Genomic DNA, 57,671 nt, shown 5'->3' with positions numbered 1-57,671 from the left:
CGAGCACTATTTCATGCGGACACAACCTGAAAAGGTCGCTGAATTAGTCAAGTACACATTGTTTTAGTCAAGTGCATGTTTTAGTTCGTGACATTTTGATTTACGATCAGCCGACACGTTGCGAGTCAGCTCTTTTCAAAGGAATGCAAATATGGAAAGTCAATTGAGACCATATCCTGACAAAACATTGCGTGTGGCTGTTGCACAGGCGCAGCCATACGCCGGGGATATTCGTGCCAATGTCCGTCAGTCCGTCGCGTTGATCCGGCAAGCTGCGGAACAAGAGGCCAGAGTCGTCCTGCTGCCGGAAAAATTTCTCAGCGGTTACGAGCCGGATCTGATCAAATCAAATCCTGAAGCATATGCAATCAGTCCGCATGATGAACGGCTTGACCCCATCGCCGCTGCTTGTCGCGAGTCCGGTGTGACGGCGATCGTCGGTGCGGCGACATGGCAAGCGGATCGGTTCTACATTAGTTCGGTGTGTTTCAATGAGCAGGGGGAGCGCATCATGGACTACCATAAGCGTGCGCTTTTCAGTAGCGAAGCGGATTTCTTTACTCCGGGCAGTGAAGCTGGCGTTCTGCATATTGACGGGTGGAAACTGGGGCTTGCCATTTGTTATGACTCAGGATTTGCAGAACATGCGCGATCCGCGGCGGTCGACGGCTGCCATGCTTATCTGGTGAGTGCCTTGTTCAGTCAGGGGAACGGTTATCATGAATCTCGGATCTGGATGCCGGCCCGGGCGCTCGACAATACGATGTATGTTCTGATGTCGAATCATGTAGGTACCACGGGGGGATGGGCCGCTTGCGGTGCTAGTGCGATTTGGGGGCCTTACGGTAATCTGATTGTAGAAGCTCATGAAAGTGAGCCCGGTGTCGTTGTGGCCGAACTCAATCCTGAAATTTTGAAACAAATGCGATGCAAAGAAACGATGCTCAATGATTTTGTGAATCGGTATTCATGCTTGTCGCCAACTGTGGCTTGATGATGAAACTGAATATCAAAAGTAAGCACTGGGTGCGTCAGCGCACCGATACATTTTGTCATTCGTTTTATCCTGCCTGTTTGTTCTATTAATCATTATTTCCAGTCTATCTAGTCTTCAAAGGGTGAACTTTGAGTGCGCGCCAGAATTGAAAAACACGCGATCTATGATGAGTTGTGGATGTTTTCACTTAAATTTCTTATTAAGTCGAATAGCCTACCATTGGGATAAATAGCAGACACATAGTCAGAGGAATAACGTTTCTATGTCTAATCAAGTTACTGGATCTAATCAAGCCGCAGGGTCTCATCAGGAACATCATCGCCAACATCGAGTGGGTTGGTTAAGAGCTGCTGTTTTAGGTGCGAATGACGGTATTGTTTCCACGGCAAGTTTGATTATCGGTGTGGCGTCGGCCAATTCTGGACACACGGCGATCATGGTTGCAGGCACGGCAGGTTTAGTGGCTGGTGCTATTTCTATGGCGGCGGGGGAATATGTATCGGTGAGCTCTCAGGCTGATACGGAAAAGTCTGATTTGCAGGATGAAAAAAAGTCACTTGAACAGAATTACGAGGAAGAGGTGATAGAGTTAGCTGATATCTATCAAAAGCGAGGTGTGGAGCCAGAACTGTCCGTCACTGTGGCACGGCAACTGATGGCGCACGATGCGCTGGCGGCGCATTCTCGAGATGAAATCGGGATTTCTGACTTATCAGCAGCGCAACCTATAACGGCGGCTTTTTCTTCAGCGTTGAGTTTTACTTTGGGTGCGGCATTGCCCTTGATGACGGCGTATTTTTATCATGATGAAGCAAATTTGTCCGTTGTTACCGCTGTGTTGTCTTTGGTGTTTCTCGCTATTTTAGGGGCGATTTCATCTTATTTGAGTGGTGCGAAAATGCTCACTGGTATAGTACGGGTCGGTTTTTGGGGCGCGTTAGCCATGGCGACGACGGCACTGGTCGGTATTGCTTTTGACGTTGCGGTTTAACAAATTAAATAGCCGATAAAAAAATGGACTGCGAGGTGCAGTCCATTTTTAATTGTTTTTAAACTATCAATATTGTTAATGATTTTGACGGTTAGATGCCACCAGCAAGGCCTGACATAACACCATAAGCCATAACCGGAATAGCGATTAAACTAGGTGCAAAGACGAGAGAACGGACAATCCGCACACCGAAAATATAGACTGGTACATACAGAACTCGTGAGATGATTGTGGCCAGCGCTGCATAATACGTCCAAGGATTGGATACATCGGTACTGACAGCTAAAACTGCCAGCGGTACATACATGATGCCGCCTTCCTTTAAATTTTCTAGCGTTCTATCGATACGATTACCCAAAGGTTTTTTACTGGGCTGCGCTTTTTCTCTGTTGCCAAAGCTAAACACTAAACCAGCTGTTTTGGCCATATAAGTTGACTGTAAAAGCACCATTATAAATATGAGCAGAGCGTAGATTACGACACTTAGTAATTCCATTGACATTTCGTTGAAACCTCTCTTTTTTATCGTTTTTGCGTGTTTTCTGCGCGTACTAATTAACCATAGTTAAAGTCAGTCTACGAGCAAATAATGGCTACTCAATGTAACAATTTTGTGTGTTTTCGTTAAAGGATTGAGCGAGATAAAAACCTAGATTTTATAGATGCGTTATTGCTTTAGTATTACTTGAAATGATGAAATGGACTGCATTGTACAGTCCATTTTTTAGAGCTTAGATAATAGGTTTTTTTAAGGGTTAATCTTGCTTTACTAGATTGGCTTTTTCGCCTCTCGCCCAGTAGCCAGTTAAACCATAATGATCGTAAACCGCTAGCTCATGTTCTCGGTTTAGGTTTTTGGTGGTGTGGTACTCGGGTGCTTCTTTTATTTGATGGCGAGTTAAGTTGATGGTGACTGAATTATCGGTCCAATCCATGTCTTCTATCCACTCTGGCGAGATAAGCACTTTGTGACCGCCAAACCAATTAGTGGTATCGACCATGAAGTAGCGAACCGCCATGGTATTGTCTTCAATTAGAAGCCCAGAAACATGCCCCATTTCACCGTCGATAGCGTGGATTTTGTAACCAATGATGGCTTTGCAACTGCGTAGGTTTGGATCATCGTTTTGATGTAATTCGCGTTTGGCTTTTTCATGAGCAAGCGTTGCATTGTCTGATTCTTCTTTAGAGTCTGGGTAATGGCCAAAGCCTGGATACAATGAATATGGATACATGCCGCCGCCCCAGAAGCCAGTGCCGCCCCAATAATAGGGATAACCGTAGTAGCCTAGATGATCGATCTCGTGTTGACGGGAAACGGGTTGGTCAGTATCAATTTTCGGGCTGTTTTTCACTTGTTCTTTGGTGATGGATACGGGGAAAACTCGTTCTCGCCAGTTGGCTTTTTCTATGCCGATAGGGGAGATCAATACCTTGCGACTCGATAGCCAGCTGCCAGTTTCAACCACGAAATAACGTACAACCCATTCCTCATCATCAAACAAGAAATCTGTCACTTCGCCCACATTGCCATCGGTGGCGGCAATGGTGTATCTCTCTAAGTCGTGCATGCTGCGTAACATAATTGATTGTCCTTTTGTCTTGTCTGACGGATTTGTCTTCCTATTAAACTAACCTTCCTGCCTTATGGTGTCAGTTCGCTGGCGTACAGACGCTAGATCGCTTGTTTTATTAAGATGAAAAGACGCTTGATTGCGCCATTCATCAGATGATTTTAAGGCGATTATGTTAAACACTTTTTCTTCTCTACTTGGACAACGATTTTCTCACTCGCTTTGGGACAGCACGATTCCTGTTCGAGAGGAGTTGTTTGGTTTAGAACGGCTTGAAGAACACGCAGAAAGTTTGGCCAAGGCTCAACAAGCATTTGGTTCTGAACCTTCTGTATTGCCTTTGCAGACGCGACTTGATGAAAACGCCACGGCCTTATTAGCGTCTTATCGTGAAAGTGCTGTTGAGTTGGAGCGAGGTGGAAGTGTGGTTCCCGCCGCGGAATGGCTGCTGGATAACTATCATTTAGTGGAAGAGCAAATTCGCGAGATCAGAGATGATTTGCCGGACAGTTATTATCGACAATTACCTAAGCTAGCCGATGGGCCTTTTGCAGGCTATCCGCGGGTATTTGGTTTAACCTGGGCGTTTGTAGCGCACACCGATAGCCATATAGATCCTGATGTTCTGGTGCGATTTATTCATGCTTATCAAAAAGTTCAACCGCTCACGATTGGCGAATTGTGGGCGGTGGCGATTACGCTGCGCATTGTATTAATTGAAAACTTGCGACGTTTGGCTGATCAAATTGCCGTCGGACGCGACGCTCGCCACGACGCCGATCATTTCACCGAGCGGCTTTTGGTGGCAGGTTGTGCTCATTCAGCGTTACAAGAAGACATCGCCTCCCGCTCACCGGAACCGCTATCAGAAGTGTTTGCTGCGCAATTGGCGAAGCGATTACGTGACCAAGATCCGAAAACTACACCAGCATTAGATTGGCTAGAGCAGCGCCTACAACTGCAAGGTCTTTCGGTTGAAGAAGTGGTGCAACATGCCCAGCAACGCCAAGGCGCATCGAACGTCACCATTCGTAATGTGATCACCAGTATGCGGTTGATTTCCGATATTGATTGGTCGGAATTATTTGAGAAAGTCAGTCTGGTCGATCAAGAATTTTACCGTTATGACCAGTTTGCCAAAATGGATTTTCCGACACGTAACTTGTATCGCAGTGCAGTGGAAGAACTTGCACGAGGTAGTGATTATTCGGAAATAGACATTGCCCAGCGTGCCGTAGAAATGGCGAAAGACAGCGTAAAGTCTTTTGAATCTAAGAATGCTGAATCAAAGAGTGCCGAATCAAAGAGTGCCGAATCGACACAGGCGCTTTCGGAAGAAGCCAAGGTAGAAAACAATCGCCTTGGTGACCCAGGTTATTATTTGATTGAACAGGGCCGTTTGGCTTTCGAGAAATCCATCGCTTATAGACCCACCATGCGGTTAAGAGTCAGGCGTTTACATTTGCGACTTGGCGTCGCCGGTTACAGCGGCACGATTGCCATTGTTGCCTTGGCTTTTCTAGCCATGAGTTTGTTTTTCGCGGGATTCATGGCGTTTCCTGCACAATCTTGGTTGCTGTGGGCGGTGGTGGCCTTTATTCCTGCCACAGAAGTAGCGTTTGCCATCGTTAATCGTTTAGTGACATGGCGATTTGGTGCGGTGATGTTGCCGGGGCTTGAACTCAAATCGGGCGTGCCGACCTCGTTACGAACCTTAATCGCCGTGCCGACTTTGCTTACCTCAGAAGCGGATTTACTAGAGCAAATTGAACGCTTGGAAGTGCATTATCTGAGCGGTATCGACGGCGATGTAAGCTTTGCCTTATTAACTGACGGCAAAGATGCTGATTTGGAAGAATTAGAAAGCGACGCCTTATTGTTAGAACGGGCGACCTTGGAAATAGAGCGATTAAACCAACGCTACGAAGAAGGCCCATCAGGTCCGCGTTTTATCTTGTTGCATCGCCGTAGATTATTTAATCCAAGCGAAAATGTGTGGATGGGCTGGGAGCGTAAACGCGGCAAGTTGCATGAGCTGAACCGATTATTACGCGGCGCGACGGACACCACGTTTATTTCCATTCAGGGCAAAGCGCCCAGTGTACCGAGTGATGTTCGCTACGTAATTACGCTTGATGCCGACACTCGTTTGCCACGAGAAGCGGCGCTGCGATTGATTGGTAAAATGGCGCATCCGTTGAATCGTCCACGCTTGGACAAAGTCAAACAGCGGGTTGTCGCGGGTTATGGCATTCTTCAACCTCGCGTCACACCGTCTTTGTCGGTGGGCACGGAAGGTTCTTTGTTCCAGCGTATATTTTCTGCTCCCGGTGGTATAGATCCTTATGCCGCGGCGATTTCCGATGTCTATCAAGATCTTTTCGGTGAAGGCTCTTTCACTGGCAAAGGCATTTACGATGTCGATATGTTCGAAGCCGCGCTGGCGGATCGTGTGCCGAATAACACCATGCTGAGCCACGATTTGTTCGAAGGCATTTTTGCGCGCGCCGGTTTGGTGTCGGACGTGGAAGTAGTGGAAGAGTTTCCAGCTCGATACGATGCCGCTGCGAAACGTCAGCATCGTTGGATGCGAGGCGATTGGCAGCTGTTGCCGTGGATTATGAGCAAGCCAACAGAGCAGGGTGTTTCCAGTTTGGGGCGTTGGAAGCTACTCGATAATTTAAGGCGTTCGCTGGTGGCGCCAACAACCTTGTTAGCCTTGGCGTTAAGTTGGTTGTTGTTTCCGTCGTCGGCGTTATTTTTTACCGCTGTATTATTGGCCGTCATGGCGATTCCGCCTTTGTTGCCGTGTCTTTTTTCAATGATTCCTCGCCGTTCTGGCGTGGATACCCGCAACCATTTTCGACTTTGGCTAGGGGATTTACGTCTTGCCTTAAGTCAGACTTTTTTGTCTGTCGCCTTTCTGCCTGATCAAAGCTGGCGCTCATTGGATGCGATCACACGCACCTTGTTGCGTTTGGGTGTGACCCATCGACGTTGTTTGGAATGGGCAACCGCGGCGCAGAGTAATGCGAGCCCACGACTCAAGGTGATGGGTTTTTATCAAAACATGGCCTGTGGCACCTTGCTTGCCTTAGCGGTTTGCTTGTTTGTCATCGTGGTGAATCCGGCAGTATGGCTGCTGGTGTTGCCGTTTGCTTTACTTTGGTGTCTTGCGCCTTTAGTCGCCGTGTTTGTTAGTCGATCACCGGAAGTTTTGCGACCTGATGAACTTGATGTCGGCGCGGTCACTTTACGTCTCACTGCACGCAAAACCTGGCGTTATTTTGAAACCTTTGTGACAGAAGAAGATAACTTTTTACCGCCGGATAATTTCCAAGAAGACCCAGAGCCTGTGGTGGCGCATCGTACTTCGCCGACTAACATTGGTTTGTATTTGTTGTCCTCTGTCGCGGCGCGGGATTTTGGTTGGGCGGGGTTAATTGAAACGATTGAACGACTTGAAACGACCTTTGTTACGCTGGAAAAACTGCCAAAGCACAACGGCCATTTGTTCAATTGGTACGGCACGCAAAGCTTGCATACCTTGTTGCCGGAATACATTTCTTCGGTGGACAGCGGCAATCTAGCGGGGCATTTGATTGCGCTGGCAAACAGTTGCGAGCAATGGCGCGAGGAATCTGTGGTTGGAGTATCTGATGGACTATCTCAAGAGCTATCTCAAGAAACTTTAATCGCTAAGCCAAGCTCCACAGTGCGCTCGGGGTTTATGGACAACATTGCGTTGGCTAGACAATCCTTAGTGGCTGAATCAAAACAAGCAATTCATTCTGTTAGTCCAGATTTGAGTGTTACTGCAACGGACAGCGAACATCCATTGTTGGCAACCTTGGATGATATGGAGAGTCGATTAAACAGCCGACAGACTATCGAGGCGTTAACGCCGATTTTAATTCGATTGACCGATAAAGCCGCGAAATTGGCTCGTGAGCGACCATTAGGTTCGGGCGAAGAGATTGCACAAGGGCGTCATGCTGATTTCATTTATTGGATTGAAGCCGCCAATAAGGTGATGGTTGAACAACAGCGAGATACGCTTGAGCAGTGTAATTCTGCCGACTCTTTGCTGGCTAGATTAAATGCGCTGGCGAGCACGGCGCGTAATATGGCGTTAGACATGGATTTTGCGTTTCTCATCGACCCTGAGCGCAAGCTTTTGTCGATTGGTTATTCTCTTGCCGAAAACAGTCTAGATCCAAGTTGTTACGATTTATTGGCTTCGGAAGCCCGATTGGCGAGCTTGTTTGCTATTGCCAAAGGCGATGTGGCGACGAAACACTGGTTCCGTCTTGGTCGAGCGGCAACGCCCATGGGCAATGGCTCAGCACTGATTTCTTGGTCAGGTTCCATGTTCGAATATTTGATGCCGTCGCTGATTATGCGAGCGCCAACGGGCAGTTTACTTGAACAGACCAATCGGCTGATCGTTGAACGTCAGCAGGAATACGGTAAACAGCTTGGCATTCCTTGGGGCGTGTCGGAGTCTTCTTATAATGCCCGTGACATCGAGTTTACTTATCAATATTCCAACTTTGGTGTACCGGGACTCGGTCTAAAACGTGGCTTGGCGGAAAATAGAGTCATCGCGCCTTACGCTACAGGGCTTGCCACCATGATTGATCCTCAGGCGGCGGTTGATAATTATGAGCGCTTAAACAACATGGGCACTTGTGGACGTTATGGATTTTACGAGGCGTTGGATTTTACGCCGACGCGTTTACCCGTTGAAAGCCATGTTGCCATTGTGCGCAGTTTCATGGCACATCATCAGGGCATGACCATTGTGGCCATTGCCAATACTTTGCTGGAAGGCGTGTTTAGACAGCGTTTTCATAAAGAGCCGATGATTCAGGCGTGCGAGTTATTATTGCAAGAACGTATGCCAAGAGATGTTTGCATTAGTCACCCTAGAGCTGAAGAAGTGAAAACCTTCGCGTCTTCTTTAACGGTGATTGCGCCAATAGTGCGACGCCTAAGTCCAACAGCCGCAGGCTCGCCCATTACGCATTTGTTATCAAACGGACGCTATGTGGTGATGTTGACCGCCACTGGCGCGGGCTACAGCCGTTGGCGCGACATAGCGGTGACCCGTTGGCAGGAAGACACCACATGCGATCATTACGGCAGTTTTATTTTCTTACGTGATAAAAACACAGGCCAGCTTTGGTCGAGTTCCGCTCAGCCTTTACAAGATGAAGGTCATTATCCAGCAGGTGTGTTTGAAGAAGATCATGCGGAATTTGTGCGTCATGATGGAGATTTAACAACGACGATGGACATATTGGTTTCCGGTGAAGACGATGGCGAAGTGCGTCGTATTTCCTTGAGTAATAATGGTCGCACAGCGCATGACATTGAATTAACGTCTTATCTTGAATTGGTGTTAACGACGCCAGCCACAGACAATGCTCATCCAGCCTTTGCCAAGATGTTTGTGCAAACGGAATATGTCCCTGAATACAACGCGCTAATCGCTACTCGACGCAAACGTACCACACAGGAGCCTTCAGTCTGGGCCGCACATTTTGTCATTGTAGAAGGCGAAGTGACGGCCGATCCTCAATATGAAACCAACCGCGCCTTGTTTATTGGGCGAGGTAATTCTATCGCTACAGCAGCGGCGTTTGATCGTGACGATTCGTCCGTTGAAAGTGTCGATCTGAATAATTCAATCGGGACCGTGCTGGATCCTATTTTCTCGTTGCGCTATGCCGTTCATGTGCCAGCAGACAGTGTGGTGAAAGTGGCGTTTTGGACAGTTGTGGCGTCTTCTCGTGAAGAATTAATGGATCTTATTGATCGACATCACGACCGCAGTGCCTACGACAGAGCGAAAACCTTGGCGTGGACACAGGCGCAAGTGCAACTGCGTCATTTGGATATTAGCCCAACCGAGGCGGGCGATTTTCAACGACTTGCTGCGCCGATTATTTATGCCGATCCGCGTTTTCGCGTCTCGGCCGACGCCATTCATCGCGGCATGGCGGGTCAGTCTGTGCTTTGGCCGCATTCGATTAGTGGTGATTTGCCTATTGTGCTGTTGCGCATTGATGACGTCGAAGACATTGATCAAGTGAAGCAATTATTGCGCGCCCATGAATACTGGCGCATGAAGCGTCTGGCAGTGGATCTGGTGATCATCAATGAGCACGCGTGTTCTTATTTACAAGACTTGCAAATTGCCATTGAAACCGCAGTACGAAGTAGCCAATCACGGCCTCGACTAATCGATAAGTCTAACGGTGATCATGTGCAAGGCGCTGTGTATGTTTTGCGTGCAGACTTGGTGGATGTGCAGGTTCGTGATTTGCTGAAATCGGTTGCTCGGGTGGTGCTTATTGCTCGTCGAGGATCTATTGGTAAACATATTCATCGCTTGCCGCCAGCGTCGACTTGGCCGCCGAAGATTCGTTCGATGAATGAATCGACTGGTGGTAATGTCATTCCATTCAAGGCAAAGAATTCAACAGCCAGGGACAAGTTAGCAGCCCTGAAACAAGGGCTAGAGTTCTTCAATGGCTTGGGTGGTTTTGGTTTAGATGGTCGGGAATATACGGTGATTCTTGAAAACGGCGCCTCGACGCCTGCGCCTTGGATCAATGTCATTGCCAATGCGAGTTTTGGCTTTCATGTGTCGGTCGAAGGCAGTGGTTATACGTGGGCGGAAAACAGCCGCGAGAACCAGCTAACGCCTTGGTGTAATGATCCGGTTTCTAATCCGTCTGGCGAAGCGATTTACGTGCGCGATGAAGACACTTTGGAATTGTTTGGCGCCACAGCTCAGCCGCTTAGTTCTGCTAATCAAGCGAACAACAAAGCCAACCCAAGCGCATTTGTTGCTCATCATGGCCGTGGTTATAGCTGCTTTGAACATCAAGCGGATGGCTTGGCGCTGACACTATTGCAATACGTGCCTTTGGCAGATCCGATCAAAATCTCACGCTTAACCTTGCATAACCAAACGGGGCGACGTCGTCGATTTTCTGTTACGTCTTACGCTGAATGGGTGTTAGGTACAGCTCGTGGGACGTCTGCGCCATTTATTACCACGGATTTGGATTCTGCTGGTTCAAACGCCTTGTTCGTCTGTAATCGCTGGAATATATCGTTTCCGGGACGCGTTGCTTTTGCTGATATGGGCGGGATGCAATCGACGTGGACGACAGATCGAACAGAGTTTCTGGGGCGCAATGGTCGTATGAATGCACCAGCGGCCTTGCTCAGGGATTCATCTTTGTCTGGCAGCATTGGCGCTGGGCAAGACCCTTGTACCGCGCAACAATCTATCGTAGAGCTTGAACCGGATGAATCGGTGGAAGTGGTGATCTTGCTGGGGCAATGTGCTTCGGTCGAAGACGCTCGTGATTTGATCGAGCAATATCGCCATGCGGATTTGGATCAAGTGCTGGGTGATGTAACACAGCACTGGGATACCTTATTAGGCGCGGTTCAGGTGAAAACGCCAGATCGAGCAATGGATATCATGCTCAATGGTTGGCTGATTTATCAGACAGTGGCGTGTCGTATGTGGGCGCGCTCAGCGTTTTATCAAGCCAGCGGCGCGTATGGTTTTCGAGATCAATTACAGGACGGCATGTCGATGACATTCCGCCGACCCGATATGACCAGAGCGCATATTTTGCGTGCGGCGAGTCGCCAGTTTGTCGAGGGCGATGTGCAGCATTGGTGGTTACCACATACCGGACAGGGCGTGCGTACGCATATTTCCGACGATAGAGTTTGGCTAGCGTATGCCACGGCGACCTACATTGAAACCTCGGGTGATGTGTCTATTTTGGACGAGAAAATTGCCTTTATCGAAGGGCCGCCATTGGCGGCGGATCAGCATGACGCGTATTTTCATCCTGTGGAATCGGACGAGTCTGCCACCTTGTTTGAGCATTGTGCTCGCGGTTTGGATCAATGTCTTGAACTGACGGGCGAAAATGGCCTGCCATTAATGGGCACGGGCGACTGGAACGATGGCATGAACCGTGTCGGGGAAGGCGGCCAAGGGGAAAGTGTTTGGTTAGGCTGGTTACTCATTCGTACCATCAATTTATTCTCGCCCATGGCGCAAATTCGTGATGAAGACGAACGAGTACAAAACTGGGTAACTCATGCCAGTAAAGTAAGAGAAGCCATTGAAGAAAAAGCTTGGGACGGTGACTGGTATCGTCGGGCAAACTTCGACGACGGCAGTTGGTTGGGGTCTAAGGACAACGACGAATGCCAAATTGATTCTATTGTGCAATCTTGGGCGGTATTGTCTGAAGCGGGCGAACCAGAACGCGCCGCGAAAGCCATGGAGTCAGTCGAGCAATATCTGATTCAACCCGAGTCAAAACTGGCGTTATTGTTTACACCGCCATTTGATAAAACCAGTCATGATCCGGGTTATATCAAAGGCTATCCACCGGGTTTACGGGAAAACGGCGGGCAATATAGTCATGCGGCTATGTGGGCGATTTTGGCCTACACCAAATTGGGGGATGGCAACAAAGCCAGTGACTTGTTTAGTTTGCTCAATCCGATTAATCATGCCTTGAATGCGAAAGACACCGAGCGTTATAAAGTCGAACCTTATGTGGTCGCTGCGGATGTGTATTCGGTTGCGCCTCACACAGGCCGTGGTGGTTGGACTTGGTACACAGGCTCAGCAGGTTGGATGTACCGTGCAGGAATGGAAGGTATTCTTGGCATTCATCGAGAAGGCAAAGAACTGACGATTCAGCCTTGTATTCCCTCAGAGTGGCCGGGGTTTGAGGCCACCGTAAAAGTGGACGAGACCGAGTACTTTATTACCATCGAGCAATCGGCTGATCGCGCTCATTCTTCAAAAACTGAAGACCCGATAGAGGACTCTTTAGTACGAAGTGGAATCAGAGCTGTGGTGGATGGCATGGATATTCAAATCACCAACAACATTGTGCGCGTACCACTGGATGGTGGAACACATAAGTTGAATATTTCATATTTGTAATTTTAATAAATAGAGCAGGTAGTTATATTTTCAGCCTTACAAAAAGGGAAGTCTTGCGTCGACTTCCCTTTTATTTTTGTTAGCAAATTCTAGTGTCGCTTTTTTAATACTCTGTGCTTTATGACTCTATGTTAGTAGAGCACTCAGCTGAATATTCTAAGGCTTTTTGATAAATATTTTCTGCCTTTTTAGACTGATTTTTCATATCACTAATATAAGATGCTATGACTTTTTTGGTAATTGGTCCCCATACCGGATTGGTATTAACATTGCTAATTATTTCAATAGTATGGCCAGCTTCAAGAGCTTCTTTTCGGCCGGCAGCGTCTAGATTGTCTAGTGCTTTCCCCATGACTCGTGACCAATGTTCGCCACTATGTTTATCCATGATTTTCTTAAGATTATCAGGCAGGTTATTGTAGGCACGCTTGTTCATTGTTGTTATAAATGAAAGAGTGTAAAGACCTATTTCTGTATGATGTGTTAACAGTTCATTTAGACGGAAATCTTTCATTGCTTGCCATGGAAAGGCGACGCCTTGGATAACCCCACGCTGTGCGGACTGGTAGGTATCAGGGGCTGGCATACCAACTGGATTTGCGTTCATTGAACTGAGTAAGTCTGCTACAACAGTTGTTGCTCGGCGTATGCGCATTCCTTCTAAGTCACTTGGTTCGAGAATTTGCTTTTCACTGGTGTGAAGATGTCCAGGCCCATGAACAAATAGGAATAAAGGATGGGTATCCGTGTATTCACTTGAAATAAGTTTATTGTCATAAAGCTTTTGAATAGCGCAGCTTGAGTTTTCAGCAGTGGTAATCAAGCCTGGCAGTTCGACTACTTGTGTAAGTGGAAATCTTCCAGCCATGTAGCCTTGAGCGGTAACTGTGATATCTGCTATACCATTTACTGTTGATGCATAGCTTTGTGCTGCTTTAGCAAGAGTTTGACTTGGGTATATTTCAATTTTTAACTGTTTATTTGAGTCATTTTCGATTGAGTCAGCCCAGTCTTGTATTACATTGCCAACACTTGAGTTAGCTGGCCAGAAGTGAGCTAGACGTAATGTGTAGGTTTGTGAAAATGCTAAAGTTGTCCACAGACTGCTTAAGCAGAGAGTCGAAATTATTAGTTTGTTTTTCATGTTTATTACCTCTTTATTATTGTTTTAGTGGTCTTACATTTTTTCTAATTACAAAGACTAAGCAGCACTCTTAGTCTTTTTTAATGTGTTGGGCATTCATAGCAGTGCCACTATGAATTAGCTTAAAGCGAAATGGTTTAAGTCAGTTGTGATTCGATAATACGGCGAGCTCGATTCGGGGCAACGTCAACATGTATGTCTAACATCGTCCTATTTTTAAAGTTCTGCATATTTTTGTATTGCGCTTCAATGACCACTTTGTCTTCATCAAAAGTCAGTCTTGTTTGTTCAATGACTTTTTTCGCAGTCTCTTCTGGATCATGTTTTGGGTTGGTCGACATAGTCCATAGATAGTGACAAGTTGTCTCTGTTTCAGGCGTGATCCCATGGAAACCTTTCATGTGGAAGCCATCGCGGTTTGGGTTATCTAGAGAGTCTGAGCCCGCATCTACTGCCCCCGTCCAAATTTCTAAATGAGATATTTTGAAGAGAATTTCTTGCCAGCGATCGATTTTTCCTTTGAACGGATAGGCTGCGGTGTAAGTTGGAGGTGGAACTGAATCGGGCATATGACGGACAACACGAACCATTTTTTCGTCACTTTCAACTTTGGTTTCTGCAGTCATGTGCAATTTTGCATTACCGCCGATGGTATAGAGGTGAACATATCCCAGATGGCTAAGATCTAACAGGTTGTCGTGTATTAGCTGATAAGGTGCTTCGTAGTGATAGACATCGCCATCAAATAGATATTCTGGGTTGTTATGAACTGGATATTCTGGTGGTGTACAGGTTGGTTCTTGTGTGTTTTCATCCCCAAACCAGATCCAAATAAGATGGTTTTGTTCGCAAATCGAATAAGTCGATACTAAGGCTTTGCGTGGAACTTTGCCTTGGCCCGGAACCTCAATGCACTTACCGTCGCCATTAAATAGCAACCCGTGGTAGCCACAACGAATGCCGTTATTTTCAATCGTGCCAAGTGACAAAGGCAAAGCGCGGTGACAGCATCTATCCTCAAGCGCGGAGACCTCTCCATCTGAAGTACGGAAAAAAACAATTTGATGATTGAGGATTGTGCGAGCTAAGGGCTTATCTTTCAATTCAGAACTCAAAGCAGCCACGTACCACATATTGAGTGGAAATAAGGACTTTTTTTCGACGTCAGTATTGATTAGTTCAGCTGCGCTCATATGTTGAACACTCATAAAACTCTCCTTCTTATATTTGTTTTGACTTGCTTTGATATGGCACTAAAGATCGAGCACCAGAGTTTTGGTTAGTGACCTTGAACAACAAGGGGTAAATTTATCGTTCTTAGCGTGTTCTTCGCTGGATAAAAATTGATCCCTATGGTCCGGTGTGCCTGATATGACTCTTGTTAGGCAGGAGCCACATATGCCTTGTTCGCAGGACACATTAATTTCGATACCAGCGTCGTCTAACACTTCAAAAACTGAGCTATTCTCAGGAATGTGAAAGCGTGCGCCAGAACTCGCAATCTCAACTTCAAACGCTTGATTTGCTGCGTTTTCAGTTGGTACCGCAGTGAAATGTTCTTTATGTAATCTTGCTTCTAACCAACCTGTTTCTTTAGCAGCAGAAAAAACAAAATCCATAAAACCATTTGGTCCACATACATAGAGGTGAGTTTGGTTATTGGCATCGAGTAGCGCTTGGCGAAAAGATTTCGTTTCATCGCCATCGAAATAAAACGTGCTCTTATCTGCAAAGTCGCCTGAAATTATTTGTTGATAAAAAGCGGTTCTATCGCGGCTGCGAGTGAAATAATGTAAAGAAAAAGAACGATTTTGAAACTGTAAGTCTTCCGCCATGGATAGAATTGGAGTGATTCCAATTCCTCCTGCAACTAAAATATAAGATGGAGCGTCGTAATTTAGCTCGAAAAGGTTTCTAGGTTCCGAAATGCTAATCACATCTCCTTCCTTTATGTTTTCGTGTAAAGCTTTTGAGCCACCACGGGAGTTTGGATCTTTTAAAACCGCGATTTTATAGCTATTTGTTTTTTTTGAATCATTGTAGATGGAGTATTGTCGAGTGATGTCGCGACTAACTAGCACGTCTATATGAGCGCCAGGAGCGGCTTCAGGAAGTTTTTTATCGTCTACATTCGTAAGTTCAAAACTAACGATACCGTTAGCCTCAATATTTTTTTTCTTAATAAGAACGTCAATCATTTCAAGCTGCCTTAGTTATTTTTAGTTGGCTCTTGCTATGTTTATAACGGTAATATAGTTGTGATGTCAACCAAATAAAGTTGCTATAGCAACCTTTTTTGGCCGGGTTTTATCATGAAATAATGAGTGGATTGTTATAGATTTATTTTTTTAGACGGCAGACGTTATCTAAATCATTCATCTATAACGTCTTTAATAAGTTGAGTTTGGGTGAAGTGAGGGGAGTATTGAGGCGATTATTTTGGGATGTTAGGGCGGAAATTATTTACTGTATTAACGCTATCATTTAAGCGGTTTAGGAACTTTACTAAGGTATCAATCTCTTTTTTTGTAAAGCCTTGTAGTAAGAGTTTTTCACGAGCAATGGCAACTTCGAAAACTTTATCGTGCAGAGCTCTTCCTTTGCTGGTCATCCAGATGATAAGTCGACGAGCGTCTTCGGGGTCAAGGCTAGAGTAAACGTATTGTTCTTGTTCTAGAAGTTTTAGAGATCGACTTACGCCAGACTTGTCTAAACCAATAACTTGGCACATACGATTAGCTGATATGCCATTCTCAACAGCAAGTAATGCAAGTAATCTCCATTCTACAATGCCTATACCAAAAAATTCCCGATAAATAGAAGATGCACCGCTTGATAGTTTATTTGCCAAAAAAGTAACAAGGGCAGGAACATAGTATTCTAAATTAAGGGCGGGGGTATCTTCGTGCTGGTCGTTAGACATACCTATAAGTACTCATTAGATGGATGAAATCATAGTTCATGGTTGTGATGAATAAATAATATAAAATTATCAGTCAACTCAATGTATTAGCTTATGGTATTAACGATTTGCTGCTTTGACAATAGATCATGGTTTTTAACTCTCGATCTCGTGTCTTTACTGTTACTGCAAGAGCGACTGGTTTGTTAGTTAGTATTGTTTATCTCAAGAGAATCTTTAGCAATTTAATATGCAATAAGATTAGGGGATATTGCCCCTAATCTTTATTTATTTTTCTCTGCTAGAAGCTACACAACAGGGCGTTCTTCGTATTGCGGGATATCATCGCAGATTTCATGCCATTCGGCTTTTGAACCAACAAAGATATGTGAAGACGGTTTGCCTTCTATTTTTGTGTCGAGTGTGCCAATGCGAAGACGAAGTAGCTCTGGCATGTGTGGGCGTCGGCTATAAAGTGGTGATGCGCATTGTTTGCAAAAGACACGGAAAACACCAGGTGTAGATTCGTATTCAGCCAGTAGTTCTTTGCCTTTTAACAAGGCGAAGGCGGTTGTTGGAATAGCTGCATTGGTAGCAAAAGCAGAGCCGTTGGCTTTACGACATTTTTGACAATGACACTGCATGATGTCGCCCAATTCACCTTTTATTTCGTATTGCACGCCATTACATAAACAGCTTCCCGATAACATGTTTTTCTCCTTAATTGAGGTTGGCCTTACCAGTTTTTCAGTTAAACGCTTTGCTTTGGGCAGACGACTTTTGTGGCTTTTAGGTGATACATAGTTACTTCTGGGTGGCTAAAGAAACCCATTTCCCAAGGATTTTTCTGGATAAAGAGTTCTTGAATTTGTTGGAAAACTGGGTTGCTTTTGGGGATTTCATAAACATCACTTTTGATGATGCTGTAATTCCATTCGATAGCTTCTTCAAAAGTAAAGGTAGCACGACCATCGATAGCAAAGTAACACTGATTGTTGCGACTTAACAGCTTAGCCTTAAATGTGCTCGGGAAGGTAATAAAGAAAATATCATCGTCAACAGAGGATAAGAACGCCATAACAGTGGAATGTGGTTGCTGTTTGGCATAAGTCATCAAAACGCCAATTTTATTGTCGTTTTCACTGTCGTCAATCTCGGGCGCGACAGTAAGCGGGCTGTGTGGTAGATCGATAGCAGGGCGACTATCGCTTGGGTGTTCATAGTCATTCGCTTGGAAAGATTTAGCAATGCTAGCGCCATAGTAAACTTCGTACTCAAGGGCATTTACTTGTGCTTTTTTACCCGTTGTTGATGTAACTATGCCTTTGAATGACGAACGGTATACTTTTAAATCTGCGTCGTATTCCGATACGCCGGTACGATTGTCTAGATGTATGGTGACTTTTTGATTGGACTTGAGTTGATGACCATTGGGAAAGAAAAGCTCCAATGACGTGTCTGTCAGAATGTTTACACCGCAGATATAAACATCCATTTCGTTATCTTGGGAGCCGTAAGTGCCGGCTACGCCAAGTACTTGTTTACCAATGAGATCACTTAAAGCCAACTGCGTCATCGTGTTTTCCTTAATGCCTGCCAAAATGTGCTTGCTATTGATTAGTTACTTATGCAAAAAAGTGTATCAGAAAATACGTTCAGCGATCATAAATAAGCATGCCTAAATTGAATGAGCTGAGTACTGATTAATTTTAGTTTTTATTTCTTTCGATTCATCTTCCAGTGCTGCAATGAAGTCATCTAAAAACGGGTTAAAGGGGCGGTGTAAGGGCAAAAGTATATTGATGGTAAATGGGTAAGACACATTCAATGGACGAATTTGCAGACCATGATCAATAAAGTCCAATGCTGTTAGTGGATTGATGATGGCAATTCCCGCGCCTTTACTTACCAACTGACAGACAGACGCGGCAGCTGGTGTTTCTATCACGGTTTTACGATTGATTCCAAGCCGATATAGATCTTCATCCAATTTTATTCGATATGGATCGTTAGGCGATAAGTTAATAAAAGGCTGGCCTTCGAAATCACGGATATCAATGATGTCTTTTGCTAATAATGGATGATCATTTGGCAAAATACAGACTTCATCGATACTTAACAAAGGTTTAAGTATGGTGCCTGACGGTGAGTAGTTGTTTTCAGTCAACCCCAGGTCGTATTGTTGGTACGTTAAGCTTTGTTCTAAATATGGCGGCTCTTGCACAGAGATGGAGATACCGACATTTTGGTTTGTATCTAAAAACTTCAGACATGCGCCAGGTAACAGAGACTGTGAAAAAGCTGGCAATGTTAGTACTGAGAGCCTTCCTATCTGATCTGTGCGCAAATCTTCAACGGTTGACCAAATTCGTTCTAAGCCAATATACGAACGTTTTACTTCTTCAAAAAGCGTGTAAGCGGCGTTACTGGGTTTGAGTCGGCCGCGCACTCGTTCAAATAGGCTGAACCCTAATACCTGTTCAAGTCTTGCCAGTTCTCGGCTAATGGTCGGTTGTGAGGTATGCAACATATCGGCTGCGCTGGTTACGCTTTCTGCTGTCATCAAAGCATTGAATATTTCAATTTGTCGGAATGTTAGTTTCATAGGTCATATCAGAAATGAATAGAATTTGAATAAATAGATATTATTTGTATTTTTGGACGGGCGCTATGATTGATTCTATTAAATAACTTAAAAAATTGATTCGAGCGATCTATAGGAGCAAGGCTAAGTGACTATTTTTAATCCCAATACACTAGTAGAAATAACTCAGCAATTTGGTACACCTGCATGGGTGTACGATGCGGCAATCATTCGTCATCAGATCAGACAGTTAAGGGATTTTGATGTCATCCGTTTCGCGCAAAAAGCCTGCTCAAATACACATATTTTACGATTGATGCGAGAAGAAGGTGTAATGGTTGATGCTGTGTCTGCTGGAGAAATTGAAAGAAGTTTAGCGGCGGGCTACAGCAACAGCGACAATTCTGAAAGCATTGTTTTTACCGCAGATCTGATAGATCGCGAAACAATAGAATTGGTTATTCAACACGATATTCCTGTCAATATTGGCTCTATGGATATGTTGCATCGAATTGCAGAAGTCGCTCCTCATCATCCAGTTTGGATACGTGTGAATCCTGGGTTTGGCCATGGCCATAGTGAAAAAACCAATACTGGTGGACCAAATAGCAAACATGGTATTTCGCTAGAAGATTTGCCGCAGACCGTTGCTCTGATTCAACAATATGGTTTGGATTTAATTGGCATTCATATGCACATTGGTTCAGGTTCAGACTTTGTACATTTGTCTCAAGCCTGCCAAGCCATGGTCGAGGTGGTGAAGTTAGCCAATGTGGATATCCGAGCCATTTCTACTGGTGGTGGGCTTCCTGCGCCTTATACAGAAAATGACGTAGAATTAGATACCAATAGTTTTTTCCGATTGTGGGATGAGGCGCGTAAAGAGATAGAAAATCATTTAGGCCATGTTATTAAACTAGAAGTAGAACCGGGACGATTTTTAGTCGCAAACGCGGGCGTTTTGGTGGCGGAAATCCATTGTTTGAAATCAACGCAGCAGCACAATTTCATTCTAGTCGATGCTGGTTTTAATGACCTGTTAAGACCGAGTATGTATGGCAGCTATCACAAAATAGAAGTGATTCATCAAGCAACAAATCAGCGGCAAGCAAGCCCATTGTTTGATCCGCTTGAGTATGCGGTGGCTGGACCTTTGTGTGAGTCCGGTGATGTGTTTACACAAGATGCCAGTGGCGTGATTTGCCATCAAATACTGAATAATCCTAGGGTGGGCGATTTGCTGGTGTTTAATGATGTTGGTGCATATGGAGCTTCTATGTCTTCAAATTACAACAGTCGACCGCTGGCGCCTGAGTTTTTGATCGATGGAGGGCATCATCGCCTCATCAGAAAAAGACAAAACATAAGTGACTTGTTAGCGTTAGAAAGCGTGTAATTTGACTGAGATTCTTCAACGATAGAATGAGATTAAACAAGGAACTGAAGAGGAAGCAGATTGATTTCATTCTATTTTGCTGGTTACACTGAATAAACATTATTTATAAATTCTTTAAGGGGTTGCCAGTGAACCAGACATTTGAAGCGATATTTAAAGACAATGTTAAACGCATGCATTATCAAGTTGATGGACTGAGTTCAGATAAAAGCCATATTCAGGTGGTTATTTGGCCAACGTTTTCTGGATTGACAGATTTTGAAAAAGGTATTGCGGATCATATTGCGTCACTAGGGTTTTCAGCAACAGCGCTTGATTTGTATGGTATAGATCAGAATCCAGTAGAGATGGAGCAGAAGCGTGCCAAAATGGGGGCCTTGGTTGCAGAAGCCGACCCACTACACGAGTTACAAAATGAGCTAACACAATCAGCTTGTGATGCTATTCATGGTAAAACCATCGTCCATATTGGTTTTTGTCTAGGTGGTCGCTTGGCTTTGGAAGCAGGTCTGCATCTTGAAAACAGTGCTGGAGCGGTGAGTTTTCATGGGTTGATGAGCTTCTTCCGTGCTCAGTCGGAAGAAAAGGCCAATACGAAAACAAAAATTTTGGTTTTAAATGGTCACCAAGACCCGCTGGTTACAGAAGACGACGCTCAAGAAGCAAAACGTTATTGGACAAGTTTAGCGATGGATTTCCAGTTTGTTGACTTCAGTAATACCATGCACTCCTTTATGTTACCGAGTGCGAATAATCCAGAGCATGGTAGTCAATATAATCCATTAGTGGCAAAACGTGGCTATAGCTATTTAGAAAGCTTTTTAGAAGAATTTATTTAAGTCAAAAGACAACATAAAAAAGCCTCGCTTAAAAAATTAGGCGAGGCTTTTTCGTTTTAACGAGCTGGTACTGGACGATTCACTAAGGCTTCGCCATCACGGTTAAATAAGTAGCAATCTGCTTTTTTGATGCCTACTTTTACACTTTCACCATTGCGAGTTAGGTTAGAGCCGCTGACTTCAATGGTAAGTTTGCTGCCTTCAAATTGGCCATATAGATAGGTAAGGCCACCTAAGTGCTCAGCCACATCAATATCAAGGTCAATAGTCAGATCGGCGTCTTGGATATTTTCTTTGATATGTTCAGGACGGATGCCGAGTTTTACGGTTTCGTTGACAGAGATCTTGGTTCCATCTACTTCCATCTCGATACGCTGATTTGCGATATCAATTACAGCTACATCTTTATTGTCGATACTGACCACTTTGCCTTCGAGGAAGTTCATTCTTGGTGAGCCAATAAAGCCTGCGACAAATTCGTTGGCAGGGTTGTGATAAAGCTCAAGCGGGGAGCCGACTTGTTCCACATTACCAGCACGTAATACGACAATTTTATCAGCCAAAGTCATGGCTTCGACCTGATCATGTGTCACGTAGACCATAGTAGCTTTTAGTTTGTTATGCAGCTGCGCGATCTGAATGCGCATGTCGACACGAAGTTCGGCGTCCAGGTTGGAAAGTGGTTCATCAAACAGGAAGACTTCTGGTTGGCGAACAATCGCACGACCGATGGCAACGCGCTGACGTTGGCCACCCGACAGTTGTTTGGGTTTACGATCCAGCAGTTCATTAAGTTGTAGAATATTGGCAGCATTGCTGACTTGTGCTTTGATTTTCTCTGGCGCCACGCCATTCATACGTAAACCAAAACTCATGTTTTCTTCCACTGTCATGTGTGGGTACAAGGCATAGGATTGAAATACCATAGCAACACCACGGTCAGCTGGTGCCACGTTGTTCATATTCGTGCCATTGATCTCCAACTTGCCATCCGTAATGTCTTCAAGGCCTGCGATTAGGCGCAGTAGGGTGGATTTACCACAACCAGACGGGCCCACAAAGACCACAAATTCACCGTCTTTCAGATCTAAATTGACACCATGAATTGTCTCAATGTCATGAAACCGTTTGATGACGTTTGTTAGTTTTATCGTCGCCATAATGGACTTTCCTATGCTAATTAGAGGCCATAGCCCCCATTCGGGTGGATACTTTCTTACAAGCGTCTTTGACCAATGTTTGAAAGTGTTGGAAACGCGTATCGTCTACACGAAATTTTGGAGCGGTAATACTGAGCGCGGCAATGGGTTCATTTCTATGGTTTAAAATCACCGAAGCAGCGCATTGAATACCTTCTTCATGTTCTTCTAAATCCAAGGAAATTTTGCTTTCACGAATCTTGATAAGATCGTCTCTTAGCATCTCTTCGTTAATCAGCGTGGTGTCTGTGTGCTTGATAAAGTGCTGTTCTTTGATGGCTAGGGCTAATTGATCTTCATTGAGAAACGCCATCATGGCTTTGCCGACACCAGTACAATAAGCAGGGCCTTTTTTGCCGACTGCAGAAAATAAACGCAAACTTTTTTGGCTTTCTAATTTGTCGATGTAAATGACGTCGCCACGATCAAGAACAGCAAGGTGAATGGTTTCACCGGTTTCATCCCACAAATGTTTCATCTGATCAGCTGCTATATCACGCACATCAATTTTTGACCAAGCTTGGTGTGCTAATTCTAGTAATCCATAGCCAGGATGATAGAGCTGAGTCACTTCATCAAAGCGAACCAAGCTCTTTTCAGTTAATGACATCAAGGTGCGATGTGCTGTGGCTTTCGGTAAGTCCGTTTTATCTACTAATTCTGCAAAGCGTAATGGCACAGGCGTCATGCAAACTTCTTGCAATAGGCTAAGTGCTTTGTCTAACGATGAGCCTCCGCTCTTAGTTTCTTGCTCTGTCATGGTTAGGTTTCCTTAATTTCTATTTTTATAATTTTCTAAGGTCGATTTAGCCTCTAAAAAAAAGCCTTAAAAAATGTTCTAAATTGAGTATTGCAAAAAATGGAACTTTATTCCATTATTTTATTAGACGAGTTGTCGGAAGGTAAATTCAGATAACAAGTAGAGCAATTTATAAATTAATAAAAATAAGAGGTATGTGCACCATGCAGAAGTTGCATAGCAAGCAGCAGCAATGGATGCCGGTTTTGTTCTTAGCACCAGCAGTCATTTTGTTTGTGGTCTACGTTATCTTTCCTATTCTCCAGAGTATCTGGTTGAGCTTTTATGAATGGGATGGAATTGGTGAAAAAACCTTCGTAGGCTTTAGTAATTACATTGAACTTTTCGATGACTATCAGTTTTGGGTGGCGTTAAAAAATAACCTGTATTGGATGGTCTTCTTCATGTTAGCGCCGCCAATTGGGTTGGGTATTGCGTTATTTCTTAATCAAAAAATCATGGGCATACGTTTAGTTAAGTCTATGTTTTTCTTTCCTTTTGTTATTTCTCAAGTTGTCGTGGGTTTGGTTTTTTCTTGGTTCTATGATCCTTCTTTTGGACTTTTTAATAAGGCAATTGGCTTATTTGGAATGGAACCTGTGGCGATCTTGTCCGATGAAAATTGGGTGACGTTCGGCATCATAGTCGCGGGGCTGTGGCCGCAAATTGCTTACTGCATGATCTTGTACCTCACAGGCTTAAATAATCTCAACCCAGATCAAATCGAAGCTGCGCGTTTAGACGGCGCTCATGGCTGGAAAATGTTGCGTCACGTGATTTTACCTCAGCTACGTCCAGCCACTTTTATTGCTGTCGTGGTGACGGTGATTGGTGCGCTACGAAGTTTCGACCTTGTCGCAACCATGACCAGCGGTGGTCCATTTGGCTCATCCAGCGTCCTTGCTTATTTCATGTATGAGCAATCAATCTTTAACTATCGTGCTGGATACGGTGCTGCGATTGCGACTGTGTTGTTCTTGATTATGGATATTTATATCGCCTACTTTTTGTGGCGTATGCTGAAGAGTGAGAAAGCCTAATGTTTCCAACTCCTATAGAAAAAAGATCATTACCCTTTAACTTGAGCTACCGCGTTGCGGTTTGGATTGCTTTATTTCTTTGGTTGTTACCTTTGATTGCCGTCATGGTGACATCTGCTCGTTCAATGGCAGATATTAATGGCGGTAATTATTGGGGAATTCCGACTGAGTGGATGTTCTTTGAAAACTACACCATGGTGTTTACACAAACGCCAATGCTGCGCTATTTGCTTAACTCGCTAATTATCACTTTACCAGCAGTGTTTGGCGCCGTTGCCTTGTCGACACTGGCGGGTTATGCCCTAGCTAAATATAAGTTTCGCGGTAATGTGGCGCTTTTTGCCGCTTTCATTGCAGGCAATTTTGTACCCTTTCAAATCCTGATGATTCCAGTGCGTGATTTGACTATCAGTATGGGGCTGTATGACACGGCGTCTGGTTTGATTCTTTTCCATATCGCTTTTCAAACCGGTTTTTGTACCTTGTTTATGCGTAACTTCATTGTTGGTTTACCTGATGAATTGATTGAAGCAGCACGTGTGGAAGGCGTGAGCGAATGGCAAATTTTTTGGCATGTGGTGTTGCCATTGGTTCGTCCTGCTTTGGCAGCCTTATCTGTATTGATTTTCACCTTTATTTGGAACGATTATTTCTGGGCGTTGGTATTGGTACAAAGTGATGAAGTACGTCCGATTACCGCCGGTATCAGTGCACTGAAAGGTCAGTGGATGGCATCTTGGCAGCTTATTGCAGCTGGCTCTATCGTAGCGGCTTTGCCACCAGTTATTTTGTTCTTTGCCATGCAACGTCACTTTATTGCAGGCTTAACCTTAGGCGCTACAAAAGGATAATTGATCATGTCTGAAGTGAAGAATGTGTCTTTTTATCGACAAGACTTGCTAACAAAGGACTTGCTAGGAAAAGAGCAGCAAGGCAAAACCTTGGTGATTGCTTGCCCAAAGCAAGGCGCACCTGAGTTGTTGTATTTTGGTGATGCTTTGCCCAAAACGACAGATTTAGCCAGTGTCTATTTGTCACAGCAGGCAGCCATACCGCAAGGCATGATGGACAAGCCAACGCCAATGTCGCTGATTCCTGAAGCCGGTCGCGGTTGGTTGCAAACGCCAGCGGTTGAAGCTATTGCAGAAGATCGCCCTGTCTGGGCTGCGTGTTGGTCTTTGGTTGCCGTGGATGAAAAGCAAAGCGGCTTTGTCATTCGTTTGGAGGACAAGGTTGCTCAATTGTCAGTAACGTTGGCAATTGGTTTGTTGCCTTCTGGTGTGTTGCGCCAACAGTTGACGCTGACCAACCAAGGTCAAGCTAATATTACAGTTCAACGCTTGGCTTGTACTTTACCAGTTGCCAGTCAATTTACTGAACGAATGGGATTCTATGGTCGCTGGTGTCAGGAATTTCAACAAGAGCGCTGTGATTGGCAAGCCACTTGGTTGCAAGAAAACCGTAATGGCCGAAACTCTCAGGCCAACTTTCCTGCGGTGATTGTCGGTGAACAAGGCTTTGGTGAACAACAAGGCGATCTTGTCGGTGCGCATTTGGCGTGGAGCGGTAATCACAGATTAAAAGCCGATTACACCGCGGAAGGTCATCGTTACTTGCAAGCTGAAGTCTTGTATTTACCGGGTGAAATCGTGCTTGCTGCTAATGAATCTATTTCGACACCAGAATTCTTAGCAGCACACAGTGCTTCTGGTTTGAACGCCATGAGCCAACAATTTCATCAAGAAGCACGTCATCGCCTGAAATTAACCAAACCTCGTCCTGTGCACCTTAATACGTGGGAAGCGTTTTATTTTGACCATGATATGGCCAAGCTGAAAGCGCTCGCGAAAGCGGCTGCCGATGTCGGTGTCGAGCGATATATCCTCGATGATGGTTGGTTCCGTGGTCGTCATCACGACAAAGCGGCATTGGGTGATTGGTTCGTTGATGAAACCAAATACCCAAATGGATTATTGCCATTGATTAGCTATGTGAGAAACGATCTTGGTATGGAATTTGGTCTGTGGTTTGAACCTGAAATGGTCAACCCAGATTCTGATTTGTTCCGTGCTCATCCTGATTGGGCATTGCAATTACCTCAGTACGAACCAGCGTTGGCGCGTAATCAATTGGTTTTAAATCTTGCCAAACCAGAAGCTTACCAATATATCCGTGAGCGTTTGTTTGCTTTGTTTACCGAGTATCCGATTGATTATGTGAAATGGGATATGAACCGAGACTACACTCAGCCAAGTGGCGATATCGCACCGCAAGCCCATGCTCAAGTTGAAGCTTTGTACCGTTTGTTGAGTGAGCTCAATCAAGCGTTTCCTGCAATGGAAATTGAAAGCTGTTCTTCTGGCGGTGCGCGAGTAGATTTTGGCATTTTGAATTTCACCAAACGCTTTTGGGCGTCTGATTGCAACGATGCTTTGGAGCGTCAAACTATTCAACGTGGCTTTAGCTATTTCTTACCGCCTGAAGTGATGGGCTCTCACATTGGTCCTGATAAGAGCCACACCACAAGCCGTATTCATGACGTAGCATTCCGAGCAGGCACAGCCATGTTGGGACATTTGGGCATTGAATGGAACTTGTTAGACGCCAATGCAGAGCAGAAAGTAACGATTGCCAATTGGCTCTCTCATTACAAACAGTACCGAAGCGTTTTGCATGAAGGCAATAACTGGCGTTTGCCAAGTGCCGATGGGCGAGCGCAAACCCAATGGGCTTTGAGCCAAGACAGAACGCAAGGTTTGGCTGTCTACAGTCAATTAACCATGCCAAAGCAAGCGCAAACTCTACCGGTCCGCCTACCTAACTTATTACCAGATCAGCTCTATCGAGTGAACGTTCTGGAGCATAGCCCATTGCCAGGTCATCTAATGAAAGCCTTGCCTGCGTGGTGGAAAAAAGATCTTATTTTAAACGGTGCGAGTTTGAGTCAAGTTGGGTTGAGATTGCCTATATTTGATCCTGAATCTCTAGTATTGCTAGCGATTCAAGCCGTACCTGTGATGGAGAAACATTGAATGAGCGACAATAATAACAAAGATAAAAAACCATTACGCAGTCAGCAGTGGTACGGCAAGTTGGATAAAGACGGCTTTATTCACCGTAGCTGGATGAAAAACCAAGGCTTGCCAGATCACAGTTTTGATGGTCGCCCAATCATTGGTATTTGTAACTCATGGAGTGAATTGACACCTTGTAATTCGCATCTGCGTGAGTTGGCAGAATACGTAAAACGTGGTGTTTGGGAAGCGGGCGGCGTACCACTGGAGTTTCCCGTAATGTCTCTTGGCGAAACCCAAATGAAGCCGACAGCGATGCTGTTCCGTAATTTGATGAGTATGGACGTTGAAGAATCCATGCGCGCCTACGGCATGGACGGTGTTGTGTTATTGGGCGGTTGTGACAAAACCACTCCTGCGCAACTAATGGGCGCGTGTTCGGTGGATTTACCGACCATTGTGGTGTCATCTGGCCCAATGCTAAACGGTAAATATCGCGGTAAAGACATAGGCTCTGGTACGGACGTATGGAAATTCAGTGAAGCGGTACGTGGCGGCAAAATGAGCCTTGATGCTTTCATGCGTGCTGAGTCGGGCATGTCTCGTTCTCGTGGAACTTGTATGACCATGGGAACGGCGTCGACCATGTCCTGTTTAATTGAAGCCTTGGGTATGTCGTTACCTGAGAACGGTACCTTGCCAGCGGTGGACGCGCGTCGTCAGGCACTGGCTCACATGACTGGCGCTCGCATTGTCGAGATGGTCAAAGAAGACTTAAAACCGTCTGATATTTTGACTAAGACGGCTTTTGAAAACGCCATTCGTGCTAATGCTGCGATTGGCGGATCAACCAATGCGGTGGTGCATTTGTTGGCGATTGCAGGTCGTGTCGGTGTGGATTTAACCCTAGAAGATTGGGATCGCATCGGTGCGGAAATTCCTTGTCTGGTAGATTTGATGCCTTCTGGCCGATTCCTGATGGAAGATTTCCATTACGCCGGCGGTTTCCCCGCGTTAATTCAGCGTTTGAGTCACCTGTTTGATATGAATGCCAACACGGTTTGTGGTGCTACTTTGGGCGAGATTACCGAAGGTGCAGAGTGTTTCAACGAAGAAGTTATACGTCCCATCGATAAACCTTTGCGTGCAAAAGCGGGCATAGCGGTGTTACGAGGTAACTTGTCGCCACTTGGCGCGATTATTAAACCCAGCGCAGCCACACCCGCTTTGTTGCAACACACGGGTAAAGCCGTGGTGTTTGAAAACATCGAAGACTACAAAGCTCGCATTGATACACCAGAGCTAGAAGTAGACAAAGATTCTATTCTGGTACTGAAAGGTTGCGGGCCAAAAGGTTATCCGGGTATGCCAGAAGTCGGCAACATGGCGTTGCCAAGTAAGTTGTTAGAACAAGGCATTACGGACATGGTTCGCATCAGTGATGCGCGTATGAGTGGCACTGCGTTTGGTACTGTGGTGCTGCACGTGGCGCCGGAATCTACCGTCGGCGGGCCGTTGGCCTTGGTGCAAAACGGTGATGAAATTACCCTTGATGTAGAAGGTCGTGGTTTGCATTTGCATATTTCTGATGAAGAAATGGCAGCTCGTAAAGCTGCATGGCAACCTGAAGAAAGTGATTATAATCGGGGTTATGCCAAGCTGTATATCGACCATGTAATGCAAGCCGATCAAGGTGCTGATTTGGATTTCCTTGTTGGCAAAAGTGGGTCGAAAGTGAGCAGGGAGTCTCATTAATGACAAATAATAAAAACAAAACTGTCTTTCCTAGTTTGGCTGGACGTCACGCTCTTGTTAGTGGTGGCGCGTCTGGTATTGGTGAAGCCTTGGTTCGAGCGTTAGCTCAGCAAGGCTGTTTGGTGAGCTTTTTCGATATTGATCAAGCAGCAGGCGATAGCCTAGCAAAAGAGCTAAACGATCAAGGCTTGAAAGCGCATTTTCATATGGTTGATTTGACTGAAATAGACACGCTTCAAAAAGTGATTACTGAGCGTATAGCTGATTGGGGGGCGATTCGCATTCTGGTAAACAACGCAGCCAACGATCATCGTCATACGCTACAAGACATGACATCAGACGCGTTTGATAAATGTATGTCAGTCAATTTAAAACATCATTTCTTTGCCGCTCAGGCTGTAGCTCCAGCCATGGCTGAAGCCGGTGGCGGTAGCATTATCAATATGAGTTCCAACTCTTGGATGTTGGGATTGGCCGGTTATCCGGGTTATGTGACGGCAAAAGCGGGTATTTCAGGTTTAACGAAAGGTTTGGCTCGCGAGCTTGGCGGTCAGAAAATTCGTGTCAATACAGTATTACCCGGCTGGGTAATGACGGAAAAACAAAAGCGTTTGTGGTTAACGCCAGAAGCCGAAGAAGAATTAATGACACAGCAAGCGCTTAAAGAAAAAATTAAGCCAGAAGATGTGGCGGATTTGGTGCTGTTTTTGGGTGCTGATGATAGCCGTATGATCTCTGGACAAAGTTTGGTTGTGGATGGAGGGCGTTTGTAATGACCCAATTTAATCCTGTTTCACAATCTGCTGGTGGCCAAGCGAGCTTTATTGCCGTTGACTGGGGAACCACCAATTTACGTGCCTTTTTGATGAATCAGGATGGTCATATTCAAGCCCAGCGCGACAGTGACCGAGGCATGTTAAAGCTCGGCTCTGCTGAATTTGAAAGTGTCTTATCTGATTTGTTGGGGGATTGGCTAACGCCTGATCTGCCTATTTACATGGCGGGTATGGTGGGTAGTCGAGGTGGTTGGCAAGAAGTGCCTTACCAACAATGTCCTATCAAGTTAGAAGATTTGTCCGAGCACCTTTTTTGGCTGACCACGTCGTTACCAAACAAGGTAGCGATCGTACCTGGCTTACGAGGTACGGGGGTGGCAGGTTTGCTTGATGTCATGCGTGGCGAAGAAACGCAATTACTGGGCGCGCTTGATTGGTTAGAAGAGCAAGGTCGTGCCGATGAGTCACCAATATTTTGCTTGCCGGGAACCCATTGTAAATGGGCGCAAATCACTGAAGGCAAGGTGACGCAGTTTTCTACTTCAATTACAGGTGAGCTTTTTGCGCGTTTGAATGATGAATCCAGCTTGGTAAAAGGCTTGCCTAAATCGAATCAGCTCAACGAAGACGCGTTCAAAAAAGGCGTGCAAGCCAGTCTACAAGCAGGCGGAATTTTACATCATTTATTCAGTGCTCGTAGTCGTTTTGTGTGTGGTGAATTAGCTGCCGACGAAGTGCGAGATTACTTGTCTGGTGTGGTGATTGGTCATGATGTGAATGACACGTTAGAAGCTTTAAAGGTGGTGTCGTTAGAAGTGCCAAAAAGTCCTGTACTGATTATAGGTAGCGAAGCGCTTAGCGAACGTTATGCTCTGGCTTTGTCTTCGCGAGATCTTACTTCTGAATTTTTAGCAGCTAACGAAGCCAGTATTCGTGGTTTAAAGCGCTTGGCGAATCGTCAGGCAGTGTCGGCAAATAACCCGACTACAGGAGCGTTATGATATGAAACATTCTTTTAATGCATTGATGCAAGAATTCCCAATGGTCGCCATTCTTCGTGGTATTAAACCCGACGAAGTGATTGAGCACGCTCAAGTTCTAATTGATGCTGGTTTTCGCTTACTCGAAGTGCCGCTTAATTCGCCCGATGCGTTTACCAGTATTCGCAGCTTGCAAGAGACTTTTGGAGAGCAAGTATTGATTGGCGCCGGCACGGTTTTGACCATGGCACAATTGACCGAATTAGTTGCCACTGGCGCAAAATTAATGGTTTGCCCACATACGGATGTCGAGCTGATTAAAGCTGCCAAAGTAGCTGGTTTATACGCTATGCCAGGTTTTTTTACCGCGAGTGAAGCGTTTGCAGCGTTACACGCTGGTGCAGATGCGGTGAAACTGTTTCCTGCTGAAGCTTTGCCTACGATCAATGTGGTTAAAGCCTTGGGCGCGGTGATTCCCGCCGAGACTTGGTTGTGCCCTGTTGGCGGAGTGAGTCCTTCGAATGTGGCTGATTATTTGAATGTTGGTGCTCGTGGCTTTGGTCTAGGTTCGGCTTTGTATAAAAAAGGCCAATCTGTAGAAATGACGAAAGCTAATGCTGAAGCCTTTATGGCTGCTTGGAAGGCCTATCAAAAATAGCTCTCTTTAAGTAGACAAGACAAGTTGGAGAATAAAAACAATGAAGCAAATTAGTACGCAACGTCACCAATTAGCCGAAGGGCCATTTTGGAGTCAACAAGAACAAGCTTTGTACTGGGTAGATATTCCAGCCTGCCAGGTATGGTGTTGGCATCAGGAATCGAATGAATACCAACATTGGACTTTGCCCAAAAAAGTATCAGCGGTGTTTACGACGCAAAGTGATCGTTTGTTGGTGGCGTTGGCGGATTCTGTTGCTTATTTAGATAAGACGACAGGTGAGTTAGAGCACCTATGTGATTTGGACACCGATATTCCTGGCAATCGTAGTAACGATGCTAAATGTGATCCAAACGGTGTGTTGTGGCTTGGCACTATGGATGATGCAGAAGAGAAAGCGTCGGGTCGGTTATGGAAGGTTACACCGGAAGGCAAAAAGACATTGATGCTGGAAGGGGTTGGTATTTCCAATACTTTGGCATGGGACGAGTCTCGTGGCCGCTTTTATTTTGGCGATTCCATGACACGAAAAGTGCATATTTTTCCGTACCCAGAATTTTATGACATCCGTAGCCAAAAACCATTTTTTGAGGTGAAAGAAGGCATCGGAGCTGATGGCTCTTGTATTGATTCGGAAGGCTGTATTTGGAACGCCAATTGGGATGGTGCTCGTGTTGTGCGATACAACCCAGAAGGCGAAGTGTTGCAGACGATTGAATTACCGTTTTCTAAGCCAACCAGCTGCGTGTTTGGTGGCCCTGATGGCAACACGCTATTTATTACATCCGCCAGCGTGGCGACCAGTGAAGACGACTTGGCTAAGCAGCCGCTTGCAGGTCACGTCGTTGCGATTGATTTAACAACAATAAATATTACTGGCGCGCCAAGCCAGCCATTTGCAGGAGCTTAAAATGAAATTAGGTGTGTGTTATTACCCAGAACATTGGCCAAAAAGTCGTTGGGTTGAAGATGCTCAACATATGCGACGCATTGGTATTCAGTATGTTCGAGTTGGCGAGTTTAGCTGGAGTACGATTGAGCCAACTCCGGGTGAATTGCATTGGGAGTGGCTGGATGAGTCGCTAGATATTTTGCATTCTGAGGGTTTAAAAGTCATTTTAGGTACGCCAACCGCGACACCACCAAAATGGTTGGTTGATCGTCATCCGTCTATGTTGGCAAAAGATGAAGCGGGGCGAGTACGAGGTTTTGGCTCTCGTCGTCATTATACTTTCGCGAGTTTGGAATATAGAGAAGAATGTCGTCGCATGGTGACCATGATGGCGGAACGCTATGGTCACCATCCAGCGGTGGCTTCCTGGCAGACAGACAATGAATATGGTTGTCATGATACGGTGTTAAGTTATGCCGAAGCTGATCTCGCTGCGTTTCGTCTTTGGTTGGCAGAAAAATACGGCACGGTAGAAGCGTTAAATAAAGCCTGGGGCAACGTGTTCTGGAGTATGGATTATCGCTCTTTCGATGAAATCGAATTGCCGAATTTAACGGTTACCGAAGCCAATCCTTCTCACCGTTTGGACTTTCAGCGTTGCTGTTCAGATCAGGTGGTTGCTTTCAACAAACTACAAGTGGACATTTTGCGTGAGCATTCTGCTGGCCGTGATTTAGTGCATAACTATATGGGGTTCTTTACGGCATTTGATCACCACAAAGTCGGTCAAGATCTTGATGTGGCGAGCTGGGACAGTTATCCATTGGGGTCTTTAGACAAAGAGCCTCTTTATACTGAAGATGAAAAACATACTTATTTGCGAGTCGGTCATCCGGATGCAGGCGCATTTCATCATGATTTGTATCGCGGCTGCGGTAATGGTCGTTTATGGATTATGGAGCAGCAACCAGGACCTGTGAATTGGGCGCCACACAATCCAACGCCTGCCGATGGTGCGGTACGTTTATGGACGTGGGAAGCTTTTTCCCATGGCGCTGAATTGGTGTCGTATTTCCGCTGGCGTCAGGCGCCATTTGGTCAAGAGCAAATGCATGCTGGCTTGTTACGTCCTGATGCGCAAGAAGCTGAAGCGGCAAAAGAAGCGACCTTAGTGGCGCAAGAAGTGAAAGTCTTGGCTGAATCAATTGGCCTTGATGCAGATGAGTTAATGTCCCTGCCAAGTGCTGGAAAAGTCGCATTGATGTTTGATTATGACGCTTGTTGGTCTTTAGATATTCAGCCTCAGTCGCGTGCTTATCGTTACTTTTTCTGGTGTTACCGCATGTATGAAGCCATGCGCGAACTTGGCTTATCTGTGGACATTGTTCCAAGTAATGCGCCATTAGATATGTATGAATTATTGGTTTTACCTGCTCAAGCGCATATTACCCCTGAGCTGCAGAATCGATTGAATTCCTATCAAGGTGTTTTGCTCGCAGGGCCAAGAACAGGTAGTAAAACAGAAACCTACCAAATACCTGAGAACCTTGCTCCGGGTCCGTTGGCTAGCTTATTACCATTAACAGTAGAGCGTGTAGATGCGTTGCCTGAGCATACTCAGCCAGCTGTTTCTGGCCGTTGGGGCGCAGGTAAATTAAAGCATTGGCATGAACAAATTAAGACGGAATTACCTTGTTTGTTAAAAGATGATGGTGGTAATCCAGTGTTAATGGGAGAAGGCCGTCACTATTATCTTGGCTCTTGTATTGATAATACTCTGTTAAAAGCCAGCTTAGCTAAGTTGTCTGAGGTGGCGGGATTATCGACTTACTATTTGCCAAAAGGCGTTCGAGTGAGAGAACGAGGCAATGTGATTTTTGCATTTAATTACAGCTCAAATACGGTTGTTTTTGTGCCTCAGAATGCAGAACTTGTCATTGGTTCTAAGTGTTTAGGTGCAGCTGATGTTGCCATTTGGAAAAAACAATAAACAGTAAAAGTAGCTATTTAAATGGAACTTTGTTTCGTTTATTGATTAATTTTTTTGTTTGGTCAATACTGAAACTTGGTTCCAATTAATAAAAACAAAAAGAGGGCTTATTTACATGAAAAAAATACAATCCTTATTAGTAGGGGCAATGGCATTAGGTGCAATCTCTATCGCTAATGCTGGTACCTTGGTGATTAATTCTGATCAGGCAGATCCAGCACCAAAGAAAGCGTTCACTGAAATGGTGCAGAAGTTCGAAAGTGAAAACCCTGACATTACAGTAAAATACAACCTTTACGACAAAGAAGGTTATAAAACGGCTATTCGGAATTGGCTTTCTACTACGCCACCAGACATTGTTTTCTGGTATTCAGGCAATCGTATGAAAAGCTTTGTTGACCGTGATTTGTTTGAAGATGTTAGTGATATTTGGCAAAAACTCGGTTTGAAAGAAATTATGCCTGCAGCGACAGCGGCTTCTACATTGAACAATAAGCAATGGGGCATTCCCTACAGTTATTATCAATGGGGTATTTATTACCGTAAAGATATCTTTGACAAGTTAGGTTTGTCTGAACCTAAAACGTGGGACGAATTTCTTGCCGTCAACGCGAAGCTAAAAGCCAATGATGTTACACCTATTACAATAGGCACCAAGTATTTATGGACTGCAGCGGGTTGGTTTGATTACTTGAATTTGCGTACCAATGGTTTGGATTTTCATATCGATTTGATGGATGGCAAAATTCCTTATACTGATCCTCGCGTTCGTAAAACCTTTGAACATTGGAAAGAGCTTATTGATAAAGGCTACTTCCTAGAAAACCATGCTTCTTATTCATGGCAAGAAGCACAGCCATTTATGTACAACGGCCAAGCAGCCATGTACTTGATTGGTAACTTTATTGTGCCAAACTTTCCTAAAGAACTTGACGGTAAGATGGGCTTCTTCCAATTCCCTATCATTGATCCAGCCATTCCTATTGCCGAAGATGCACCAATGGAAACAGTTCATATTCCAGCAAAAGCAAAAAACAAAGTTGATGCTCGGAAATTCTTGGAATTCATGGCTCGTGCTGATAATCAAACCATGCTAAATGATGTCTTGCTACAGATTCCACCTAATATTAAAGCGAAAGCACCGGATGACTTTTTCTTGAATAAAGGTGTAGCAATGTTGAACAATGCCGCTGGTACCGCTCAGTTTTATGATCGTGATACTGATCCAAGCATGGCTCAAGAAGGCATGAAGGGTTTCCAAGAGTTTATGGTAAAACCAGAGCGTCTTGATGCGATTTTGAAACGTTTAGAAGGTGTCAGAAAACGCGTTTTCAAAAAATAGATATAAGTCTACTTCTGCTTAATAGTCAGAAAGTCTTAGGTAATAAGTTGATTAAAACCAGTTCAACATCAGTTGAACTGGTTTTTTTTGATCTGTACATCAATTAGATGGGGTATTTATATCAGTTCTGATCAAATTTTAGACTTTGATACAAGTTGTTCTCAAATGATTGTCAGAATCGTTTAATATGTTATATCATAACTTTTTTATTTTGTTGTTATGGATAATGTGCACATGAGAGTAATGCCTTTTTTTAAACGAATATTTTTTTGCGTCTCAATATTGAGTGGTCTGTTGGTTATAACGGCTTGTTCAGGGCCAACATCATCTAATACAGTGTCTATTAGCGCGGCTTTTGAATTTACCAGCTTAGATCCTGCAAAAAATGGTTTTGTCTTTAGTCGAATGCAAGTTCTAGAAACCCTTTTGGATGTGGATGAAAAGGGATTGCTTATTCCAGCTTTGGCTAAGGATTGGCACATTAGTGAAGACGCGAAAACTTGGACGTTTGACTTACGTGATGGTGTTTATTTTCACGATGGCGTTTTGATGAACACCGATGCGGTAGTGAATAGCCTTTTGATTGCTCAATCTAAGCATGGCGCATTACGTAATGCGCCAATTGAAAGTATCCAAGCGGCTGGAGATCATTCCGTCGTTATTTCTTTATCTCGTCCATATACCTTGTTGGGTGCGGTGTTGGCGAATTATGCCAATGGTATTTTATCTCCAGCAGCTTATGACAAAGATAAAGAAGTGTTGGCATTATCAGGTACTGGGCCCTATAAGGTTTTTCAATTTGCGCCGCCGCACAAGCTTGTTGTTGAGAAATTTGATGAGTATTGGGGGAAGAAAGCCAGTATTCCTTATGCGAGTTACTTAACGGGGCATCGCGCCGAAAGTCGTGTGTTACAAGCAAGAAGTGGCCAAGTAGATATTGTATTTGGCTTAGATCCTGCCAGTTTGCCTTCGCTACAACGGGTAGACGCTTTAAATCTATATTCGAACCCTATTCCTAGAACTATTGTTTTGAAGTTAAACAGCGGTCATCGTTTTTTAGACGATGTGCGAGCCCGTAAGGCCTTGAGCTTAGCCATTGATAGACAAGGTATCGCCAAAGGTGTTCTGCGTATTCCAGGTTCACAAACTGAGCAATTATTACCAGCGTCTATGTCTAACTGGTACTTGGATAATGTAACTAGTGAGACAGAAGTTGAAGCGGGTACGCCAGAGTCTCTGTTGGCATCTTTGGGGTGGAAGAAAAACTCGCAGGGAATGTTAGAGAGAAACGGCGAGTTGTTTGAATTGACACTTATTACTTATGCGGATCGACCAGAGTTAACCACAGTGGCGACAGCTATTCAGGCTCAGTGGGAAGCCATCGGTATTACCACAAAAGTGGAAGTGACGAATTCCAGCGCCATTCCAATGGGGCATCAAGATGGTTCGTTAGACGTCGCGTTGATTGCACGTAATTATGGTTTCATCGCGGATCCATTAGGGGTGATGTTGTCTGATTTTGGTTCCAATGGCGGTGGCGATTGGGGTGCGATGAATTGGAATAATAGCGCTTTAAGTGCTGATTTGTTGGCATTAGAACAAACCTCCGATCCGGTTAAATACAAAGAAATTTCCCAGCGCAGTGCGCAGATCATTTATGACGAGCGTCCTATGATCCCTGTTTCTTCTTATATTCAGCAAACGTCTGTTAATACGCGAATTAAAGGTTTTCGTTTTGATCCTTTTGAGCGCAGCTTTTATTTAAATGAAATGGAGTTCGTAAAACCATGAAGGCAATGCTGTTAAAAAGAGCGTTTCAATTGATTACTGTGGTGTGGGGTGTAGGCACCTTAACTTTTATCTTGATGCGTTCTCTACCTGGCGATATGGCGTATCGAATTGCTGCTAGTCGTTACGGTCAGGACAATGTTGACTCTCATGCCGCTGCTTTGGTGCGTGAAGAATTGAAGTTAGATCAAGGGGCTTTAACCGCCTATTGGCATTGGTTAACAGATCTTCTGCAATTCAAATTAGGAGACTCGTTAGTCAGTGGTTTGCCTGTCACGGATGCGCTTGAACATATGTTAGGCCATTCGCTGTTGCTAGCCGTTGCTGGGCTCATGCTGTCTGTCTTGATCGCGGTGCCATTGGGTTTGCTGAGTGCGTGGCGAGGTAATCCTTTGGATTCTGTGCTGATGGGACTGTCCAGTGTGATTCGCGCTATGCCGGTGTTTGTCTTGGGCGTGTTGTTTATATTGCTATTTGCTCTGCATTGGAACTGGTTTCCGGTTGCTGGATTTGGCACGTCAGCGCATTTGGTCTTGCCGGCTATCACCTTGGCGTTGAGCTTAGCGGCGGTATCTAACCGAGTGGTAAGAGATTCAGCTAAGCGAACTTTTCAGGCTGCGTTTTATCAATTTTCTAGAGTGAAGGGGTTATCTGCTTGGCAAACGTTTCGGCAACATGGTATGCGTAATATTGCGGTGCCAGTAGTGGCATTTTTCGGTATTCAGTTAGTGAGTATGATTGAAGGGATTGTGATGATCGAGTCGTTATTTTCCTGGCCTGGAATTGGTCATGGTTTGGCTCATGCTATTTTTGCTCGTGATATTCCAGTGATTCAAGGCGCGGCGTTGGTGATGGGAGTACTCTTCGTTTTGCTCAATACCTTGGTGGATATTATTTGTCTTTGGATTGATCCAAGAGGAGCGAAAACACTATGAAAATGACACGTTTACAATGGTCAGGTTTGACTATTTTACTTGGTCTTATGACATTTTCTTTATTGGGTATTTTGTTTTCGCCTCATAGCATGTCAGAGCAAAATTTGGATGCCATTTTGGAAGCGCCTTCTGCGACCAATTTGCTTGGTACAGATCATTTTGGCCGCAGTATGTTAACGCGTATGGCACATGCTGTGGGCTTGTCATTTGCTCTAAGTCTTTTGTGTATGTTGACATCGTCATTGGTGGGTACGGCATTTGGCGTGTGGGCCGTTTGGGGTGGAAAGAAGGTCGATAATGTCTTGGGTATCGTAGTGAATATTTTACTAGCTTTACCTGGTTTGGTAGTGGTGCTGTTATTTGCTGCCATTGCACCTGGGTCTTTTTGGGTGCTGTATTTGGCTATTTCTTTGGTGCAGTGGGTGGAATATTTTCGTGTTGTACGTGCGGTAACGCAAGGCGTGATTCAAAGCCCTGCAAGACAGTCTTCTCAGATGATGGGCTTTGGTCATTGGTATCAATTTAAACGTCATATTTGGCCCGCTATTTCGCCTTCGGTTTTTACCTTGGCAGCATTTGGTGGCGCGAACGCTATTTTAACCATGGCATCCCTTGGTTTTGTTTATGTAGGAATTCAGCCACCGCTTGCGGAGCTTGGTTTGATGACGGTCGAGTTGTTCCCGTATTACAGTGATGCGCCTTGGTTATTGGCTCAACCTTTGGTGGTTATTGCCTTAATGGTATTTGCATTTCATTTATTGGCAGGGAAACGAGCATGAGCGTATTGCTGAAATTAACTAATGTGGCAGTTTATGTGGGCGACACCTGTTTGTTAGAGCCTATTTCCTTGGAATTAAAACAAGGGCAGCCGTTAACTATATTGGGTCAGACTGGTTCTGGTAAGAGCTTGTTGGCACAAGCCATTATGGGATTACTATCAGACGATTTAAGTATGTCTGGTGACGTAGAAGTGTTTGGCAAAGTAATGTCGATTGATGAACGTCGGGCGTTGTGGGGCAAAGAGTTAGTGATGCTTCCTCAGGAGCCTTGGCACTCCCTTGATCCTTTAATGAAGGGTGTTGATCAGGTAAAAGAGGTGTATCAATTTGTACGTGAGAAGAGTAGCCAAGAGTCTCTTACGATTGCTGAAGATGATTTACGTCATGTTGGCTTGGCAGGTAGCGGACATAAACGACCAGATGAACTGTCTGGCGGCATGGCACAACGCCTTGCGATTACCGCCGCTACAGCAGGTGGTGCGCATGTTATCTTGGCGGATGAACCAACTAAAGGACTGGATGTATCACGTCGTGATGGCATTGTGCAGTTACTTCAAGCTCGTTCAAACTTGGGCAGTTTACTGACGATTACCCACGACGTAGCAGTTGCTCGTCAGTTGGGTGGTTTGCTATTAGTGATGAAAGAAGGTCGCTTGGTTGAACAAGGTGAGGCGACTCAAGTGCTTGATTATCCAAAAGACGATTATACGCGCGAGTTGATAGCTGCCGAGCCTAGCGCTTGGTCTGACATGGCACCGACGTCTAGACAAGACAGCGCCGAGAGTATTCTTGTTGCAGACAAGCTAACGTTAGAACGAGGTGGACGAGTCTTGTTTGATGGACTGTCTTTTACTATCAAGCAAGGCGAGGTGGTTGGTATTGTCGGCGACAGTGGCTGTGGTAAATCGTCGCTTGGTGATGCCTTGCTGAATCTGTTGCCGATTTCTGCTGGTAGCATTGTTCGTTTGAACCAGGCCGCCAAGCCGCACCAATGGTTAAAACTGTATCAAGATCCGCCGTCGGCGTTTTCGTCTAGTGTGTCGCTCGGTCAGTTACTGGATGATTTGATATTTTTGCACGGTATTGATAAAGCTCGTATTGCACCGTTAATGGCTCGTTTGAGTTTGCCGCACGGAGTTCTTGACCGTAATTGTATGGCTGTTTCTGGGGGGGAACTACAACGTTTTGCTATATTGCGAGCTTTGCTGTTGGATCCTGTATTTCTGTTTGCTGATGAGCCGACATCGCGCCTTGATCCGATCACTGCCAAAGAGGTGACGGCCTTATTGGTAGAATTGGCTAGTGAAGCGGGTTGTGCAGTTTTACTTGTTAGTCATGACCCAGCGCTAGTTCGGAAAACTTGCCATCAAATTATAACCTTATAGTATGCAGTAAAAGTGCTAATGACATTGAGTGGAGTATTCTTGGCACTCTTGCTCAATGTTATTAGATTGGATCAGTTCATGATTTAAACATGTAAATGAGTGATTTGAATCCACCTTGAGGTTTCACTTTACCTTAGTCTATGGTCTAATTTTTTCTAACTTAACATCGTATTGGGAAAAATTATGTTGTTCAAAACTTCACTCTCTGTTGCCTTGGTTAGTGTTACCGCTCTTTTCACTTCAACTGGTGCCTTGGCATTTGACGATTATTGCACACCAAAGTTAGAAGCTTACTTGGGCAACGTTCAAAAGACAGTTGATTCTAAATATGTTTCAGAGCGTCAAAAAGACGTTGCACAAAAGGTTTTAGATAAGGTTAAAGCAAGTCGTAATGATACTAAGGATTGTGTATTGATTGATAAGTTACTGCCATAATTTTCTTGGGAGTTTTGGTTAGCAGATCCCTGATTTTCTGTTATGTTTTATCAGGTAGGGCAATACATTAATTAGTGTTGTTAAATGCCTTTTAAAATGTGGCGAGTTTAGGGGAAATGGATGAATCAATTAGAGGCTGCTTTAAAGGTGGCCAGATCTCTTTTAGGAATGTCTTGTGCTGGATTGCTTTTTCAAGATGGCACAATTGTTTTTTCTGGTGAAGTCGATAGCCTTCATCAGAAAAATTTTTCAGTCAAGTTATCTCGCTTTAATACTTTTCCTTCCTCTCGATACTCCGATATAAAAAACACACCTTCGGCACATGTTTTGTTTTCAGATTTTTCAGACATCGCTAGTTGTATTATTGAGCCTTTAAGCATTAATGATACTCGATTGATTTTCTTAAGTGACACTCCTTTTTTGCTCAATGCTGAGTCGCTGGAAGAACATATTGATTCTCTAAAGAGGGTGTTTTCTGCGTTATTAGAGTCTAAAAAAAACGTATCTAAGTCATTTTTAAAAGATCGATCTTTTGCCAATAAAAACACTCATCAGGTGAGCTATGACGATCTTCTTAAGTTAAATAATAGTATTCCTATGTTCGTTGCTTTAGTGGATAACGATCTGCGCTATGAATTTGTAAATGATACTTTTGAACACCGATTTTCTATGTCCAAGGAGCATATAATTGGATTGAAAATTAATGAGCTGATTCCACCTGAGGTTTTCAATTTAATTCATGAAAATTTAGATCGTGCCTTACAAGGAACTGTAGTTAATTTTCAATATGAAGTCTTACAGAATAACAGTGATGAGTTACGTTTTTTTGAATCGACTTATGTCCCACGTATTCAAGAAGGTGAGGTGACAGGGCTTTATATTTGTATGCAGGATATTACTCGTCAAAGACTGACCTTGCATACGATGAAGCGTTTGCATGAAGTGACGGCAGATGCCAATTTATCATTAGATCAGAAACTACAAAGAATTCTAAAAATTGGTGTGGATCAGTTTTCCTTGCCTATTGGGCTTATCAGCTCAATTAATGGCGACCTTTATCAAGTGGAATACAGTCACACGCCAAATGGAGAGGTGCTGCCCGGCGCGCAGTTTGAGTTGGGTAATACCTATTGTGTGCACACCCTTAGCAGTGATTTACCTACATCGTATTTTCATACCGCCATTAGCGACATAAAAGAACATCCCTGCTATCAAAACTTTGGTTTAGAGGCCTATATCGGTATTGTAATTAATGTCGCAGGCAAGCGATGGGGAACGCTTAATTTTTCCAGTCCAAACCCTAAAAATGAGTCTTTTAGCGAAGAAGATTATGAGTTGATGAAGCTACTTGCTCAGTGGGTTGGTAATGAAATGACTCGTTTTCATGATAAAGCCATGCAAACCCAATACGAAAATGAATTGCGCGAGCAAAAGATATTTTTCAAATCGCTTTTTGATAATGCACCAGAAGCGATTGTTCATGTTGGAGCGAACCGTGAAATTAAGATGCTGAATCCTGCATTTACTGAGCTTTTTGGCTATAGCCTTGATGAGTTATACGGTAAAACAACCCAAGTGCTCTACGCTGAGGAAAGTGAGTTTATAAGGAAGGGCGAATTATATAATGTAGATATGCAAGATGTTTTAAATCGCTATCTTGTTAGTTATAAAAGCAAGCAAGGTAAGGTTTTTCATGCCGAAACGATAGGCAGCATTATTCGAAATGCCGATGATAGTTTGGGTGGATATATCGCGCATATTCGTGATGTGACTGAACGTCTCGAAGTTGAGCAAAAGATGATAGATACCAATTTGCGATTATCTATCGCTGCTGATGCGGCAGGAATTGGTGTTTGGGAGTTCGATTTACAAGACAGCACTCTACAGTGGGATGATTGGATGTACCGTCTCTATGGTTTTGCTGAGGATGAGCGTACTTCACCACTTCAAGTTTGGGACGATTGTGTTTATACAGAAGATAAAAATAGATTGGCAGAAGTATTTTCTAGTTTAGAAAAGAGTGGTGCGTATTTTACGACTAAAGAAGATGCTTCGCATATTTCTAAAGAATTAGATTTTGATTTCAGAATTAAACGTAAAGACGGGCAGGTACGTTATTTGAAATCTAATGGTGCCATTGTATTTAATAAAAAAGGCAAAGCATCACATCTTATCGGCGTGAATATGGACATTACCTCACGAAAAGAAACTGAAGTGCTGTTACGTAACGCGAGTGATCAAGCGGTTGCGGCCAGCAAAGCGAAAAGTGATTTCTTGGCCACCATGAGTCATGAAATTAGAACGCCATTGAATGGCGTGTTAGGTATGGCTGAATTGCTTTCAGGTACAAAACTGAATCCAGAACAAACCACACAGTTAAATGTACTAAAAGAATCTGGTGAAGGGCTTTTAGGTTTAATTAATGATTTATTGGATTTTTCTAAAATAGAAGCAGGTCATATTTCTATTGAGCGTGTAGATTTTAATCTGGAAAAAGCGATTTATGATGTTATTCGTTTGCTAATGATGAAAGCGGACGAAAAAGGCATCGATTTATTGGTCGAATATGATGAGGTTTGCCCTAGATTCTTGGTGGGAGACGTTTTTCGTATTAAACAAATATTAACCAATCTAATCAGTAATGCGATTAAATTCACCAGTATCGGTCATGTACTGGTCTCAGTGAAAGGGATAGTCGACAAGCAAGGAATGGTCTCTATCACTATGAGTGTTGCGGATACTGGGGTAGGCATCGCAGATAAGGTTCAGCCACATTTGTTTAGTGCCTTTGTGCAAGCTGATAGTTCAACGACTCGTAAGTTTGGTGGTACAGGCTTGGGGTTGGCGATAACTAAGCAGCTAATAGGCCTGATGAATGGCAATATCTCTTTATCAAGTAAGCTGAACATAGGGTCTACTTTTACCGTGACATTTGCGTTGCCAGAAAGTCATGCAATGTCTTATATTGAAACTGTAGTCGATGAGAATTTATTACTTGGTAAGAAGACGTTAGTTATAGACGATAATGAAACGAATTTAACCATCCTTAAAAATCAGCTCAGGTCCTGTGATATTTATGCGGATGCAGAAATAAGCCCTGTCGATGCTTTATCTCGAATCGAGCAGTCAATTAATGACGGTTCGCCATATCAGATTATTGTTTTAGATTATTTGATGCCTGAGTTAGATGGTTTGATGCTATCTAAGCTCATTCGAGAAGTGAGTGGATCTTTATATCAACCTATCATTTTAATGACCTCATCAGCAGGGCGTTTATCTCAGGGTGAGCTTTCTACCGCTGGCGTTAATATGAGTATTGTTAAACCAATGAGTGCTTTGGCACTAAAGAAAGGCCTAGTTTCTGCACTGTCTTCTAATTTATTAGGTCATCAGCTTTCTTACGTAGAGGTAAATGACGAGGACGAAGTGAAAGATAACCTGAATGGCGAGAAAAAAGGCCTTATTTTGGTTGTAGAAGATATGAAAGCTAACTTAGCCGTGGCGCAGGGTATTCTAACTAGAATGGGCTTTGATGTTATTGCAGCTGAAAACGGTAAAGTTGGCATAGAAATGTGGACGTCCCATCAGCCTGATCTAATTTTTATGGACTTGCATATGCCTGTAATGGATGGGTTGTCAGCTATGCGCGCTATTAGGCAGGCTGAAAAAAGCAGTGGTAATCGACGTGTTCCAATGATTGCATTGACTGCTGATATTATGCCAGAAACATTATCAGAAGTATTTCGTGCTGGTGGTGATGGCTTAGTGCCAAAGCCTTTTAAGCAAAAGGAGTTTATAAGTATGCTAGATGAGTGGTTACCAAGTGGTCATCAATCACCGGATGAGGCTTTAAATAAGCATCAGTCTACAAATTCTATTTTTGATGTTAAATCAGATGTTATTATTAATGAATCTGTTTTGAATGAATTAAAAGTATTGTTGGGGAATGATTTTACTTTATTGATTGATGCATTTTTTGATGATGCACAGAACATCATGGTTTCATTTGATAAGATGTTGAGTAAAGAAGATGAAGCCGACTACGCATTAATCTCTCGTCTTGCCCATAGTTTGAAATCTGTTAGTCAAAATGTTGGTGCAATGACCATGTCTTCAATGGCTGCGCAACTTGAGCAAGAAAGCCGTCAGGGTGATGCGCCGGATCTAAAGGCTAAACTGCAAGAGATTCTATCAATGTATCAGAATGTGAAAAATAAACTTCAGGGTATGCTGTAATGCCAATGAAAGTGTTAGTGGTTGATGATACCAACACGGATCGTTTGTTGCTGAAGCTTCACTTGTCAAAGTTAGGTTATACAACTTTAGAGGCCAGTAACGGGCAGGAAGCTATAGATCAGTTTCTGGAGCATTCTCAGGATTTGGATCTTATTTTAATGGATGTCCAAATGCCCTATATCAATGGCTTTGATGCCGTTAGATCTATTCGTAAAATACAAGAGCAACAAAATCAAGAGTGGTTGCCAGTTATCTTTTTAAGCGCTAGCGCAGAAGATGATGATATAGAAGGGGCTATTTTAGCTGGCGGCGATGATTATCTTATGAAGCCAATCAGCCAAAAAGTTCTGTCGGCAAAAATGTTGGCTATGCAACGCATTGCAGATATGAGGCGTCGCCTTGTTGATTCAAATCTTGCTCTTGAGCAGTTAGCATCAACCGATCATCTAACTGGTGTTGCTAATCGTCGTTCTTTTGAGCTTATGCTAGACAGAGAGATGTCTTTTACTCGTCGTTATGGTGTACCTATGGCATTAGCCATGTTCGATCTTGATAAATTTAAAGTCGTCAATGATACTTTTGGGCATGATGCTGGGGATGCTGTTTTGGCTGAAGTGTCAAAGCGAATCAAAATGGCTCTAAGAGACAGTGATATTATTGGACGCTTGGGAGGAGAGGAGTTCGGTATTATTTTGCATAATGTTAAAGAAGATGATGTTTTCAAGGTATTTGATCGTTATCGTAAGATCGTTGCCGAACATCCGGTGGTGCATGAAGGTGCTGAAATCCCTATTACAGCCAGTATCGGTGTGACTATGTATGCAGGTAAATTAGAAGATAAAGTTGCACTATTGAAACGAGCAGATCAATCATTATATGAAGCGAAAGATACAGGCCGAAATAAAGTGATTTACCATCCACTGTAGTGCTGTGAACAAAACTAAAAACTTAGTAACGCTAAAACAACACATAAAAAAGCCGAAAATCGATGTGATTTTCGGCTTTTTTGTTTCTTTCTACTCGCAGAGAATTATTAATTACGCAACAGCGGAGTTTTGGTTTGCGGTAATTTTTTGATTCACCGTTGCCAATAAAGCTTGGATGGAAGCAGATACAATATCGTTATCAATGGCGACACCGTTGTAACGGTCACCGTCAATATTAGCTTGAACATACGCAATAGCTTGCGAGTCGCTGCCAACCGTTAGCGCATGTTCTTGATATTGGATAATATCAACGCGCATATTGAAGTGTTTGCCTAGAGCTTCGCTGAAAGCAGACAACGCACCGTTGCCGTTCCCCGTAATCTTAATGCTAGAACTGTTGCTGATAAGTTCGGCATTAACTGTATCTACGTCGTCTTTTGCAAGATCGTATTTGCCCAATTTGTATGGGGTAGTGCCCGTCATAAAACTGCTTTCGAATAGGTTTTTCATGGATTCAGCATCCACAACGCCGCCGTCTTTCTCTGCAAACCGTTGAACGATTGGGCTGAATTCTACTTGTAACCAGCGTGGCAAAGCCAAGCCGTATTCTTGTTCAAGAGTATAAGCGACGCCGCCTTTACCTGATTGGCTGTTCACACGAATGACTTCTTGATAGCTGCGGCCGACATCGCGAGGGTCTATTGGCAAGTACGCCACATCCCAAGGTTTGTCGTCTGTCTGGTTAGCCAAACATTTCTTAATCGCATCTTGATGAGAGCCAGAGAAGGCGGTGAACACCAATTCGCCTGCGTATGGATGACGCGGGTGAACTTGTAACAAGGTGCAAGCTTGAACAACACTTATGATGCGGTCCATATCGCCCAACGCCAACTCTGGATCAATACCTTGGCTGTATATGTTCATAGCCATAGTGACTACGTCCATATTGCCTGTACGCTCGCCGTTACCAAGCAATGTGCCTTCGATACGGTCTGCACCAGCCATAACGCCTAATTCTGCTGCAGCTACACCACAACCACGGTCATTGTGAGTGTGTAGGCTTACAATCATGCTGTCGCGTTGTTTAACATTGCGGCAGAAGTATTCAATTTGGTCTGCATAACGGTTAGGAGTAGAAACTTCTACGGTTGCAGGCAAGTTGATAATAATTTTGTTGTCTGGAGTTGGTTGCCACACATCGGTAACGGCATTGACCACTTCAATGGCGTAGTCGATTTCTGTACCAGTAAAGCTTTCTGGTGAGTATTGGAATACCCACTCTGTTTCTGGGTGTTTCGCCGCGTGTTCTTTTACGCATTTAGCGCCATTGACAGCGATTTGCTTGATGCCTTCCATGTCCATGCGGAATACTTGCTCACGTTGTGTTGTAGACGTTGAGTTGTAGACGTGAACGATAGCTTTTTTGGCACCTTTTAGTGATTCATAAGTACGCTCAATCAATTCTGGGCGCGCTTGAGTCAATACTTGAACGTAAACATCGTCTGGCACTTGGTCTTCTTCAATCAACCAGCGAACAAAGTCAAAATCCAACTGTGAAGCAGCAGGGAAACCGACTTCGATTTCTTTAAAGCCAACATCAACTAGTAGAGCGAAAAATTGTTTCTTTTGTTCCACTGTCATTGGCTCTACCAATGCTTGGTTGCCATCGCGTAGGTCAACGCTAGACCAAATAGGCGCTTTAGTGATTGATTTGTCAGGCCAAGTACGGTTTTCGATGGCGACTGGCTTGAATGGCGTATATTTTTTATGGTCAAAAGCAGTGCGGTCAAAAGATGTCATAATCTTTCCCTTCTCTTTGTAATTGAGCTGGTAAGCTCAGATTGTTATTTGGTTCACTTGATTAAGTGATTTTCTATGTTTCTATCATAACTAATTTTTTTGAGTAAAAGATTGCGTTTTTTAATGGAAATATCAATCTAAATAGCATTATATTGCGTAATGTTTCTTATAATTAGCAGTGTGGAGCTATTGATATGGGGTTTGATAAGATTGATTTGAATATTTTGCGAGAATTACAGCAAGATTCTAGCTTAACCAATCAAGAGTTGGCAGATCGTGTTGGGCTTTCTGCATCTCCTTGTTTGCGACGTGTAAAGGCATTAGAAGAAAGTGGTGTAATAGATCGTAGTGTCACCTTGTTGAATCAGAATAAGTTAGGCCTGAAACTAACTGCGTTCATCCAGATTAGTATGGATCGTCATACTCCAGATCGCTTTGAGGTATTTGAGAAGACGCTAGAATCTTTTCCTGAGGTAAAATCCTGCAACTTGGTGACGGGGCAATCGGCTGATTATTTGATAGAAGTGGTGGTAGAAGACATGGATCGCTATCAGGAGTTTCTACTGGGAAGATTAACGCGTATTCCCGGTGTGACTGGTGTGCATTCGAGCTTCTTGTTGCGAAGAATTATAAATCGAACCTCTTTACCACTAGATCATTTGATTTAGAGGCTTATTTCCTTATTTAGCATTGATATTTTAGCTTTTGACCAAATTAATGGGCGTTATACTTGTTACAGTAAAAAAGTCCCTAGTAGAGAAGTAGTATGAGTGATTTGACAATTAAGCGTCGAGTGGTAATTCCCGTGAGGGCGGGCGACGTAATGGCCGAATTTATTTCCTTTAACGGTGATGATTCTGGCAAAGAACATATAGGGATATTTTTCGAAGGTACAACAGCAAAAGCTGACAACAGCATTCCACTGGTTCGTTTGCATTCAGAATGTTTGACCGGTGATGTCTTTGGTTCTGGCCGTTGTGATTGTGGCGAGCAGCTTGATGAAGCGATTGATCGAATTAATGAAGAAGGTGGTTACATTCTTTATTTACGTCAAGAGGGTCGTGGTATTGGTTTGTACGCAAAACTAGAAGCCTATGCTTTGCAAGACCAAGGTTATGACACTTACCAAGCCAATGAGATGTTGCATCTACCAGACGATGGTCGTGATTTCGGTATTGCCGCAGAAATGTTGCAAGCGCTTGGGGTTTCCAAAGTTCGTTTGTTAACAAATAATCCTGATAAAGCGCAGCAGCTAATAGAGCACGGTATTGATGTTGCGGAATTAGTTCCGACCAAGGTGCATGTGAATCAGCATAACCGTTCCTATTTAGAAACGAAGGCTAAGCGTAAACAGCATACTTTGAAGTTCGACTAAGAGTAACGTACAAGTTTTGTACTTTAGATAGAAATGCATAAAGATAGAAATAATAAAGGCGCTAGTGAAGCGCCTTTATTATTTCTATAGTGCTGAACCAGCCTTATTTTTTACTAGGAGCTGGTTTCTTCTTTTTCTTCTTACTGCTTGGTGAGCGAGCTTTTGTTTTTGCTTCAAGCCCTTCAATGCGGCCAAATTTAATGTTGGCTTGCATAAAGCGTTGAATCTTTTCAATCATTGGTAAGTCGTTAATGTCGATCAACGAAATGCAATCGCCCGGCTCACCTTCGCGTGAAGCACGTCCAGCGCGGTGGATGTAAGAGTCAGCTTTACGTGGAAGACGAAGGTTGATTACTGTGTTTATTTCTGGAAGGTCGATGCCACGTGAGGCGACGTCGGTTGCCACCAATACTTGCAAACGGCCACGCTTCATCTGCTTCATGTGTTCGCTGCGGTCGCCTTGTTTCATTTCGCCATGCAAGCCATCACACATTAAGCCCATTTTACGGATACGTTGAACCCATATGTCAACATGCTCGCGGTTAGAAACAAACAACACCGCTTGCTGAACGCGCTCTTGCGTTAATAGATGTTTTAGTACGGCTTCTTTGTGCTCTTCGCTGTCTACACGGTAAGCTATTTGGCGAATTTGGCTTGGCACTGTGCGGGATGATTCGCCTAGGCGAATTTGCTGCGTCTCGCTATTTAATAGGGCGCTAGCAAAACGTCCCATTTTTTCGCCTTCTAGCGTTGCAGAGAACATCAAAGTTTGGTGCTTTTTAGGCAGTTCTTTTGCAATGTGGTTGATGGCGCTTACAAAGCCCATGTCTAGCATACGGTCGGCTTCGTCGATAACGAAATAAGACACATCTGTTAGATCAAGCCATTGTTTTTCGTCTAATTCAACCAATCTACCTGGTGTTGCAACCAGAATGTCACATGGTTCACTTAATTGTTGTTGCTGCATCCCATATGGCGTGCCACCAATGATGAGGTGAGATTGAATACGAGTATGCTTTGTTAGCTGTTCTACAACATTGAAAATTTGGCGCGCTAGCTCGCGACTTGGCGCCAAGATCAATACTTTCGGTGCGGTGGTAGATTGCTCATCACGGTCAAGAATATGCTGAATAGCTGGCGCGCAAAAGGCGATGGTTTTCCCTGTACCAGTTGGGGCTGTTGCAAGTAAGTCTGAACCATCTAAGGCGATTGGTATAGCTTGTTCTTGGATTTCTGTTGGGGCTTCAAAGCCAAGATCACTAATGGCTTGTTCTATGGTGAAATCCAAATCTAATTCAGCAAATGACATGTAAACTCTCTGTAGCAGGATAAGTGGTACGACCAACTATGAATGTCATAAATTAACTATGAAAATCATAATGAATTTGGGCGTATGGCCACTATAATGGACTGTATTGTCTGGCATGATACCTTGTTTTATGAGGATTCGAAATCTAAACCTCAGATGATGGCTTGATAAGTTAGACCCTTTGTACGCTTTGCTCTAAAATACTAACAAATATTTATAAGAAGACACGTTATGCTGCTATCAGATGAATTGGTCACCACCCAAACAATGACATGGGTAAAAGAGTTTATTGTGGCGTTAAATGTTTGTCCTTTTGCTAAACGTGAAGTGGAACGAGACAGCGTACGTTGCATGGTGTTGCGATCCAAAAAGATGGATGTGGCGCTAGAAGAGTTGATGGCAGAGGTTCAGTGGCTGGATGAGCATCCAGAAACAGAAACGACGTTACTGATTTTTCCAACCTTATTTAATGATTTTCATCGTTATTTAGACTTTGTAGAAACCGCTGAAAATCTTATGTTTGATCAAGGTTGTGAAGGAGTTTATCAATTGGCAACTTTTCATCCTGATTATTGTTTTTCAGGCACAGAGCCAGATGATGTATCTAATTACACCAACCGTTCTCCTTATCCGATGCTGCACCTTTTAAGAGAGGCTAGTGTTGATAAGGCGATTGAATTCTATGGTGATACAGCTGAGATACCGAATCAAAATATTGAAAAAATGGAAGAGCTTGGGAAGTCCAAGTTAGATACTATATTTGCTGGTTGTATGAAAGCAGATAATGGTTAACTTGTGACTTAAAAATATCTGTATTGCGCTTATGAATGAAGTGCGTATAGTGCGAAAAAAATTGCTTGCCGGAGAACTCATGGCTACACAAATTGGGCGCTTAAATACATTAAGAGTCGTTAAAGAAAAAGATTTTGGTGTGTATTTAGACGCCGACCAATTAGGCGAAATTTTGCTCCCTAAGCGTTACGTGCCAAAAGGCGTGACGGTAGACGATGAAGTAGAAGTGTTCGTTTATTTGGATTCAGATGATAAATTAATTTCAACCACTGAATTTCCTAAGGCTCAAGTGGGAGAATTTGCTGCGTTAACTGCAATAGCAGTAAACCAAGTTGGAGCATTCTTTGATTGGGGGTTACCGAAAGACTTATTGGTGCCTTTTAGTCAGCAGAAAAACCGTGTAGAGGAAGGTGAAACGCATTTGCTTTTCATCTACCTAGATCAAGCGACAAACCGTATTGTTGCAACCACCAAAGTAGATGCTTTGTTGAACCGCGAAGAAGCACCTTATCGTGTAGGTGATAAGGTTTCTATTATTATCGGCGATAAAACCAATATTGGCTTTAAGTGTGTTATTGATAATCGCTTTTGGGGGGTTCTATTTTTCGAAGATGCTTTTAGACAGCTTCGTAAGGGTGAAAAAACTGTTGGTTTTATCAAGCAGATGCGTGAAGACGGCAAGATTGATTTGAGCTTGCAAGAAGTTGGTTACAAAAAAGTGCGCAATATATTAGATGATATTCTGGATTACTTAGATGCTCATGGTGGTGAATCTCCATTGACAGACAAGGCATCACCAGAAGCTATTTATGCAGTGTTTAAAGTAAGTAAGGCAACCTATAAAAAAGCATTAGGTGCGCTTTATAAAGAGAAGAAAATACTGCTTACTAAAGAAAAGATCTCTAAAATTTAGCTTTAATTGATCGATGAAAAAGCTGCTAAGGAAGACTTAGCAGCTTTTTTTTGACCTCTTCTCTCTGCTCTGCATAGGCAACGCCATCAAAAAGTAAACGCTGTACAGGCAATTCAATAGGGCTGTTATCAAGTAAAAAGCCTGAAATAAAGCTGTTTTCAGTTTGGCGCTGTAATCTAAGATCTTCGTGCATAGAAGATCTATTTAAACGAGTGAGCTGGGCAATAGTGTGCACTCTGTTTTTGAGGTTTTCTTGGGTAAGGTGTTGGCTCTCTTGCGCATAACTAAATTTTGGATGAGTAAAAACACTCGATAATTCAGACAGTGTTGCGTCGATTAGCGGCTTAAATTCATCATTAAGAATATCGCCATTATGTATGTTGAAAATAGCAGTAATCGGATTAATTACCGCATTGACTGCGAGCTTCTCGATCATTCTTTGGTGAATATTCGTTACTGTCATATTTTCAATAGGGAATTCTTTCGCGGGAGAAGTAATACGCCATTGGCCAAAGTAGGAGTCGCCTAAGCCTGTGTGTTTAATGTGATTCGCTTCTATTTTCAAAACACCTTCGCTGGTTGTTCCTGCCCACAGGTTTTGGGTGTCTAATAAAATGTTTTGAAGATCTTCCTGGGCCCCAATTCCATTGCATAGGCAGGCAATATTTGCATCACTGGTTACGTGGTTTGCAATTTGTGAGAAAGCATTTTTTAGATCAAACGACTTTGTGCATAGCAGTACTTTATCGTATTGAGCTGTTAACTCTTCCGCTTTGAAACTTTTTATTTTATGCGTAGAGACACTGACTTGCTGTTGCCCCTCTTCATCAGTAAGAGATTCTAGGGTGATCTTTTTACCGGGGTTCTCCGATCGATACACTAGATGGACTTTATTGCCGAGTTTTTCTAGCTTACAAGCCCAAAATAGGCCGATAGCGCCAGCGCCGATGATTAACCAAGGCGTGTTCTTCATAATAGGTTTCCATTAGGTGTTTTATTTCAATCCCTGTTATTATCACCCCAAAATACATTATTGAAAATGCAAAGGAGTAGAAAATGCCATCATTTGACGTAGTATCTGAGTTAGATTGGCACGAAGTCACTAACGCAGTTGATCAGGCAAACAGAGAGATTACAACGCGTTATGACTTTAAAGGCGTAAAAGCGCACTACGAAATTAAAGACAAAAAAAGCGTTGTTATGGAAGCTGAGGCTGAGCCTCAACTTCGCCAGATGTCTGATATTTTAAATCAAAAATTGGTTGGCCGTGGCATTGATTTAAAAAGTTTGGAAAAAGAAGATGTCGTTAAAGGAAATATGCGCGCTTCTCAAGCGGTTAAAATGAAAGAAGGTCTTGAAACAGACGAAGCGAAAAAAATCGTTAAAATGATCAAAGATAGCAAAGCGAAAGTTCAAGCGCAGATTCAGGGTGACCAACTTCGTGTAACAGGTAAAAAACGAGACGACCTTCAAGAGGTGATGGCATTGTTGCGCGGTGCTGATTTAGCACAGCCAGTTCAATTTACCAATTTCAGAGACTAAATATATTTGCGGAGCCGCCATTCATTGTTAGTTGGTGGCTCTCTTATTTCTTTATTGAGTTTTCATTAAAAGTCAGCTTACTACCCACAATAACCCAGCCTTCTTTTTCTAATTTTTCTTTTTGTCTTAAATATCCATCTGTGTTTTCTGCGAAACTAATGCGACGCTGGGCATTTATGACTCTATGCCACGGCAGCTTAGTGTCTTTAGGTAGGTTTTTCATTAAACTGCCAACTTGCCTTGCATAGCCTGGAAACCCTGCTAGTTTTGCAAGTTCTCCGTAAGCAATGCATTCGCCCTTGGGTATTTCACTTAAAATATGAAACACCTGAGATTTAAATCTATCTATCGGTTGATTCGCCACATTTAGCCCTTAAATAAATAGCTACACTTAAAACAAAGAAGGTAAATATGAGATTTGCACTTTTGCTTTTCATACTCATTCCCGTTATTGAACTATCAGTATTAATAAAGGTTGGTAGTCAAATTGGTGCACTAGCAACGGTTGGCTTGGTTTTCTTAACGGCTATTTTAGGCGTGACTTTAATACGTAAGCAAGGGCTAGAAACGTCACTTAAGGCGCAGGAGAAAATGCGTCGAGGTGAGTTGCCTGCCTCTGAAGTTGCTGAAGGTATCATGCTAATTTTTGCAGGCTTGTGCTTGTTAATGCCTGGTTTTGTAACAGATATTATTGGTGGCTTACTATTGATTCCTCCATTACGTAAATTATTTGCGGCAGGTCTTTTGGTTAACTTTGTTGCATCTATGGTCAAAAAAGGGTCTAAATGGGCGCCTTATGGTGGTTATGACGCTCAACCTCAAGGTGAAACGATTGATGGCGAGTACTCAAAAGAACCTAAAGATGACAATGACTTAATAGATAAAAAATAATTTATTTTCAGGGTTGAAATTGGCTTGTATAGCCGTATATAGAACCTTGTTAAAGATTCCTACTATGTATCAGTAGGATTATCCAGCCAGGGGAGTCCTGGTATCGTTTTTAATTGGAGAGATTGATCAATGAATATTCGTCCTTTGCACGATCGTGTCGTTGTTCGACGTAAAGAAGAAGAAACAACAACTGCATCTGGTATCGTCCTTCCCGGATCTGCTAAAGAAAAGCCTACTCAAGGCGAGGTTTTGGCTGTTGGCACTGGCCGTATTCAATCAAATGGCGATGTGCAAGCTTTGGCCGTTAAAGTTGGTGATACTGTGTTGTTTGGCCAATACTCCGGTCAAACCGTTAAAATCGAAGGTGATGAACTGCTTATCATGAAGGAAGACGAAATTTACGGCATTGTTGAAGCCTAAGTCGCCCTGCAGATCTATTACGATTCATAGCATTTAAACAGTTAAGGTATAAGAAAATGGCAGCTAAAGAAGTTAAATTTGGAGATAGCGCTCGTCAGCAAATGCTGAAGGGTGTAAACGTTCTTGCAGATGCAGTAAAAGTAACCTTGGGGCCAAAAGGTCGTAATGTTATTATTGAGAAATCTTATGGTGCACCGCTTGTTACTAAAGATGGTGTGACTGTAGCGAAAGAAATTGAGCTTGAAAACAAGTTTGAAAACATGGGCGCGCAAATGGTGAAAGAAGTTGCTTCTCAAGCCAATGATGTTGCTGGTGACGGTACAACAACAGCAACCGTTCTTGCGCAAGCAATTGTTGCAGAAGGTCTTAAAGCTGTTGCTGCGGGTCGTAACCCAATGGATCTTAAGCGCGGTATCGACCAAGCTGCTGCGGCAGTTGTAAAAGAGATTGCAGCGCAATCTACACCTTGTACTGATACTCGTGCTATCGAGCAAGTTGGTACTATTTCTGCTAACTCTGATTCCTCTGTTGGTAGAATCATTGCAGAAGCTATGGAGCGTGTTGGTAAAGAAGGTGTTATCACAGTAGAAGAAGGTTCAGGTTTTGAGGATGAGCTGGCTGTGGTTGAAGGTATGCAGTTTGATCGTGGCTACCTATCTCCTTACTTCATCAACAACCAAGAGACTATGAGTGCGGAACTTGAAAACCCATTCATCCTTCTTGTTGATAAGAAAATCTCTAATATCCGTGATTTGCTACCAGTATTGGAAGGCGTTGCAAAAGCTTCTCGTCCATTATTGATTATTGCTGAAGACGTTGAAGGTGAAGCCTTGGCAACTTTGGTTGTAAACACTATGCGCGGCATCGTAAAAGTAGCTGCAGCTAAAGCGCCAGGCTTTGGTGATCGTCGTAAAGCAATGCTTGAAGATATCGCCGTACTTTCGGGTGCTACTGTTATTTCTGAAGAAGTGGGCTTGAGTCTAGAAACAGCGACCCTTGATCAGCTAGGTACAGCAAAACGTGTTACTTTGACAAAAGAAAGCACAACGATTGTAGATGGTGCTGGTAATGCAGCAAACATCACCAGTCGTGTTGAGCAAATTCGTGCTGAGATTGCTAACTCTTCTTCTGACTATGACAAAGAAAAACTTCAAGAGCGTGTTGCTAAATTGGCTGGCGGCGTTGCTGTTATCAAAATTGGCGCAGCAACTGAGTTGGCAATGAAAGAGAAGAAAGCGCGTGTAGATGACGCTCTTCATGCAACTCGTGCTGCTGTTGAAGAAGGTGTTGTTGCTGGTGGTGGTGTTGCTCTAGTTCGCGCTCTTACTAAAATTGTTGATCTTAAAGGTGAGAACGAAGATCAAAGCGTAGGCATCACTCTTGCTCTACGTGCGATGGAAGCGCCAATGCGTCAAATCGTAATCAACGCAGGTGCTGAAGCCTCTGTTGTTGTAGATAAAGTGAAGAAAGGCGAAGGTAACTTTGGTTACAACGCTGCAACTGGCGAGTATGGCGATATGTTGGAAATGGGTATCCTAGATCCAGCTAAAGTAACTCGTTCTGCACTTCAAGCAGCGGCATCTGTAGCGGGTCTTATGATCACTACTGAAGCAATGATTGCTGATTTGCCAAAAGACGACGCTGGCATGCCTGATATGGGTGGCATGGGCGGAATGGGTGGTATGGGCGGGATGATGTGATCCTTCTCTAACCCATTGATATAAAAGAAAACCTCGCTCTTTTGCGGGGTTTTTTTTTATAATTAATTGTTGTGCTGATGTGGGCATCATTAATGTTTGTTTTTAGGATTGTTTAAATGGATTCGTTATCACAAAAGATGTTGTTAGAGTTAGTCGAATCTAGACGATTTGGGGTTGAGTATCAGCCAATTGTAGAATTGAAAACAGGTGATTTTTTTGCCTATGAGGCGCTTTCAAGGTTTAGGTCGCTAAGTGGTGAGTTAATAAGGCCTGATTATGTATATGCGGCACTGCATGACAACCCATTGCTATTATTTCAAGTGGAGCTTGCTCAAAAAAAGATACAGCTGGAGAGTCTTTCTAATTCGGAGAGAGTGTTTGTTAATTTAGATCAGGATGCGTTTTATGCATGCGGACAGCATGCAGAAGATAACCCCTTTGTTGAACTTATACAGGCAGCGGGGCGAGATCGTGTTGTGGTTGAATTAATAGAAAATTCTGAAATAAGTGATGCGTTAATGAGTTTATCTATGATTGAGTTGTTCAATGGATTGGGTATTCGGACTGCA

At 43.7% G+C, this 57,671-nt stretch carries 46 protein-coding genes (1 of these 46 cut by a window edge); 31 read left to right on the top strand and 15 right to left on the bottom strand.

The window, feature by feature from the left end; all coding sequences use genetic code 11:
* The first annotated feature begins 151 nt into the window (after positions 1 to 151).
* Positions 152 to 994 (top strand): carbon-nitrogen hydrolase family protein, encoded by an 843-nt coding sequence (locus tag BUA59_RS08320; protein ID WP_072839248.1) that lies wholly within the window; start codon positions 152 to 154, stop codon positions 992 to 994.
* Positions 995 to 1,259: 265 nt separating this feature from the next.
* A complete protein-coding gene (locus BUA59_RS08315; protein ID WP_072839247.1) occupies positions 1,260 to 1,988 on the top strand; it encodes a VIT1/CCC1 transporter family protein in 729 nt (242 codons plus the stop codon).
* Positions 1,989 to 2,079: 91 nt separating this feature from the next.
* Here BUA59_RS08315 and BUA59_RS08310 read toward each other — a convergent pair whose 3' ends face one another.
* Together BUA59_RS08310 and BUA59_RS08305 are read right to left on the bottom strand one after the other, a co-directional pair.
* Entirely contained in the window at positions 2,080 to 2,484 is a 405-nt protein-coding gene (locus tag BUA59_RS08310) for an MAPEG family protein (RefSeq protein ID WP_072839246.1), read from the bottom strand.
* 259 nt (positions 2,485 to 2,743) lie between these two features.
* The gene (locus BUA59_RS08305; RefSeq protein WP_072839245.1) at positions 2,744 to 3,571 is read right to left on the bottom strand and encodes a PRC-barrel domain-containing protein; all 828 of its coding nucleotides are present in this window, start codon (positions 3,569 to 3,571) and stop codon (positions 2,744 to 2,746) included.
* 163 nt (positions 3,572 to 3,734) lie between these two features.
* On the opposite strand from BUA59_RS08305, the gene BUA59_RS08300 reads away from it, so the two are divergent.
* Positions 3,735 to 12,566, top strand: a complete 8,832-nt coding sequence (locus tag BUA59_RS08300) for a glycoside hydrolase family 94 protein (protein ID WP_072839244.1) — start codon at positions 3,735 to 3,737, stop codon at positions 12,564 to 12,566.
* 118 nt (positions 12,567 to 12,684) lie between these two features.
* On the opposite strand, the gene BUA59_RS08295 is transcribed toward BUA59_RS08300, so the two are convergent.
* The 7 genes from BUA59_RS08295 to BUA59_RS08265 all read right to left on the bottom strand — a co-directional run bounded on the left by BUA59_RS08295 (position 12,685) and on the right by BUA59_RS08265 (position 19,217).
* Positions 12,685 to 13,710, bottom strand: a complete 1,026-nt coding sequence (locus BUA59_RS08295; protein ID WP_072839243.1) for a TRAP transporter substrate-binding protein — start codon at positions 13,708 to 13,710, stop codon at positions 12,685 to 12,687.
* A gap of 137 nt (positions 13,711 to 13,847) precedes the next feature.
* A complete protein-coding gene (locus BUA59_RS08290) occupies positions 13,848 to 14,918 on the bottom strand; it encodes an aromatic ring-hydroxylating oxygenase subunit alpha (RefSeq protein WP_217653727.1) in 1,071 nt (356 codons plus the stop codon).
* Positions 14,919 to 14,963: 45 nt separating this feature from the next.
* Complete coding sequence (locus BUA59_RS08285; protein WP_072839242.1) at positions 14,964 to 15,908, bottom strand: PDR/VanB family oxidoreductase; 945 nt, start codon at positions 15,906 to 15,908, stop codon at positions 14,964 to 14,966.
* A gap of 236 nt (positions 15,909 to 16,144) precedes the next feature.
* Complete coding sequence (locus BUA59_RS08280; RefSeq protein ID WP_072839241.1) at positions 16,145 to 16,633, bottom strand: MarR family winged helix-turn-helix transcriptional regulator; 489 nt, start codon at positions 16,631 to 16,633, stop codon at positions 16,145 to 16,147.
* 287 nt (positions 16,634 to 16,920) lie between these two features.
* Entirely contained in the window at positions 16,921 to 17,322 is a 402-nt protein-coding gene (locus BUA59_RS08275) for a GFA family protein (RefSeq protein ID WP_072839240.1), read from the bottom strand.
* A gap of 41 nt (positions 17,323 to 17,363) precedes the next feature.
* A complete protein-coding gene (locus BUA59_RS08270) occupies positions 17,364 to 18,188 on the bottom strand; it encodes a pyridoxamine 5'-phosphate oxidase family protein (RefSeq protein ID WP_072839239.1) in 825 nt (274 codons plus the stop codon).
* A gap of 102 nt (positions 18,189 to 18,290) precedes the next feature.
* Positions 18,291 to 19,217, bottom strand: coding sequence for a LysR family transcriptional regulator (locus BUA59_RS08265; protein WP_072839238.1), 927 nt, complete (start codon positions 19,215 to 19,217; stop codon positions 18,291 to 18,293).
* Positions 19,218 to 19,344: 127 nt separating this feature from the next.
* On the opposite strand from BUA59_RS08265, the gene lysA reads away from it, so the two are divergent.
* Positions 19,345 to 20,592, top strand: a complete 1,248-nt coding sequence (gene lysA, locus BUA59_RS08260; protein ID WP_084122277.1) for a diaminopimelate decarboxylase — start codon at positions 19,345 to 19,347, stop codon at positions 20,590 to 20,592.
* Between the two features lie 128 nt (positions 20,593 to 20,720).
* The gene (locus BUA59_RS08255; protein WP_072839237.1) at positions 20,721 to 21,431 is read left to right on the top strand and encodes a dienelactone hydrolase family protein; all 711 of its coding nucleotides are present in this window, start codon (positions 20,721 to 20,723) and stop codon (positions 21,429 to 21,431) included.
* 56 nt (positions 21,432 to 21,487) lie between these two features.
* On the opposite strand, the gene BUA59_RS08250 is transcribed toward BUA59_RS08255, so the two are convergent.
* Both BUA59_RS08250 and BUA59_RS08245 read right to left on the bottom strand, forming a co-directional pair.
* Entirely contained in the window at positions 21,488 to 22,591 is a 1,104-nt protein-coding gene (locus BUA59_RS08250) for an ABC transporter ATP-binding protein (protein ID WP_072839236.1), read from the bottom strand.
* Between the two features lie 16 nt (positions 22,592 to 22,607).
* Positions 22,608 to 23,390: an IclR family transcriptional regulator gene (locus BUA59_RS08245; protein ID WP_072839235.1), complete on the bottom strand. Its 783-nt coding sequence runs from the start codon at positions 23,388 to 23,390 to the stop codon at positions 22,608 to 22,610.
* Between the two features lie 203 nt (positions 23,391 to 23,593).
* On the opposite strand from BUA59_RS08245, the gene BUA59_RS08240 reads away from it, so the two are divergent.
* The 17 genes from BUA59_RS08240 to BUA59_RS08160 all read left to right on the top strand — a co-directional run bounded on the left by BUA59_RS08240 (position 23,594) and on the right by BUA59_RS08160 (position 46,360).
* On the top strand, positions 23,594 to 24,469 hold the full coding sequence (locus BUA59_RS08240) for a carbohydrate ABC transporter permease (RefSeq protein WP_072839234.1): 876 nt from the start codon (positions 23,594 to 23,596) through the stop codon (positions 24,467 to 24,469).
* Entirely contained in the window at positions 24,469 to 25,320 is an 852-nt protein-coding gene (locus tag BUA59_RS08235; RefSeq protein ID WP_072839233.1) for a carbohydrate ABC transporter permease, read from the top strand. Before BUA59_RS08240 ends, BUA59_RS08235 begins: the two co-directional genes overlap by 1 nt.
* Before the next feature lie 6 nt (positions 25,321 to 25,326).
* Positions 25,327 to 27,501 (top strand): alpha-galactosidase, encoded by a 2,175-nt coding sequence (locus BUA59_RS08230; RefSeq protein ID WP_084122275.1) that lies wholly within the window; start codon positions 25,327 to 25,329, stop codon positions 27,499 to 27,501.
* Positions 27,502 to 29,238, top strand: coding sequence for an IlvD/Edd family dehydratase (locus tag BUA59_RS08225; RefSeq protein ID WP_072839232.1), 1,737 nt, complete (start codon positions 27,502 to 27,504; stop codon positions 29,236 to 29,238). It abuts the gene before it with no gap.
* Positions 29,238 to 30,011: an SDR family NAD(P)-dependent oxidoreductase gene (locus tag BUA59_RS08220; protein WP_072839231.1), complete on the top strand. Its 774-nt coding sequence runs from the start codon at positions 29,238 to 29,240 to the stop codon at positions 30,009 to 30,011. Before BUA59_RS08225 ends, BUA59_RS08220 begins: the two co-directional genes overlap by 1 nt.
* Complete coding sequence (locus BUA59_RS08215) at positions 30,011 to 31,015, top strand: 2-dehydro-3-deoxygalactonokinase (protein ID WP_072839230.1); 1,005 nt, start codon at positions 30,011 to 30,013, stop codon at positions 31,013 to 31,015. The genes BUA59_RS08220 and BUA59_RS08215 overlap by 1 nt, the downstream gene beginning before the upstream one ends.
* A gap of 1 nt (position 31,016) precedes the next feature.
* On the top strand, positions 31,017 to 31,652 hold the full coding sequence (locus tag BUA59_RS08210) for a 2-dehydro-3-deoxy-6-phosphogalactonate aldolase (RefSeq protein WP_072839229.1): 636 nt from the start codon (positions 31,017 to 31,019) through the stop codon (positions 31,650 to 31,652).
* A 40-nt stretch (positions 31,653 to 31,692) separates the two neighbouring features.
* Complete coding sequence (locus BUA59_RS08205) at positions 31,693 to 32,562, top strand: SMP-30/gluconolactonase/LRE family protein (protein WP_072839228.1); 870 nt, start codon at positions 31,693 to 31,695, stop codon at positions 32,560 to 32,562.
* A 1-nt stretch (position 32,563) separates the two neighbouring features.
* Positions 32,564 to 34,534 (top strand): beta-galactosidase, encoded by a 1,971-nt coding sequence (locus BUA59_RS08200; RefSeq protein ID WP_072839227.1) that lies wholly within the window; start codon positions 32,564 to 32,566, stop codon positions 34,532 to 34,534.
* A gap of 115 nt (positions 34,535 to 34,649) precedes the next feature.
* Positions 34,650 to 35,876, top strand: a complete 1,227-nt coding sequence (locus BUA59_RS08195) for an ABC transporter substrate-binding protein (RefSeq protein ID WP_072839226.1) — start codon at positions 34,650 to 34,652, stop codon at positions 35,874 to 35,876.
* A 243-nt stretch (positions 35,877 to 36,119) separates the two neighbouring features.
* Positions 36,120 to 37,667 (top strand): ABC transporter substrate-binding protein, encoded by a 1,548-nt coding sequence (locus BUA59_RS08190; RefSeq protein ID WP_072839272.1) that lies wholly within the window; start codon positions 36,120 to 36,122, stop codon positions 37,665 to 37,667.
* Complete coding sequence (locus BUA59_RS08185) at positions 37,664 to 38,599, top strand: ABC transporter permease (protein WP_072839225.1); 936 nt, start codon at positions 37,664 to 37,666, stop codon at positions 38,597 to 38,599. The genes BUA59_RS08190 and BUA59_RS08185 overlap by 4 nt, the downstream gene beginning before the upstream one ends.
* Complete coding sequence (locus BUA59_RS08180; RefSeq protein ID WP_072839224.1) at positions 38,596 to 39,378, top strand: ABC transporter permease; 783 nt, start codon at positions 38,596 to 38,598, stop codon at positions 39,376 to 39,378. Before BUA59_RS08185 ends, BUA59_RS08180 begins: the two co-directional genes overlap by 4 nt.
* Positions 39,375 to 40,763, top strand: coding sequence for an ABC transporter ATP-binding protein (locus tag BUA59_RS08175; RefSeq protein ID WP_072839223.1), 1,389 nt, complete (start codon positions 39,375 to 39,377; stop codon positions 40,761 to 40,763). The genes BUA59_RS08180 and BUA59_RS08175 overlap by 4 nt, the downstream gene beginning before the upstream one ends.
* Before the next feature lie 183 nt (positions 40,764 to 40,946).
* Entirely contained in the window at positions 40,947 to 41,198 is a 252-nt protein-coding gene (locus BUA59_RS08170) for a hypothetical protein (protein WP_245813113.1), read from the top strand.
* A 120-nt stretch (positions 41,199 to 41,318) separates the two neighbouring features.
* Positions 41,319 to 45,434, top strand: a complete 4,116-nt coding sequence (locus BUA59_RS08165; RefSeq protein WP_072839221.1) for a PAS domain S-box protein — start codon at positions 41,319 to 41,321, stop codon at positions 45,432 to 45,434.
* Positions 45,434 to 46,360 carry a GGDEF domain-containing response regulator gene (locus BUA59_RS08160; RefSeq protein WP_084122271.1) on the top strand — a complete coding sequence of 309 codons (927 nt, stop codon included), beginning with the start codon at positions 45,434 to 45,436 and terminating at the stop codon, positions 46,358 to 46,360. Before BUA59_RS08165 ends, BUA59_RS08160 begins: the two co-directional genes overlap by 1 nt.
* Before the next feature lie 111 nt (positions 46,361 to 46,471).
* Here the strand turns inward: BUA59_RS08160 and leuA are convergent, their stop codons facing one another.
* Positions 46,472 to 48,160 (bottom strand): 2-isopropylmalate synthase, encoded by a 1,689-nt coding sequence (gene leuA, locus BUA59_RS08155; protein ID WP_072839220.1) that lies wholly within the window; start codon positions 48,158 to 48,160, stop codon positions 46,472 to 46,474.
* 194 nt (positions 48,161 to 48,354) lie between these two features.
* On the opposite strand from leuA, the gene BUA59_RS08150 reads away from it, so the two are divergent.
* On the top strand, positions 48,355 to 48,828 hold the full coding sequence (locus BUA59_RS08150) for an Lrp/AsnC family transcriptional regulator (protein WP_072839219.1): 474 nt from the start codon (positions 48,355 to 48,357) through the stop codon (positions 48,826 to 48,828).
* 98 nt (positions 48,829 to 48,926) lie between these two features.
* Positions 48,927 to 49,535 (top strand): GTP cyclohydrolase II, encoded by a 609-nt coding sequence (gene ribA / locus BUA59_RS08145; RefSeq protein WP_072839218.1) that lies wholly within the window; start codon positions 48,927 to 48,929, stop codon positions 49,533 to 49,535.
* A gap of 103 nt (positions 49,536 to 49,638) precedes the next feature.
* On the opposite strand, the gene BUA59_RS08140 is transcribed toward ribA, so the two are convergent.
* Positions 49,639 to 50,844: a DEAD/DEAH box helicase gene (locus BUA59_RS08140; RefSeq protein WP_072839217.1), complete on the bottom strand. Its 1,206-nt coding sequence runs from the start codon at positions 50,842 to 50,844 to the stop codon at positions 49,639 to 49,641.
* Between the two features lie 231 nt (positions 50,845 to 51,075).
* Here BUA59_RS08140 and BUA59_RS08135 point away from each other — a divergent pair, with 231 nt between their 5' ends.
* Both BUA59_RS08135 and BUA59_RS08130 read left to right on the top strand, forming a co-directional pair.
* Positions 51,076 to 51,636, top strand: coding sequence for a DUF1415 domain-containing protein (locus BUA59_RS08135; protein ID WP_072839216.1), 561 nt, complete (start codon positions 51,076 to 51,078; stop codon positions 51,634 to 51,636).
* Between the two features lie 79 nt (positions 51,637 to 51,715).
* Positions 51,716 to 52,549, top strand: a complete 834-nt coding sequence (locus BUA59_RS08130) for a CvfB family protein (protein WP_072839270.1) — start codon at positions 51,716 to 51,718, stop codon at positions 52,547 to 52,549.
* 25 nt (positions 52,550 to 52,574) lie between these two features.
* On the opposite strand, the gene BUA59_RS08125 is transcribed toward BUA59_RS08130, so the two are convergent.
* Entirely contained in the window at positions 52,575 to 53,522 is a 948-nt protein-coding gene (locus BUA59_RS08125) for a ketopantoate reductase family protein (RefSeq protein WP_072839215.1), read from the bottom strand.
* Between the two features lie 83 nt (positions 53,523 to 53,605).
* Here BUA59_RS08125 and BUA59_RS08120 point away from each other — a divergent pair, with 83 nt between their 5' ends.
* On the top strand, positions 53,606 to 54,091 hold the full coding sequence (locus tag BUA59_RS08120) for a YajQ family cyclic di-GMP-binding protein (RefSeq protein ID WP_072839214.1): 486 nt from the start codon (positions 53,606 to 53,608) through the stop codon (positions 54,089 to 54,091).
* A 43-nt stretch (positions 54,092 to 54,134) separates the two neighbouring features.
* Here BUA59_RS08120 and BUA59_RS08115 read toward each other — a convergent pair whose 3' ends face one another.
* The gene (locus tag BUA59_RS08115; protein WP_139248848.1) at positions 54,135 to 54,455 is read right to left on the bottom strand and encodes an MGMT family protein; all 321 of its coding nucleotides are present in this window, start codon (positions 54,453 to 54,455) and stop codon (positions 54,135 to 54,137) included.
* 47 nt (positions 54,456 to 54,502) lie between these two features.
* Between BUA59_RS08115 and BUA59_RS08110 the strand changes: the two genes are divergently transcribed.
* The 4 genes from BUA59_RS08110 to BUA59_RS08095 all read left to right on the top strand — a co-directional run.
* Positions 54,503 to 54,982, top strand: coding sequence for an FxsA family protein (locus BUA59_RS08110; protein ID WP_072839213.1), 480 nt, complete (start codon positions 54,503 to 54,505; stop codon positions 54,980 to 54,982).
* A gap of 129 nt (positions 54,983 to 55,111) precedes the next feature.
* Positions 55,112 to 55,402: a co-chaperone GroES gene (locus BUA59_RS08105; protein ID WP_012069737.1), complete on the top strand. Its 291-nt coding sequence runs from the start codon at positions 55,112 to 55,114 to the stop codon at positions 55,400 to 55,402.
* A gap of 56 nt (positions 55,403 to 55,458) precedes the next feature.
* Positions 55,459 to 57,102: a chaperonin GroEL gene (gene groL / locus BUA59_RS08100; RefSeq protein WP_072839212.1), complete on the top strand. Its 1,644-nt coding sequence runs from the start codon at positions 55,459 to 55,461 to the stop codon at positions 57,100 to 57,102.
* A gap of 116 nt (positions 57,103 to 57,218) precedes the next feature.
* A protein-coding gene (locus tag BUA59_RS08095; RefSeq protein WP_072839211.1) for an EAL domain-containing protein crosses the window boundary here: on the top strand, positions 57,219 to 57,671 show its 5' portion. It continues 270 nt past the right edge of the window; the window shows 453 of its 723 coding nt (coding positions 1-453); the start codon lies at positions 57,219 to 57,221; its stop codon lies beyond the right edge, outside the window.

The organism is Marinomonas polaris DSM 16579, from assembly GCF_900129155.1.
GTDB classification, from domain to species: Bacteria; Pseudomonadota; Gammaproteobacteria; order Pseudomonadales; family Marinomonadaceae; genus Marinomonas; species Marinomonas polaris.
Note: the sequence above shows the minus strand (reverse complement) of the source record. Positions and strands in the feature narration are given on the sequence as shown.

Excerpts from the sequence above, each read along its gene's own strand:
- BUA59_RS08300 (WP_072839244.1), top strand. The coding sequence starts at position 3,735 with ATGTTAAACACTTTTTCTTCTCTACTTGGACAACGATTTTCTCACTCG.
- BUA59_RS08310 (WP_072839246.1), bottom strand. The coding sequence starts at position 2,484 with ATGGAATTACTAAGTGTCGTAATCTACGCTCTGCTCATATTTATAATG.
- BUA59_RS08220 (WP_072839231.1), top strand. The coding sequence starts at position 29,238 with ATGACAAATAATAAAAACAAAACTGTCTTTCCTAGTTTGGCTGGACGT.
- BUA59_RS08250 (WP_072839236.1), bottom strand. The coding sequence starts at position 22,591 with ATGGCGACGATAAAACTAACAAACGTCATCAAACGGTTTCATGACATT.
- BUA59_RS08245 (WP_072839235.1), bottom strand. The coding sequence starts at position 23,390 with ATGACAGAGCAAGAAACTAAGAGCGGAGGCTCATCGTTAGACAAAGCA.
- BUA59_RS08175 (WP_072839223.1), top strand. The coding sequence starts at position 39,375 with ATGAGCGTATTGCTGAAATTAACTAATGTGGCAGTTTATGTGGGCGAC.
- BUA59_RS08190 (WP_072839272.1), top strand. The coding sequence starts at position 36,120 with ATGCCTTTTTTTAAACGAATATTTTTTTGCGTCTCAATATTGAGTGGT.
- BUA59_RS08275 (WP_072839240.1), bottom strand. The coding sequence starts at position 17,322 with ATGTTATCGGGAAGCTGTTTATGTAATGGCGTGCAATACGAAATAAAA.
- BUA59_RS08200 (WP_072839227.1), top strand. The coding sequence starts at position 32,564 with ATGAAATTAGGTGTGTGTTATTACCCAGAACATTGGCCAAAAAGTCGT.
- BUA59_RS08270 (WP_072839239.1), bottom strand. The coding sequence starts at position 18,188 with ATGACGCAGTTGGCTTTAAGTGATCTCATTGGTAAACAAGTACTTGGC.
- BUA59_RS08225 (WP_072839232.1), top strand. The coding sequence starts at position 27,502 with ATGAGCGACAATAATAACAAAGATAAAAAACCATTACGCAGTCAGCAG.
- groL (WP_072839212.1), top strand. The coding sequence starts at position 55,459 with ATGGCAGCTAAAGAAGTTAAATTTGGAGATAGCGCTCGTCAGCAAATG.
- BUA59_RS08305 (WP_072839245.1), bottom strand. The coding sequence starts at position 3,571 with ATGTTACGCAGCATGCACGACTTAGAGAGATACACCATTGCCGCCACC.
- BUA59_RS08320 (WP_072839248.1), top strand. The coding sequence starts at position 152 with ATGGAAAGTCAATTGAGACCATATCCTGACAAAACATTGCGTGTGGCT.
- BUA59_RS08205 (WP_072839228.1), top strand. The coding sequence starts at position 31,693 with ATGAAGCAAATTAGTACGCAACGTCACCAATTAGCCGAAGGGCCATTT.
- BUA59_RS08130 (WP_072839270.1), top strand. The coding sequence starts at position 51,716 with ATGGCTACACAAATTGGGCGCTTAAATACATTAAGAGTCGTTAAAGAA.
- BUA59_RS08230 (WP_084122275.1), top strand. The coding sequence starts at position 25,327 with ATGTCTGAAGTGAAGAATGTGTCTTTTTATCGACAAGACTTGCTAACA.
- BUA59_RS08240 (WP_072839234.1), top strand. The coding sequence starts at position 23,594 with ATGCAGAAGTTGCATAGCAAGCAGCAGCAATGGATGCCGGTTTTGTTC.
- BUA59_RS08235 (WP_072839233.1), top strand. The coding sequence starts at position 24,469 with ATGTTTCCAACTCCTATAGAAAAAAGATCATTACCCTTTAACTTGAGC.
- BUA59_RS08150 (WP_072839219.1), top strand. The coding sequence starts at position 48,355 with ATGGGGTTTGATAAGATTGATTTGAATATTTTGCGAGAATTACAGCAA.
- BUA59_RS08140 (WP_072839217.1), bottom strand. The coding sequence starts at position 50,844 with ATGTCATTTGCTGAATTAGATTTGGATTTCACCATAGAACAAGCCATT.
- BUA59_RS08315 (WP_072839247.1), top strand. The coding sequence starts at position 1,260 with ATGTCTAATCAAGTTACTGGATCTAATCAAGCCGCAGGGTCTCATCAG.
- BUA59_RS08110 (WP_072839213.1), top strand. The coding sequence starts at position 54,503 with ATGAGATTTGCACTTTTGCTTTTCATACTCATTCCCGTTATTGAACTA.
- BUA59_RS08215 (WP_072839230.1), top strand. The coding sequence starts at position 30,011 with ATGACCCAATTTAATCCTGTTTCACAATCTGCTGGTGGCCAAGCGAGC.
- BUA59_RS08165 (WP_072839221.1), top strand. The coding sequence starts at position 41,319 with ATGAATCAATTAGAGGCTGCTTTAAAGGTGGCCAGATCTCTTTTAGGA.
- BUA59_RS08195 (WP_072839226.1), top strand. The coding sequence starts at position 34,650 with ATGAAAAAAATACAATCCTTATTAGTAGGGGCAATGGCATTAGGTGCA.
- BUA59_RS08105 (WP_012069737.1), top strand. The coding sequence starts at position 55,112 with ATGAATATTCGTCCTTTGCACGATCGTGTCGTTGTTCGACGTAAAGAA.
- ribA (WP_072839218.1), top strand. The coding sequence starts at position 48,927 with ATGAGTGATTTGACAATTAAGCGTCGAGTGGTAATTCCCGTGAGGGCG.
- BUA59_RS08285 (WP_072839242.1), bottom strand. The coding sequence starts at position 15,908 with ATGATTGACGTTCTTATTAAGAAAAAAAATATTGAGGCTAACGGTATC.
- BUA59_RS08295 (WP_072839243.1), bottom strand. The coding sequence starts at position 13,710 with ATGAAAAACAAACTAATAATTTCGACTCTCTGCTTAAGCAGTCTGTGG.
- BUA59_RS08160 (WP_084122271.1), top strand. The coding sequence starts at position 45,434 with ATGCCAATGAAAGTGTTAGTGGTTGATGATACCAACACGGATCGTTTG.
- BUA59_RS08265 (WP_072839238.1), bottom strand. The coding sequence starts at position 19,217 with ATGAAACTAACATTCCGACAAATTGAAATATTCAATGCTTTGATGACA.
- BUA59_RS08280 (WP_072839241.1), bottom strand. The coding sequence starts at position 16,633 with ATGTCTAACGACCAGCACGAAGATACCCCCGCCCTTAATTTAGAATAC.
- BUA59_RS08120 (WP_072839214.1), top strand. The coding sequence starts at position 53,606 with ATGCCATCATTTGACGTAGTATCTGAGTTAGATTGGCACGAAGTCACT.
- BUA59_RS08180 (WP_072839224.1), top strand. The coding sequence starts at position 38,596 with ATGAAAATGACACGTTTACAATGGTCAGGTTTGACTATTTTACTTGGT.
- BUA59_RS08135 (WP_072839216.1), top strand. The coding sequence starts at position 51,076 with ATGCTGCTATCAGATGAATTGGTCACCACCCAAACAATGACATGGGTA.
- leuA (WP_072839220.1), bottom strand. The coding sequence starts at position 48,160 with ATGACATCTTTTGACCGCACTGCTTTTGACCATAAAAAATATACGCCA.
- BUA59_RS08125 (WP_072839215.1), bottom strand. The coding sequence starts at position 53,522 with ATGAAGAACACGCCTTGGTTAATCATCGGCGCTGGCGCTATCGGCCTA.
- BUA59_RS08210 (WP_072839229.1), top strand. The coding sequence starts at position 31,017 with ATGAAACATTCTTTTAATGCATTGATGCAAGAATTCCCAATGGTCGCC.
- BUA59_RS08185 (WP_072839225.1), top strand. The coding sequence starts at position 37,664 with ATGAAGGCAATGCTGTTAAAAAGAGCGTTTCAATTGATTACTGTGGTG.
- BUA59_RS08170 (WP_245813113.1), top strand. The coding sequence starts at position 40,947 with ATGTTGTTCAAAACTTCACTCTCTGTTGCCTTGGTTAGTGTTACCGCT.
- BUA59_RS08290 (WP_217653727.1), bottom strand. The coding sequence starts at position 14,918 with ATGAGTGTTCAACATATGAGCGCAGCTGAACTAATCAATACTGACGTC.